Source organism: Aquimarina aquimarini, from assembly GCF_900299535.1.
Classification (GTDB): Bacteria; Bacteroidota; Bacteroidia; order Flavobacteriales; family Flavobacteriaceae; genus Aquimarina; species Aquimarina aquimarini.
Genome location: NZ_OMKE01000013.1, coordinates 57672 through 115342, shown reverse-complemented (window position 1 = coordinate 115342; position 57671 = coordinate 57672). Strand labels below are relative to the sequence as shown.

Annotated in this window: 51 protein-coding genes and 1 tRNA gene (2 of these 52 cut by a window edge); 34 read left to right on the top strand and 18 right to left on the bottom strand. The window is 33.0% G+C overall.

What is annotated here, in order from left to right; genetic code table 11:
* The 4 genes from DG508_RS08135 to DG508_RS08120 all read left to right on the top strand — a co-directional run.
* Nucleotides 1-305 carry the end of an aspartate-semialdehyde dehydrogenase gene (locus DG508_RS08135; RefSeq protein WP_108867671.1) on the top strand. The gene continues 688 nt to the left of window position 1, outside the view, so only the last 305 of its 993 coding nucleotides appear in the window; the start codon falls outside the window, past its left edge; the stop codon is at nt 303-305.
* A 150-nt stretch (nt 306-455) separates the two neighbouring features.
* Entirely contained in the window at nt 456-824 is a 369-nt protein-coding gene (locus DG508_RS08130; protein ID WP_108867670.1) for a DoxX family membrane protein, read from the top strand.
* 202 nt (nt 825-1026) lie between these two features.
* Nucleotides 1027-3195, top strand: a complete 2169-nt coding sequence (locus DG508_RS08125; RefSeq protein WP_108867669.1) for a prolyl oligopeptidase family serine peptidase — start codon at nt 1027-1029, stop codon at nt 3193-3195.
* 80 nt (nt 3196-3275) lie between these two features.
* Nucleotides 3276-4247, top strand: a complete 972-nt coding sequence (locus DG508_RS08120) for an ABC transporter ATP-binding protein (protein WP_108867668.1) — start codon at nt 3276-3278, stop codon at nt 4245-4247.
* Here DG508_RS08120 and DG508_RS08115 read toward each other — a convergent pair.
* The 5 genes from DG508_RS08115 to DG508_RS08095 all read right to left on the bottom strand — a co-directional run bounded on the left by DG508_RS08115 (nt 4244) and on the right by DG508_RS08095 (nt 8874).
* Nucleotides 4244-5002 (bottom strand): UDP-2,3-diacylglucosamine diphosphatase, encoded by a 759-nt coding sequence (locus tag DG508_RS08115; RefSeq protein WP_108867667.1) that lies wholly within the window; start codon nt 5000-5002, stop codon nt 4244-4246. The two genes, DG508_RS08120 and DG508_RS08115, sit on opposite strands and share 4 nt — an antisense overlap.
* 49 nt (nt 5003-5051) lie before the next feature.
* The gene (locus DG508_RS08110; protein ID WP_108867666.1) at nt 5052-5504 is read right to left on the bottom strand and encodes a 6-pyruvoyl trahydropterin synthase family protein; all 453 of its coding nucleotides are present in this window, start codon (nt 5502-5504) and stop codon (nt 5052-5054) included.
* Between the two features lie 583 nt (nt 5505-6087).
* Entirely contained in the window at nt 6088-6852 is a 765-nt protein-coding gene (locus tag DG508_RS08105) for an enoyl-CoA hydratase/isomerase family protein (RefSeq protein WP_416354244.1), read from the bottom strand.
* A gap of 187 nt (nt 6853-7039) precedes the next feature.
* A complete protein-coding gene (locus DG508_RS08100; RefSeq protein ID WP_108867665.1) occupies nt 7040-8377 on the bottom strand; it encodes an MATE family efflux transporter in 1338 nt (445 codons plus the stop codon).
* A complete protein-coding gene (locus DG508_RS08095; protein WP_108867664.1) occupies nt 8374-8874 on the bottom strand; it encodes a GNAT family N-acetyltransferase in 501 nt (166 codons plus the stop codon). The genes DG508_RS08100 and DG508_RS08095 overlap by 4 nt, the downstream gene beginning before the upstream one ends.
* 179 nt (nt 8875-9053) lie before the next feature.
* Between DG508_RS08095 and DG508_RS08090 the strand changes: the two genes are divergently transcribed.
* Nucleotides 9054-9130, top strand: a tRNA-Ala gene (locus DG508_RS08090).
* 100 nt (nt 9131-9230) lie between these two features.
* On the opposite strand, the gene DG508_RS08085 is transcribed toward DG508_RS08090, so the two are convergent.
* Entirely contained in the window at nt 9231-11321 is a 2091-nt protein-coding gene (locus DG508_RS08085) for a WG repeat-containing protein (RefSeq protein WP_108867663.1), read from the bottom strand.
* A gap of 667 nt (nt 11322-11988) precedes the next feature.
* On the bottom strand, nt 11989-12321 hold the full coding sequence (locus DG508_RS08080; protein WP_159090757.1) for a hypothetical protein: 333 nt from the start codon (nt 12319-12321) through the stop codon (nt 11989-11991).
* 517 nt (nt 12322-12838) lie between these two features.
* Between DG508_RS08080 and DG508_RS08075 the strand changes: the two genes are divergently transcribed.
* Nucleotides 12839-13870, top strand: a complete 1032-nt coding sequence (locus DG508_RS08075) for an aldo/keto reductase (protein ID WP_108867661.1) — start codon at nt 12839-12841, stop codon at nt 13868-13870.
* A gap of 113 nt (nt 13871-13983) precedes the next feature.
* Here DG508_RS08075 and DG508_RS21455 read toward each other — a convergent pair whose 3' ends face one another.
* A complete protein-coding gene (locus DG508_RS21455) occupies nt 13984-14184 on the bottom strand; it encodes a helix-turn-helix domain-containing protein (RefSeq protein ID WP_416354245.1) in 201 nt (66 codons plus the stop codon).
* Between the two features lie 343 nt (nt 14185-14527).
* Here DG508_RS21455 and DG508_RS08065 point away from each other — a divergent pair, with 343 nt between their 5' ends.
* Entirely contained in the window at nt 14528-14866 is a 339-nt protein-coding gene (locus DG508_RS08065; RefSeq protein ID WP_108867659.1) for a hypothetical protein, read from the top strand.
* A gap of 45 nt (nt 14867-14911) precedes the next feature.
* Here DG508_RS08065 and radA read toward each other — a convergent pair whose 3' ends face one another.
* Nucleotides 14912-16279: a DNA repair protein RadA gene (gene radA / locus DG508_RS08060; RefSeq protein WP_108867658.1), complete on the bottom strand. Its 1368-nt coding sequence runs from the start codon at nt 16277-16279 to the stop codon at nt 14912-14914.
* Between the two features lie 191 nt (nt 16280-16470).
* Between radA and DG508_RS20980 the strand changes: the two genes are divergently transcribed.
* Nucleotides 16471-16638 carry a hypothetical protein gene (locus DG508_RS20980; protein ID WP_159090755.1) on the top strand — a complete coding sequence of 56 codons (168 nt, stop codon included), beginning with the start codon at nt 16471-16473 and terminating at the stop codon, nt 16636-16638.
* Nucleotides 16639-16758: 120 nt separating this feature from the next.
* On the opposite strand, the gene DG508_RS08055 is transcribed toward DG508_RS20980, so the two are convergent.
* The 4 genes from DG508_RS08055 to panC are packed head-to-tail and all read right to left on the bottom strand — an operon-like array spanning nt 16759 to nt 20143.
* The gene (locus DG508_RS08055; RefSeq protein WP_103866654.1) at nt 16759-17904 is read right to left on the bottom strand and encodes an alpha/beta hydrolase; all 1146 of its coding nucleotides are present in this window, start codon (nt 17902-17904) and stop codon (nt 16759-16761) included.
* A gap of 51 nt (nt 17905-17955) precedes the next feature.
* Complete coding sequence (locus tag DG508_RS08050; RefSeq protein ID WP_108867657.1) at nt 17956-18921, bottom strand: lysylphosphatidylglycerol synthase transmembrane domain-containing protein; 966 nt, start codon at nt 18919-18921, stop codon at nt 17956-17958.
* Nucleotides 18922-18924: 3 nt separating this feature from the next.
* Entirely contained in the window at nt 18925-19275 is a 351-nt protein-coding gene (gene panD / locus DG508_RS08045; RefSeq protein ID WP_108867656.1) for an aspartate 1-decarboxylase, read from the bottom strand.
* Between the two features lie 19 nt (nt 19276-19294).
* Nucleotides 19295-20143 carry a pantoate--beta-alanine ligase gene (gene panC, locus DG508_RS08040; RefSeq protein ID WP_108867655.1) on the bottom strand — a complete coding sequence of 283 codons (849 nt, stop codon included), beginning with the start codon at nt 20141-20143 and terminating at the stop codon, nt 19295-19297.
* Nucleotides 20144-20253: 110 nt separating this feature from the next.
* On the opposite strand from panC, the gene DG508_RS08035 reads away from it, so the two are divergent.
* The 8 genes from DG508_RS08035 to DG508_RS08000 all read left to right on the top strand — a co-directional run bounded on the left by DG508_RS08035 (nt 20254) and on the right by DG508_RS08000 (nt 34571).
* The gene (locus tag DG508_RS08035) at nt 20254-21063 is read left to right on the top strand and encodes a glycogen/starch synthase (protein ID WP_108867654.1); all 810 of its coding nucleotides are present in this window, start codon (nt 20254-20256) and stop codon (nt 21061-21063) included.
* Nucleotides 21064-21084: 21 nt separating this feature from the next.
* Nucleotides 21085-22749 (top strand): DUF4270 domain-containing protein, encoded by a 1665-nt coding sequence (locus tag DG508_RS08030; protein WP_108867653.1) that lies wholly within the window; start codon nt 21085-21087, stop codon nt 22747-22749.
* 33 nt (nt 22750-22782) lie between these two features.
* Nucleotides 22783-24630 (top strand): glutamine--fructose-6-phosphate transaminase (isomerizing), encoded by a 1848-nt coding sequence (gene glmS, locus DG508_RS08025; protein WP_108867652.1) that lies wholly within the window; start codon nt 22783-22785, stop codon nt 24628-24630.
* 256 nt (nt 24631-24886) lie between these two features.
* Complete coding sequence (locus tag DG508_RS08020) at nt 24887-27667, top strand: TonB-dependent receptor (protein WP_108867651.1); 2781 nt, start codon at nt 24887-24889, stop codon at nt 27665-27667.
* A 95-nt stretch (nt 27668-27762) separates the two neighbouring features.
* Entirely contained in the window at nt 27763-29247 is a 1485-nt protein-coding gene (locus DG508_RS08015; protein ID WP_108867650.1) for an SGNH/GDSL hydrolase family protein, read from the top strand.
* Between the two features lie 399 nt (nt 29248-29646).
* Nucleotides 29647-31155, top strand: coding sequence for a F0F1 ATP synthase subunit beta (gene atpD, locus DG508_RS08010; protein ID WP_108867649.1), 1509 nt, complete (start codon nt 29647-29649; stop codon nt 31153-31155).
* 95 nt (nt 31156-31250) lie between these two features.
* The gene (locus tag DG508_RS08005) at nt 31251-31529 is read left to right on the top strand and encodes a F0F1 ATP synthase subunit delta/epsilon (protein ID WP_108867648.1); all 279 of its coding nucleotides are present in this window, start codon (nt 31251-31253) and stop codon (nt 31527-31529) included.
* 210 nt (nt 31530-31739) lie between these two features.
* Nucleotides 31740-34571 (top strand): alpha/beta hydrolase family protein, encoded by a 2832-nt coding sequence (locus tag DG508_RS08000; RefSeq protein ID WP_159090753.1) that lies wholly within the window; start codon nt 31740-31742, stop codon nt 34569-34571.
* Here the strand turns inward: DG508_RS08000 and DG508_RS07995 are convergent.
* The gene (locus tag DG508_RS07995) at nt 34549-35088 is read right to left on the bottom strand and encodes a GNAT family N-acetyltransferase (protein ID WP_108867646.1); all 540 of its coding nucleotides are present in this window, start codon (nt 35086-35088) and stop codon (nt 34549-34551) included. The two genes, DG508_RS08000 and DG508_RS07995, sit on opposite strands and share 23 nt — an antisense overlap.
* Nucleotides 35089-35159: 71 nt before the next feature.
* On the opposite strand from DG508_RS07995, the gene DG508_RS07990 reads away from it, so the two are divergent.
* From DG508_RS07990 to bioA, 3 genes are all read left to right on the top strand, one after another.
* A complete protein-coding gene (locus DG508_RS07990; protein ID WP_108867645.1) occupies nt 35160-36311 on the top strand; it encodes an aminotransferase class I/II-fold pyridoxal phosphate-dependent enzyme in 1152 nt (383 codons plus the stop codon).
* 92 nt (nt 36312-36403) lie between these two features.
* The gene (bioD, locus tag DG508_RS07985; RefSeq protein ID WP_108867691.1) at nt 36404-37024 is read left to right on the top strand and encodes a dethiobiotin synthase; all 621 of its coding nucleotides are present in this window, start codon (nt 36404-36406) and stop codon (nt 37022-37024) included.
* Between the two features lie 85 nt (nt 37025-37109).
* Nucleotides 37110-38375 carry an adenosylmethionine--8-amino-7-oxononanoate transaminase gene (gene bioA / locus DG508_RS07980; RefSeq protein ID WP_108867644.1) on the top strand — a complete coding sequence of 422 codons (1266 nt, stop codon included), beginning with the start codon at nt 37110-37112 and terminating at the stop codon, nt 38373-38375.
* Between the two features lie 6 nt (nt 38376-38381).
* Here the strand turns inward: bioA and DG508_RS07975 are convergent, their stop codons facing one another.
* The gene (locus DG508_RS07975) at nt 38382-38831 is read right to left on the bottom strand and encodes a cytochrome c oxidase assembly factor Coa1 family protein (RefSeq protein WP_108867643.1); all 450 of its coding nucleotides are present in this window, start codon (nt 38829-38831) and stop codon (nt 38382-38384) included.
* Nucleotides 38832-38957: 126 nt separating this feature from the next.
* Here DG508_RS07975 and DG508_RS07970 point away from each other — a divergent pair, with 126 nt between their 5' ends.
* From DG508_RS07970 to DG508_RS07950, 5 genes are all read left to right on the top strand, one after another.
* Complete coding sequence (locus DG508_RS07970) at nt 38958-40121, top strand: beta-ketoacyl synthase N-terminal-like domain-containing protein (protein WP_108867642.1); 1164 nt, start codon at nt 38958-38960, stop codon at nt 40119-40121.
* 284 nt (nt 40122-40405) lie between these two features.
* Complete coding sequence (gene bioB, locus DG508_RS07965; protein WP_108867641.1) at nt 40406-41521, top strand: biotin synthase BioB; 1116 nt, start codon at nt 40406-40408, stop codon at nt 41519-41521.
* Between the two features lie 76 nt (nt 41522-41597).
* Nucleotides 41598-42464 (top strand): cupin-like domain-containing protein, encoded by an 867-nt coding sequence (locus tag DG508_RS07960; RefSeq protein WP_108867690.1) that lies wholly within the window; start codon nt 41598-41600, stop codon nt 42462-42464.
* Between the two features lie 93 nt (nt 42465-42557).
* A complete protein-coding gene (locus DG508_RS07955) occupies nt 42558-43718 on the top strand; it encodes a helix-turn-helix domain-containing protein (protein WP_159090751.1) in 1161 nt (386 codons plus the stop codon).
* Between the two features lie 92 nt (nt 43719-43810).
* Nucleotides 43811-45217 (top strand): S41 family peptidase, encoded by a 1407-nt coding sequence (locus tag DG508_RS07950; protein ID WP_108867639.1) that lies wholly within the window; start codon nt 43811-43813, stop codon nt 45215-45217.
* A 113-nt stretch (nt 45218-45330) separates the two neighbouring features.
* Here DG508_RS07950 and DG508_RS07945 read toward each other — a convergent pair whose 3' ends face one another.
* On the bottom strand, nt 45331-45813 hold the full coding sequence (locus tag DG508_RS07945) for a regulatory protein RecX (protein WP_108867638.1): 483 nt from the start codon (nt 45811-45813) through the stop codon (nt 45331-45333).
* 209 nt (nt 45814-46022) lie between these two features.
* Here DG508_RS07945 and DG508_RS07940 point away from each other — a divergent pair, with 209 nt between their 5' ends.
* Both DG508_RS07940 and DG508_RS07935 read left to right on the top strand, forming a co-directional pair.
* Nucleotides 46023-48263, top strand: a complete 2241-nt coding sequence (locus DG508_RS07940; protein WP_159090749.1) for a lantibiotic dehydratase family protein — start codon at nt 46023-46025, stop codon at nt 48261-48263.
* A gap of 55 nt (nt 48264-48318) precedes the next feature.
* Nucleotides 48319-49191, top strand: a complete 873-nt coding sequence (locus tag DG508_RS07935) for a thiopeptide-type bacteriocin biosynthesis protein (protein ID WP_108867636.1) — start codon at nt 48319-48321, stop codon at nt 49189-49191.
* 61 nt (nt 49192-49252) lie between these two features.
* Here DG508_RS07935 and DG508_RS07930 read toward each other — a convergent pair whose 3' ends face one another.
* Together DG508_RS07930 and DG508_RS07925 are read right to left on the bottom strand one after the other, a co-directional pair.
* Nucleotides 49253-50791 (bottom strand): Rne/Rng family ribonuclease, encoded by a 1539-nt coding sequence (locus tag DG508_RS07930; protein ID WP_108867635.1) that lies wholly within the window; start codon nt 50789-50791, stop codon nt 49253-49255.
* Between the two features lie 279 nt (nt 50792-51070).
* Nucleotides 51071-51361, bottom strand: coding sequence for an HU family DNA-binding protein (locus DG508_RS07925; protein WP_024768281.1), 291 nt, complete (start codon nt 51359-51361; stop codon nt 51071-51073).
* Between the two features lie 130 nt (nt 51362-51491).
* On the opposite strand from DG508_RS07925, the gene mutY reads away from it, so the two are divergent.
* From mutY to rpmA, 8 genes are all read left to right on the top strand, one after another.
* A complete protein-coding gene (gene mutY, locus DG508_RS07920) occupies nt 51492-52580 on the top strand; it encodes an A/G-specific adenine glycosylase (protein ID WP_108867634.1) in 1089 nt (362 codons plus the stop codon).
* Nucleotides 52581-52742: 162 nt separating this feature from the next.
* Nucleotides 52743-53207, top strand: a complete 465-nt coding sequence (locus tag DG508_RS07915) for a single-stranded DNA-binding protein (RefSeq protein WP_108867633.1) — start codon at nt 52743-52745, stop codon at nt 53205-53207.
* A gap of 24 nt (nt 53208-53231) precedes the next feature.
* Nucleotides 53232-54554 (top strand): gliding motility-associated protein GldE, encoded by a 1323-nt coding sequence (locus DG508_RS07910; RefSeq protein ID WP_108867632.1) that lies wholly within the window; start codon nt 53232-53234, stop codon nt 54552-54554.
* Nucleotides 54544-55116: a gliding motility lipoprotein GldD gene (gene gldD, locus DG508_RS07905; protein WP_108867631.1), complete on the top strand. Its 573-nt coding sequence runs from the start codon at nt 54544-54546 to the stop codon at nt 55114-55116. The genes DG508_RS07910 and gldD overlap by 11 nt, the downstream gene beginning before the upstream one ends.
* 93 nt (nt 55117-55209) lie before the next feature.
* Nucleotides 55210-56085 carry a DMT family transporter gene (locus tag DG508_RS07900; RefSeq protein WP_108867630.1) on the top strand — a complete coding sequence of 292 codons (876 nt, stop codon included), beginning with the start codon at nt 55210-55212 and terminating at the stop codon, nt 56083-56085.
* 99 nt (nt 56086-56184) lie between these two features.
* Nucleotides 56185-56658, top strand: a complete 474-nt coding sequence (locus DG508_RS07895; protein WP_108867629.1) for a DUF4199 domain-containing protein — start codon at nt 56185-56187, stop codon at nt 56656-56658.
* 99 nt (nt 56659-56757) lie between these two features.
* The gene (gene rplU, locus DG508_RS07890) at nt 56758-57429 is read left to right on the top strand and encodes a 50S ribosomal protein L21 (RefSeq protein ID WP_108867628.1); all 672 of its coding nucleotides are present in this window, start codon (nt 56758-56760) and stop codon (nt 57427-57429) included.
* A gap of 67 nt (nt 57430-57496) precedes the next feature.
* On the top strand, nt 57497-57671 hold the 5' portion of the coding sequence (gene rpmA, locus DG508_RS07885; RefSeq protein ID WP_108867627.1) for a 50S ribosomal protein L27. The gene runs 86 nt beyond the window's last position; the window shows 175 of its 261 coding nt (coding positions 1-175); the start codon lies at nt 57497-57499; the stop codon falls past the right edge of the window.

The window sequence follows — 57671 nt, the reverse complement described above, 5'->3', positions numbered from 1 at the left end:
TAGTAGGAGGACATAGTGAGAGTGTAAATTTAGAATTTGACCAAGAGTTTAATGAAAATGAGATAAGACAACTTCTCAATGATACATCAGGAGTTACTGTACAGGATAATCCAGATACCAATACATATCCTATGCCTATCTATGCAGAAGGCAAAAATGATGTTTTTGTAGGTAGAATTCGTAGAGATCATTCTAGAGAAAATGCACTTAATATGTGGATTGTTTCTGATAACCTGCGTAAAGGAGCAGCTACCAATGCTGTACAAATAGGTGAATATCTAGTAGAAAATAAATTAATAGGGTAGTACCTATTTATACACGATATTATACATCCTTGCTATCAATTTGATAGCAAGGATTTTTTATATAAAAAAGATATTTACAAATTGATATTATGTAAGGATTTGAGTATTTGCCCTTCTAATACAGGAGTTTAACGTCTAAAAAAAGTAAAAATGAATAAATTGATTTTAGTTTTACGTATTATATTGGGAGCCATATTAGTCATTTTTGGAAGCAATAAATTTATAGGATTTATCCCCCCTTTTGAATTTGTAAACCCAGATGCAGGTGTGTTTTTTGAAGCATTGGCAGGGAGTTATGTTTTAAAAACAGTAGGAATTATCGAGGTAATTGTAGGGCTTTTGCTACTTGTGAATAAAGCGATTCCTTTTGCATTGGTAGTATTAGCTCCTATATCTATAAATATTATTTTGTTTCATGTTACGCTAGATCCCATAAATATTGGCCCAGGAGCATTTGTTTTCTTTGTAAACGCATTGTTGATTATTAAACATTGGAATACTTATAAACCGCTTTTTTAAAATCATTTTTTTTTGTTTCTTACAAAAGATTCTGACTGCTCGATGTATATCTTCAACATAATGCTATACCCCAAAGCAATATGTAAGAAATCCTACCCTTTCTATATAGGATAATTCATTGGGCAGTCTTTTTTTATATTTTCTTTAGCATTTATAGCAACTTCTTTTGATAGATTTGTGCACTATACTAATGTATTATATCATGAAAAAAGCACTTTTTCTAGTATCCATCACTGTATTAATGATGGCATGCAAGAACCAAACTAAGGAAGAACCGAATAAAACTACTACGACATTGAATTATCCTGAAACCAAAACAGTGGATACAGTAAATACGTATTTTGGCACTGAAATAAAAGACCCATATCGTTGGCTTGAAGATGATAGAAGTGAGGAAACTGGAAATTGGGTAGCAGCACAAAACAAAACTACATTTGGTTACCTAGAAAAAATTCCATTCAGAAAAGAACTAAAAGATCGTTTATCTAACCTCTGGAATTATGAAAAAGTAGGAGCTCCATTCAAAGAAGGAGGTTACACCTATTTTTCTAAAAATAATGGATTGCAAGACCAAAATGTTCTCTACCGTTATAAAAACGAAGGAGACGAACCAGAGATATTTCTAGACCCAAATACATTTAGCAAAGATGGTACAACCTCATTAGGAGGAATCAATTTTTCTAAAAACGGTAAATTGGTAGCCTATGCTATTTCTGAAGGAGGGAGTGATTGGCGTAAGATAATTATCAAGAATGCAGAAACCAAAGAAATTATAGAAGACACAATTATCGATGTTAAGTTTTCTGGAATTTCTTGGAAAGGAAACGAAGGGTTTTATTACTCTAGTTATGATAAGCCAAAAGGGAGTGAGCTATCTGCCAAAACAGATCAGCATAAAGTATATTATCACAAGTTGGGAACCTCTCAAAAAGAGGATGCTTTGATTTATGGAGGAACAGAAGAAGAAAAACACCGATATGTAAGTGCCAGTGTTACAGAAGATGATATGTACCTTATTATATCTGCAAGTATTTCTACATCAGGAAATAAATTGTTTATAAAAGACCTTACAAAACCATATAGTAAATTAGTTACTATTATGGAGAATACAGATAATGACACCTATGTTATAGAAAATGTAGGAACTACATTGTATCTGGTTACCAATCTGGATGCCCCTAATAAAAGAATTGTTACCGTAGATGCATCTAATCCAACACCAGAAAACTGGAAAGATTTTATTCCTGAAACAAAAAATGTGCTTAGCCCTAATACAGGAGGAGGATATTTTTTTGCTGGGTATATGGTGGATGCTGTATCCAAGGTACTACAATATGATTATGACGGAAAATTAATTCGAGAAGTAGAATTACCTGGTGTAGGAAGTGCTAATGGATTTGGTGCAAAAAAAGAAGAAAAAGAACTATACTATTCTTTTACCAATTACAAAACACCAAATAGTATTTATAAATATACTATTGCAGATGGAACTTCTGAAGTATATCGTAAGCCTGCAATAGATTTTAATCCAGACAACTACGAAAGCAAGCAAGTTTTTTATACTTCAAAAGATGGTACAAAAGTACCTATGATTATTACTCATAAAAAAGGAATTGAGCTTACGGGTAAGAATCCAACTATTTTATATGGTTACGGAGGATTTAATATAAGTCTTACCCCTGCATTTAATATTGCAAATGTTGTATGGATGGAGCAAGGAGGAGTCTATGCAGTACCAAACCTGAGAGGTGGTGGTGAATATGGTAAAAAGTGGCATGATGCAGGTACAAAAATGCAAAAACAAAATGTGTTTGATGATTTTATAGCAGCAGCAGAATACCTAATAGACAATAAATATACATCTAGTGATTATCTAGCGGTTCGCGGAGGTTCTAATGGGGGATTATTGGTAGGTGCTACCATGACGCAAAGACCAGACCTTATGAAAGTAGCATTGCCTGCGGTAGGAGTGCTAGATATGTTGCGTTATCACACGTTTACCTCAGGAGAAGGGTGGGCGTATGATTATGGTACCTCTGCAGATAGTAAAGAGATGTTTGAGTACCTAAAAGGATATTCTCCTGTACATAATGTAAAAAAAGGAGTACAATATCCTGCAACTATGGTTACTACAGGAGATCATGATGATCGTGTAGTACCAGCACACTCGTTTAAATTTGCGGCAGAGTTACAGGCAAAACAATCAGGAGATAACCCTACTTTGATCAGAATCGAAACGAATGCTGGTCATGGTGCAGGAACGCCAGTGAGTAAAATTATCGAACAATATGCAGATATGTTTGGATTTGTGCTCTATAATATGGGGTATGAAGTGTTGCCAGAAAAAGCTACAAAAGAAATAAAAAGCTAAACCCTTGGTTTATAAAATAAAAAAGTCCGTTTTCTGAAAAGGAAGCGGATTTTTTTGTTAAAGTTCAATATATTTGAGTAATGCTAAAAATAGATAACATATCCTTTGCTTATGATACACTTCCTGTTTTAAAAAACATTAGTTTTACTATTGAAAAAGGGCAGCATATTGCTCTTATAGGAGCTAGTGGATGCGGGAAAAGCACATTATTAAAAGTTATTTATGGTCTTTTGGATATAGACCAAGGAGAACTCTCATGGAATGGTAACAAAATATTAGGTCCACTTTTTAATCTTGTACCAGGAGAAGAGAATATGAAATACCTATCACAAGGTTTTGAGCTACAATCCTATCGCAGTGTTGCAGAAAATATAGGGCAATATCTTTCTAATTTTGAACCCGAATTAAAACAAGGTAGAGTCAATGAATTACTAGAAATAGTAGAAATGGTAAGTTTTGCAGATACCAAAGTAGAAAACTTGAGTGGAGGTCAAAAACAAAGAGTAGCCCTAGCAAAAGCATTGGCAAAAAGACCAGAATTATTATTGCTTGATGAACCATTTGGTAATATTGATAACTTTAGACGTAGTTCTTTGCGAAGAAACCTATTTAGGTATCTGAAACGAAACAAGATCACCAGTATTACGGCTACGCATGACAAAACCGATATACTTTCTTTTGCAGATCAAACAATAGTAATTCGTCAAGGAGAGATTCTTACCAAAGAGAATACAATCACCTTATATAAAAACCCTGCAGATTATTATATAGCTTCTCTCTTTGGAGAAGTTAATAAAATCAAATTATCTTCGATTTCTACCCTAGATGATACAGGTGAAATTCTGATATATCCTCATGAGATAAAAGTGCATCCTGATGCTAAAAATAAAGCAAGGATAAAAAAGGCATACTTCAACGGAAACTATTATTTGATTGAAGCTGTACTTGATAATTCATTAATTTTCTTTAATCACCATAGCAAATTGGTAGCTAGAGAAATGATAGGAGTTACAGTTGCAGATGAAATTATCGAGAAACGAAAACGAATTTAAGGGGTGTATTTTTCTAATTTTAGTTCATTACCATCGTACACAGCATACGTATAATGTACAATCCAATCTCCAAGGTTGGTGTATAATGATTGTTCATTTAATTGTATTTCCATAGGGAGGTGTCTATGACCAAACACAAAATAATCTCTATGCTTATTTTCTAATTTTCTTTTGCAATATTGTACCAGCCATTCATTATCTTCTCCTAAATAAGTTACATCTTCATCTCCAGAAATCAGTTTGTTTTTTACAGATAGATATTGTGCTAATCGCACACCTAAATCGGGATGTAGCCATCTGAAAAACCACTTGGCAATTGGATTGGTAAATACTTTTTTCATTCGTTTATATCCCTTGTCTCCAGGCCCTAGACCGTCACCGTGACCAATAAAAAAAGTAGTGTCATTAAAAGTAAATTCTTGAGGTTTGTGATATACAGGTATATTCAGTTCTTCTTCAAAATAACCATTCATCCATAAATCGTGGTTACCTACAAAATAATATACAGGGATTCCAGCATCTGTGATTTCTGCTAATTTACCAAGTGTTCTGGTAAATCCTTTAGGGACTACAGTCTTATATTCAAACCAAAAATCAAATAAATCTCCTAATAAAAAGATAGCTGCAGCATCATTTTTTACCTCATCTAGCCATTGTACAAATTTTTGTTCTCTGGGAAAACTCTGTTCAGATGTTGGAGCTCCTAAGTGATTATCACTGGCAAAATATATTTTTTTCCCTTTAGGAAGGTTCATAGGTGTAATTTATATAGTAAAGATAAAAAAGAACAAGCCTCTTGTAAGTTTACATATTATCAGAGGCATACCATTCTGCATAGGAAGTCTCTGTTTCTTTTAATTTCAAAGAATGTAACTTGATATTCTCAGGTAATTTGGCTTTAATTTTCTTTGCAAAATCAATAATCATATTCTCACTGGTAGGTTGATAATCTACTAATATAACATTGTGTCCTCTGTCTTGTAGTATTTTTGCTAATTCAAGATGAGGTGTATTCTTATTAAAAACAGTGGCATGGTCAAAAACATCTTCGATATCTTCTTTTACGATTTTTTTGAGATCGCCAAAATCGATTACCATTCCTAGTTTTACATGAGAGGTATCGGTAATAGGAGTTCCTATTACGGTTACACTTAGTTTATAACTATGCCCATGAACATTTTTACATTTACCATCATATCCATATAAGGCATGACCTGTTTCAAAAGAAAATTGTTTCGTGATACGAACTTTACTCATCGCTTACTTTGTAATTTTTGACAAAGTTACGGAAGATTACTTTGTTTTTCTCTTATTTATAAAGTAAACCACAATCAAAATAATTCCTAATATCAAGAATAATCCATTGCCACCTAAAAAGTTGAGTATTTCCATAGTTTTTTATATAAAATAAGATTATTAATACTAAACGGGTATTAGTGTGTAATGATACCAAATAAATTTTGAATTTGATAATATCCTTGGTATTAGAGCAAAAATAAAGCGGGTTCTACCCGCTTTATTACTTTTATAAGGTTAGGTGAAATACAATTCCTAAAAAAAGTAAATCACAATAAATAAATCTTAGCATGCAGTTTTGCACGCATTATAACTTGCCAGACAATTAGAGCCTCCAGTTGTTAAACAAGTGATATAATCTCGTCTGCAATCAAGAAAACAATTTCTAGAAGCTCCTCCATTAATACTTGATTGTTCTGCTTTTTTTAAAGGCTGAACATTACTTAAATTTAAAAGATTTTTTAACATGATTATAGGTTTTAAATTGTAAGGATGTAATGTAGGAAAAATAATACGGCAATTAATGAGGTTTCCCGTAGCTCTCTTATTTTTTGAATTTTTCTAATGCGTTTTTAGTAAACTCAGAAAGAGCAAGTTCTCCAGATATAATTGCTCTCTCTATAAGAAGTTCTTGCCAATGTTCTGTTCCTTGCCAGTTTACTTTTTTCATTTGCTGAGTTGCTTTTGGGTTATAACTAGCTATTTTTTCGGCAAATAGTTGTATTTCTTTATCTAATTCTGATAAGGTTTCAAAAACACGAGCATACAACCCTTTTTCTTTGGCCCAATATGCATTCTTCCATTGAGAGGCATCCCATGTTAATGTTTCAAAAGCAGCACGACCTATTTTTCGCGAAACAGCAGGCTCGATAACAAAAGGGCCTATGCCAATACTGAGTTCACTAAGTTTTATCGAAGCAGCTTCAGTAGCCAAGCAATAATCACATGCAGAAGCTAATCCTACTCCTCCACCAACAGTTTTACCTTGTATACGTCCAAGAATAGGTTTTTTGCATGTTCGCATAGCATTGATCACATTGGCAAACCCTGAAAAAAAATGTTTTCCTTCTTCTATGTTTGATATGGCTGTTAATTCATCAAAAGAAGCTCCTGCACAAAAAGCACGATCTCCTTCTGATTTTAAAATAATTACATATACAGATGGATCTTCTGATAATTCATCAAAAGCTTTCGCTAATCTAGTAAGTAATATAGAAGGAAAAGAATTACTGGCATCATGACCAAATTCTATTGTTGCAATATTGTTTTCGGTATGTGTATATAAACTTCCGTTGGATCTTGGTATCATTATTGTTGTAACTTTTATAGTAAAAATAATCAATACTATTTATATGATAATATAATATCTAATAGAAGTTTATATAAATAGTAGATAAAATATAAGGAAATATGCTAGAACAATTTTTTGAAAAAAATAGATTGCGAATAGGAATTCTTTTAATTCTTATCTATGCACCATTATTATTTATACTTATTTATCCTTTTTGAGTAATTAGGGGTAAAAACTTATTCCTAAACTTGAGGATAAGAGATATACCTCTGAATAAGGTCCATACAGTAAATGCAATCCATATTCCGTATAGTTTTAGGTCAAACAAATTACATAAATACAATGTTGGGATAAAGCCTAAAAATGTTGCTCCTAATAACACATTTCTCAAATACCCCATTTCTCCTAACCCTTTAAATATTCCATCAAATACAAAGGCAAATCCATTGATAGGTTGTACAATCAATACTATAAAAAAGACACTATAAAATGTGTCTAGCACAATAGCTTCACTTGTAAATAGTTTTCCGATAGCTTCATAAAATATAAAACCAAATGTTGCTAGAATGAGACTTACAAAAATTCCATAAGTAGTGACACGTTTACTTAGTTTCCATAGTGATTTGTAATCTTTGGCTCCCAGTAGTTTTCCGCTTAAGATATTACCAGCACCACCATACCCATCAATAAAAAATGCAGTAAACATCCATATATTCATTGCTATGGTATAAGCGGCAATATACTCATCGCCATATTCTGTGGCATTAGAAGTGGCAAAATATAATGCTGTATTCAGAGCAATAGATCGTACAAAAAGATTAAGGCTCATAGTAACCAGTCTGCCCAGCTCTTTGTTTATAGGGAAACGTAATTTGAGACTCACATTAGTTTTGGTTAATAACAATATAAAGACAATAATTGCCATGATAAGTTGAGAGATGAGACTTGCCCATGCTGCTCCTCGAATTCCCATAAAAGGAATAACTCCTTCAATACCATAAACAAGTATAAAGTCTAGTATAATATTGGTTATCGCACCGATCAATGCAACGATCATTGGCCAAAAGGTATTTTGAAGTCCTCTAAAGATTCCAAAAACGGCAAATGTGAATAAGGTTAACGGGAATCCCCATACTCTGATATCATAATATGCTACACAATATTCTAGAATGAGACCTGATGCATTGTAAAGTTTAAAAATCTCTTCAACAAAAAAAACAGTGGATAAGAGTACAATTATACTGAGGCTTATATTAAAAAAGATGGCCTGTGCGGGTAATGTTTTTACTTCTTCTATTTTACCTGCTCCTAAATATTGTGAAATAATAGCAGAAATAGCACTACGGGTTTGCCCAAGAATCCAGATTAGAGCAGATAAAAATGACCCTACAATTCCTGCCGCAGCAAGAGATTCTGTACCATAGTCAGGAATATTACCTACAATAGCTGTATCTGTTATTGAGAGTAGTGGTTCTGCGATACCAGCAACAATAGCAGGTATAGCGAGACGGTTGATGTTTTTAAAACTAATTATTGTACTCATAGAGTGAGCTCATAACAATGAAAAGGATGTTCGCTCTGTTTTGGAAAATAAATATCATCCAGACGTTGATATCCTCGGATTTCATAAAATTTTTGATTTCTTTTATTTTGACTAAAGGTGTCTAGTCTTATGGACTGATATTGGTTTTCTTTGGCATATTGTTTTGCAAATGTCATTATCTGTTGTGCATATCCTTGCCCCCAGTATAAAGGATGAACTGCTACACGGTGTACATATAGGTTATTGTGGTTGTTGGTTAACCATTTTACGGATATATATTCATCATCCATGAAATCGGTAAGTACAATTATACCTATAAGATGTTTATTTTCTTCATAAAGATATAGCTCTCCAGATTGAACATCTTTTTCAAAACGTTCCTGCGTAGGGTAGTGTTCATTCCATTGATGAATTCCGCTAGCAATCATAGCCTTGGCACAATCTTGAGTTAAAGAATGAATGGCAGTAAGATCAGAGGATAAAGCTTTACGAATCATAATTGTAAGAAAATTCAAAAATACGAACTTTATGGGCTAGAAAATAATGATCTGGGATATTCAAAGATACTATTTATCAGAGGAGTTATTCTCACGGTTATAAAAATAAAAATGCTTTGTATTTATAAATGAAAAAAATAAGTATTTTTGGTATCGATATCGTTACTACTGATAAGATTGGGGATGTAGCTCAGTTGGCTAGAGCGCTTGACTGGCAGTCAAGAGGTCGTGGGTTCGAATCCCATCTTCTCCACCAAAAGAGAATCTTGGTTGAAAAGAGTCAAGGTTCTCTTTTTTACATAGATGTAATTATTGTTACGTTTATTGAAAATACAGAGATGTTTTACTAATAGGGACTAATTATTACTGGATTCTTTGCCTTTGATTAAATTTCCTTCTGCATCATAACTTTCTTCATTGTATAAATGATACTCAGCCTCATTAGTATCTATGGTTATTGAGGATGATTGAATATTGTCTGAAAATTGCTTAAATATTTTATTGTTTTTGTCAATCAAAAAAGCTGTCTCATTTTTTTCTACACAAGCATATTTCTCCATAAAATATCTGGCATTTTCATATAAGAAAGGGATTACAATTTTCCCATTACTATTTATGTAGCCCCATAATCCTGTATCATTATTTCTTACTGCTGCTAAACCATTAGAAAATGATTTTGCTTCTTTATAAGAATTTAGGTCAATTATAACTTTACCTTCTTTATTTATAAATGCTTTATTCTTTACCTGCATAAAATTGTTTTCAGAGGATTTTTTATAAACCAATAGTAAGCCATCTTTACCGAACCCGTTTTTGCCAGACACATCTTCAAAATCATTCCATTTACCATTGGTTATATTCTTACCTTGCAGCGTATATATGTCTTTTTTGTCGTAGTACATATCAGTATTAATAGATGTAAAAACAAGATTGCCTTTTATTTGTATAGAACTAAATGTTTTGTTCAATACCTTCCTTCCTTTTTTATCATAGAGTTCTTCTTGATTATTCAAATCAGTAATAAAAAAACCATTAACAGGTCTTATGTAATCATACTTCATAGGTATAATGATATGCCCAGTTTTAGCATTAATAACCCCTTCTGGGCCATTGGTTTTCTTTTCTATATTAACAAGGTTCTCTGGGAAAACTTCATATTCATCTAGTTTATAGTCTACTAGCTTTAGTATGTTATTGTTTGTGTCTAACCAGTAGGTTTGATTTAGATCTTCTTTGTGTTTTCCATGGTAATAGTAATCATTTGCCATTCGTAAATCTTCAAATTCAGGAAAGATAACCCAGCCCCCTTTTTCGTTTACAAAACCCATTTTTTCTTTTTCCTTATCTACTGCTAAAAAATAATTAATTTTTGGTTTTTGATCGCGTTTTGATCTTTTTACGATATAAGTTTCTTTAACCTTTGTAGAAACCCCTGTTTGGATATAAACTTTTACTTTTTGTACATTACCTGAGAACTGATACTTAGATAATGTTACCTGTTCATTTTTAGGAGATGTTGGCGTGTTTTTTAGTAAAAAATTTCCTAATGCTTCTTTTGATTTGATTTTTTTACTATCAATTTGTTTTATGGTAGTTTTTAATGTGTTATTAAAACATTCTAGATAAGATAGCATTTCTTCAGAAGGTCTTGTGTTGCTTGAACTGCCTATGTGTTTTAAGTTTTTCTCACTTTTATGAACACCCTTAACAGCTATTATTTTTTCTCTAATACTATTAGGGTAGCTTAATAAGATAGTGTTTTCCATCTTGTTTTCCAGAGCTATTGTTCCTGTAGGTAATTTTGTTCTAGTATTTTTATGCTCTAAAATTATTTCCTCTATGATAGGGTAGGTATAAGTAATGTTGACTTGTATACTATCTATGTATTTTGAAGAAGGTATGGTTACACCAAGTTCTCTGTATGAAACTTTATCAAAACCAATTGTATCTTTTGATATCGTTTTATCGGTATTAAAAACCTTTTCTATTTGTATAGAAGGCATATTTTGAGGATCATTCCAGTACTCTTTTACAATATCCATATTTAAAGAATAGATATCCATTGATACGTATGAACTAGAATATTCTATCTGTTGTCTTATAAATAGTTTTGAAAAAAAACGATTTAATCGAGTTGCTAGAGTGTCATTAGGGAGGATTGGATCAGAAAAATCATCAAAAATAGCTTCTTTACGATAGGTAGTATCTTCTGTGCCAATAGAGAATTCAAGATTTGTTTTGGAAAATTTAAGTAATAAAGAAACTCCTTCTTGTTGCTCTTTTAGAAAATGATGTGCTTGATCTAAGCTAAGTGTATCTATAGAAGTTAGCAAGATATTATCCTTTTTAATTGTATTGCCTAGCTCATTGCATGAGTTTGTTTGGCTATCACAAGAGGATATAAAAATTATAAATGATAAGCTTATAAACTGTCTTAGGTATTTCATTTTTGAAAAATTTTAAAAAGCAGGAGTTTTTGTGTTTTTATAAGAAAAAAGAAGCGCGTTATAATAGTGTCTAATTGCAATTAATGTGATTGATTTTTTATATATATGATACTAAAATTATAAATCATAACAAATGTACAAGAACCTTTGTTTACTATGATATGAAATCATAAACATGTTTTTTGTGAGTTTTGAATTATAAGATGTAAACACAATACTCCAAAACAAGACTTCCCTCACTCAAACTTATGTTTCCCTCATTATCGATTTTATAGCATGAAGGTATATATTACTTTTAGATAAACCAATGAAGGTATATGTACTATTACAATATCTTGAATACGAAGAGGGGGGTGATTATAAAGAGTATAACAAAGGAGAAAATAGTATAGATAATTGAGTTTGTATACATTCAATCCTAAAATGTATTTGATGGATGTTGGAGGAATTAATTTTTAGGTTGGTTAGTTGTGTAAAACGGGTGCGACAAGGGGTAGTCGCATCCGTTTTTTTAAAGAGAGGCCTGAAAGAAAAATAAAATGTCAGTATGAATACAATGCGTGATCTGTTGCCTGATTTTTGTAAGAATTAACAGATTGACTGATCCTCAAATATGACGGAGGACGAAGGTTCTTCCAGACCTCTTCTTCAGGTTTTAATGAGCAATCTAATTATATCCTTCGTTTTTAGGGGTAAACCATTCACCTCTAGCATTGGTGTATACAGTTTTGGTAGTATTACCTGTTTTTAAAATCAATTTGTAATTGCCAGTATTATCAGTAAATGCTTTTGCAATAGTAGCCTTAGGGAAATCTTTTTCTACAGCAGCCTTAATAATTTCAGAAAGCTTGTCTGTTTTTATTAGAGTATAACTATCTTGGTCAAAATAAGGATCACTTTCTACAATAGGTAAAGCATCTTCATCATATTGTTGTCCATACGTGATTTGAGATGAATAGAACACAGAGCATATGACTAATATTATGTTTATCTTTTTCATTTTTTTTAAGTTAAGTTTGTCAATAATAACATAGAATTTACCAAGCATAATTAATTGTTTATTGCTTTTCTTTGTTATAAAATTTTGGAGTTTGTAAGGCTACAATCTTAGTAAATGTTAACTTCAATTGTTTAGGGTCGTTACGTTGTGTTTATGAATTGATAAATAGAAAGAAATTATCATTCCAGAACAGTTTAATAATTTGTTTAAATTCAAATAACTGATTGTTAGTCAGTTATGCTGTTTTTGTTTTTGACTGACATAGAATATATGTTGATTGATATGTCTTGGTTGTAGATATCTTTCACATATTTAAGAGGATAGTTAGGTCAAAAATAAAATTGCTGTGATATGTTGATTTGCTCCTTTCTAAAAAACTCTTAATTTATTATGATAATTTTTAGACTAAAAAAAACAAGAGTTTCTACTTTTGATTGAAATTGAAAAATGAGAAGTGTGTCATGAAATAAGATCTCATTTTAATAGTTTTTCTCAACTTAAATTATATTCAAGAAGAATGAAGTACACCACATTACCAGGTACCGATATACAAGTAAGTAAGATATGTTTAGGCAGTATGACCTGGGGAGAACAAAATACAGAAGCAGAAGGGCATCAGCAATTAGATTATGCGATTGATAAAGGAATTAATTTTATTGATACAGCAGAATTGTACTCTGTACCAGCTAGCAAAGAAACTCAAGGCAGTACAGAAAGAATAATTGGAACATGGTTACAGAAAACCAAAAAAAGAGAAGAAGTAGTTCTAGCAACAAAAATTGTTGGTCCAAGAGATTTTGTAAGCCATATTCGTACAGGAGGATTTACAAAAAAAGAATTTGCAGATGCAATTCATAATAGCTTACAACGATTACAAACAGAATATATCGATTTATATCAATTACATTGGCCAGAAAGGAACACGAATTTTTTTGGAATAAGAGGATATACACATGATGAAACAGAACAATGGAATGATAATTTCAACGAAGTACTCAGTTGCCTTCAAGGGTTTGTTGCAGAAGGAAAAATACGGCAAATAGGGCTATCTAATGAAACCCCTTATGGAGTGATGCGTTATACAGAAGAAGCACGAAAAGGGTTGCCAAAAATGATTACAGTTCAAAACCCATATAATTTATTAAACCGAAAAGATGAAATAGGTCTTACTGAGGTTCTACATAGAGAGCAGATAGGGCATTTGCCATATTCTCCACTCGGTTTTGGTCAATTGACAGGGAAATACCTTGAAGAAACCCCTAAAAATGCTAGAGTAACACTATTTCCTCAATTTTCTAGATATCACAATGAGAAATCATTTGAAGCTACAAGAGCCTATAATGAAATTGCAAAAAAACACAATATTAGTTTAACACAAATGGCTTTGGCGTTTGTAAATGATCGTCCTTTTGTAACTAGTAATATTATAGGAGCAACATCACTAGAGCAACTAAAAGAGAATATAGAGAGTATTCATATTACATTATCTGATGAAATCCTTGACGAGATCGAATCTGTACATGAGAATAATCCAAACCCTGCACCTTAACCAAATAAAACTTTATCGGAAATAACCTCTAGTTTTTTTATTCGCTATCATATTTTCTTAGGCAAAGATTTCTATCATTAGATTTTATTTGCCTATGATGACTTTTGTACTTGCTATTTTTTAATATCCTGTTCTATGTCTTTTAGCAATTCACTCATTGTTAAGTTGAGCGACTTAGAAATTCTAAAAAGCATGCCTATTTTCATTTCTTGAGTCCCTTTTATATATTTTCTGAGATTTTCAACATCAATACCTGCTTCATGAGCAACTTTTTTTACCGAAAATGACTCTAACTTATATGAGTTTCCATATATCGAATTAATTATTACAAAACTTAGGGTAAAAGTAACACTAAGAATTGTTAAGTAAGGTTACCTTAAATGGACGCAAAATCAACTTACCACATTAGAGGTACTGGTATACCCTGCAAACAATAAGAAGGTCTGCGTCCAAATTATAATAGGTTTACTTAATCTAGTTTGTAAAAACAACCAATTTCCTAAGGTGAGACTCTAAGTAATAGCTTCAATATTTTTAACACTAAGATCGTAAATATATGTAATAAAATTATCAGTTGTTTACAACCGATTGTTTACGATCACTTATAAATAATCCATTATATGTACCTTCATTATTATAAAAAAAACATACAATAAAATGAAAATAGGTATAGAAACTCAAGATTTTCCAGAATTTAATCTATCTACAGATCAGGATTTGATTTTATTTTTAATTAAAAATGAATTATTAGGCACCCGATTTATAAATCAATTGAATACAGTAGGCTTTGATACTTCTTTTTTTAGCTTTGATTTAGGTAGTGCAATTTTATCATTAATGGGTTTTAGGAATCGTACTGATGCACTATGGGAGTGGTATTACATTATATTAGATTCCTATGCAACAAAGGTTTGTTTAGGAGATCATATAGCTATCAGAGCTATTGCTTTTGATTTTTATATAGCATTGCGAATCAAGCTAAATACTGAGCAATGACGAGGTTAAAAAGATATCCAAGAGGTCTTTTGTTATCAATAAATGTTATCCAAAAAGATACTCGACAATATCTTCGATTTTGGAGACTAATTGAATTTTTATTTGAGTGTTTTGAAGAGAGATTTTGTTGTATTTAGAAACAAAAATAGTGGAGAAACCTAATTTTTCTGCTTCTTGTATACGTTGCTCTACTTTGTTTACTGGTCGCACCTCTCCTGCCAGTCCCACTTCTGCAGCAAAGCAAAAATCTTTTTGAATAGGGATATCTTCACTAGATGATAATATAGCCCCAACAACTGCAAGATCAATAGCAGGATCATCTACTGTGATTCCTCCTGTGATATTAAGGAATACATCTTTGGCACCAAGTCTGAAACCAGCTCGTTTTTCTAGAACAGCCAATATCATATTGAGACGTTTTAGGTTATACCCTGTAGCACTACGTTGAGGAGTACCATACACCGCAGTACTTACCAATGCTTGTATTTCTATCATAAGAGGTCGCATACCTTCTACCGTAGATGCAATAGTAGTACCACTTAATTCTTCATCTTTTTTAGAAATTAGAATCTCGCTGGGGTTATTTACTTCTCGTAGTCCATTTCCTAGCATCTCATAGATTCCTAATTCGGCAGTAGAGCCAAATCGGTTTTTTAAAGCTCGCAAGATTCGATATACATGATTACGATCCCCTTCAAACTGTAGTACGGTATCCACCATATGTTCAAGGATTTTTGGACCTGCAATATTTCCATCCTTTGTGATATGGCCAATCAGTAGAACAGGAGTAGCCGTCTCTTTGGCAAATTTGATTAATTCTGTAGTACATTCTCTGATTTGAGAAATACTACCAGCACTACTTTCTATATAATCACTATGCAATGTTTGTATAGAATCTATAATGACAATATCGGGCTGTATTTCTTCTATTTGTCTAAAAATATTTTGCGTTTTGGTCTCAGTAAGAATAAGACAATTATCTGTTTTAGAATGTATGCGTTCTGCTCGCATTTTTATCTGTTGCTGGCTTTCTTCTCCAGAAACATATAATGTTTTGTATGGTAGTTTAAGGCTGATTTGTAATAATAAAGTACTTTTTCCTATTCCTGGTTCACCCCCTAATAAAGTTAATGATCCAGGAACTAGGCCACCGCCAAGAACTCGGTTTAATTCTGCATCATCTGTATTGTATCGCGCCTCTTGACCTGTATGTATTTCTGAGATTCGTAAAGGTTTGGACACTTTGCTGGTTTTTGATGTAGATGTAGCATTTTTCCAATCATTGGTAGTAGTTTTTTGGAGTACCTCTTCTGCAATAGTATTCCATGCTTTACACGAAGTGCATTGTCCTTGCCATTTGGCATATTGTGCACCACAGTTCTGACAGAAAAAAACAGTTTTTACTTTGGCCATATAAGTATTGATAAAAGCGTAAAAATACTATTTTTTAAAAGGAATGATAGAGCCCAAAATTTATTTTATAAACGGATAAGAAGGAGGGGGTGTTTGTATGAGACTGTAAGATTTGTTTAAAAAGATTGTATATTTAATAGTGCTTATGGTGTTGACTATAAGTGATTTAATTAACCGCTAAATATAATAACATGAAAATTCTAAAATTAAAAAATGTAAAAGAAATTGGTAAAAACGCTCAAAAAGAAATTAATGGAGGGGATAGACGGCCTAATTGTGTGGATCGTATTTGTATGAGAGCATGTATAAAAGCAGGAGGAAGACCTGCTGAATGCTATAATGCATGTATGCTTTGTTAGTTTCTGTTGAACACTATTTTATTTCAAACTAAAAAAAATCTCCAGAGAATCATTTGATTCTCTGGAGATTTTGCCTTAAAACAATTTATGCTTTTACATTATCAGATTATAGGTGAGATGTTACCACCCAAAATCTTCTTTGATTTTGTTTACTTTGTCTAGCATGTAATCTTTAGTTAAGAATGCAACCTCAGAAAGCTGAAACCCACTTTCGTATGCTCTCATAGCCTTTTTTGGTTCACCAGTTTGTTCATAGAACATTCCTAGATAATAATAACCCAACATAAGGTCAGAGTATTCTTTTAGTGCAAGTTTTCCTAAAGGCTCTAATTCTGACCAATTTTCATTTTTTTCTATTGCAGTAGATACTGCAATAAAATCATTGACTCTAATTTTACGTTTTATACCATATAATTTCTCTGTAGTTTTATAGATATCTACCAGATAGTCATAAGGAGATGTCTCTAGAGTAAGTAATACCTCTTTGTATGTTTTTTTGCTTATAGGCCTGTACATTTCAAAAATATCTTCTAGAGCCTTTGGGATAGCTTTTCCTACCAAGGTGTAATGAGAAGACTCTTCAAAATTATCAAAAAAGTAGCTCACCTCAGGGTTTTCAATAGCAGAAAGCTTCTCGTCTAATGCCACAAGATCTTTTTTGATATTTTCGGCATCATTGGTTGCAGTGGCTAAGTAATACCAGATTTCTGAAGAAGAGGCTAATTTATTGGCAATTCGTTCACCCATAGGTGGTCCAAGCTCTGCACTTAAGCAGATATATCCATGAAAGATAGGGTTGTCCTTGAATAAAAAGTAGTTTATAAAATTAGCCGTATAATCATGACCAACAATAATTTTAAGCTCGGCTGTACGATATGTCTGATTGAGATAAGGAACCAGTTCTTGACCAATGAATTCATAAAATTCTGCTCCTTTTTCTGTAGGTAGATACTCTGCTACATCATACCTGCAATCATCAACTCTTGTTTTACGTTGATTTACCCCTACAACGATAGATTCAGGCATATCTTCCCAGTATGAGAAATAATCTACATTTCCAGCAACAGGTTCAAATAAGTAATCACCATCCAAGACAATAATTAGTGGATATGTTTTATCTTCATTTTTCTTATAATTACGAGGGAGTTGTATTTTTAACTCTCTGTTTTGGTCTAATTTGATAGATCTGAAAGATTCATAGATTGCCTGCCCATAGCTAGAAGAGGCAAAAACAAAGGCAATAATGAGAAGTATACTTTTTTTCATAAGTAGTATTAGGATTACGGTTAAGCAAGGGACAATATATAAATTATTTCCTTATTTCTCTCTGTTTACAATAGGTAGAAACAAAAAGGATAACGCCCCAATGATTATATTTATTGCAGTTTGAGACCCCCAAAGGATCCATCCAAAAGCTTCTCCCGCTGGTTTCTCGACATCAAAAAGTAATAAAACTGCTGATATAGCAATAGGAAACGCACCAATCCCTCCATTGGTCGTAGACATAGCAAATGAACCTGCAACAAAGGTTGCTAATACAGGGCCTATTGATAGATTTGCTGTTTCAGGAACTGTAAATTTGATAATGTAAAACATACCTATATAAAGGATCCAGATCAAAAATGTATGAAAAACAAAAGCGCCTTTTTGCTTTATTTTAGAAATACTCTTTACTCCCTCTAAAAGACCTTCTCCAAAATTGCGTAATTTAACTAATATTGGATTTTTAGATGTTTTTATTATTCTTAAAAACACAACCCCAATGATTAATAAGCCTACTAAAACAGCAAGTGTAATAAAAGGGCTTGCAATTTTTTCTGATAAATAGGATAATAAATGTTCAGATTGAAAAAGAAAGGTAATAGCGATAACCAGTAAAAGCATTAGTAAATCAATAACGCGCTCAGAAATAATAGTTCCAAACGCTTTTTTGAAAGGTATTCTTTCATAGGTTGATATAGTGCCAGCACGAAGAATCTCTCCAGATCTTGGAATTCCTAAGTTGGCAAGATAACCAACCATAAGTGCCATAAAGCTATTTGATAATTTGATAGAATGTCCAAGAGGTTCTATAGCAAATTTCCATCGATATGCTCTGGATAAGTGAGAGATGACTCCCATTATCAGGGATAAAATAATCCATTTTGGATTAGCTTGAGTAATATATTGAATTGTTTTCTGTCTTTCCTCGGGAGAGGCAGAAGAGATAGAATACCAAATTAAAAAAACTCCCAGTGCTAATGGGAGTATAATTTTGAGAAACTTTATAAGTTTGGGTTTCACTATTTATTTTAATAAGTTATTTTCTTCATTAGGAAAAAGAAGGCTAGGTTTAAAATTTTTGGCCTCTTCGATATCCATCATAGCATAGGTGATTAATATAAGCACATCTCCTTTGGCTACTTTTCTTGCAGCAGCTCCATTAAGTGTGATTTCACCACTATTTCTTGGGCCTGGAATGGCATAGGTTTCCAGACGTTCTCCATTATTATTATTTACGATCTGCACTTTTTCTCCTTCAATAATATTGGCAGCATCCATTAAATCTTGATCGATAGTGATACTACCGATATAATTAAGATCCGCACCCGTTACTTTAACGCGATGAATTTTTGATTTTACTACGTGTACAAACATGTTACAAAGTTAGTTATTTTTAATTTAGGGCAATGTTATCAATAAGTCTTATTTCTCCCGCAAATACAGCTATAAAAGCTCTGTATTTAGTGTTTTTATATTTTCTTTGAATAGATTTCAAATCAGATACTTTGGCAATTTCAAAATATTCTAATGTTAATTCATCATTATTTTCGAATTGTTCTGATACCCATTTGTTTAACATATGAACACTTTTTGTGCCAAAGTCATTTTTAACCTGTGTTAAGATTTGATAAATTAAAGGAGATACCTCAAGTTGATTCTGGTTTAGCCTTTTGTTTCGTGAGCTGAGAGCCAATCCATTTTCTTCACGATAAATAGGGCAACCGACAATTTGAACTGACATATTTTCAATGTCAACCAGTCTTCTTACAATTTGTAGTTGTTGAAAATCTTTTTCGCCAAAATAAGCTTTATCTGGAGTAACAATCTCAAAAAAATGTTTTAAAACAGTTCCTACCCCATCAAAATGACCTGGTCTAAATTTGCCTTCCATTTGATTTTCTAATCCACCAAAGTTATAAGATATAGAGGTCACCTGATCCCCATAAATTTCTTTTGGAGAAGGAGCAAATACAATAATTTCTTTTGATACATCAGACAAAAGTTCGATATCTGAGTCAAGAGTTCTGGGATAATTCACCAAATCTTCTTGATTATTAAACTGTGTTGGATTTACAAAAATACTTACAACAACGGTTTGATTTTCGTTGAGAGCTCTTTTTATAAGAGCAAGATGTCCCATGTGTAATGCTCCCATAGTGGGAACAAACCCAATAGTTTTATTCTGTTTTTTTAAGGATGCAACATCGCTTTGGATGTCCCGTCTTTTTTTGAGTAACCGCATCGGTATAAAGCTTAAAGGCGTGCAAAAATAAGATATTACTGGCAGACTGCATAAATTTTCGTAATTTTGCAAAATTAATTCCAAAAGGGGACGATAAAAGTATCGAGTATATGAAAGATAAGAGGATATTGTATGTATCATCAGAAGTAATACCTTACCTGCCAGAGACTGAAATCTCATCTATGTCTTTTGAAGCGCCAAGAATGGTAAACAATAAAGGGGGGCAAATAAGAATATTTATGCCAAGATATGGAAATATCAATGAACGAAGGCACCAATTACATGAGGTAATTCGGCTTTCTGGTATGAATTTGGTAATTAACGATTTAGATATGCCGCTTATAATAAAAGTAGCTTCGATTCCAAAAGAACGAATGCAGGTGTATTTTATTGATAATGAAGATTATTTTAAGAGGAAAGCAACGTTGACAGATGAAGAAGGGAAACTGTTTCCTGATAATGACGAACGAGCAATATTTTTTGCAAAGGGAGTTATAGAAACAGTGAAAAAACTAAATTGGTCACCAGATATAATCCATGTGCACGGTTGGTTAGCTTCGCTTCTTCCTTTGTACCTAAAGCATTATTATGCAAATGAACCTCTTTTTGGTCATAGTAAAATTGTAACCTCGGTATATGACCATGGTTATGAAGGAACACTAGATAAGAACATGATGGAAAAGGTGAAGTTTGATGGTATTGCAGAAGAGAAAATAAGCGATTTAGCAAAACCAACATACAATAGCCTGATGAAGGTGGCTGTTGATAATTCTGATGCGGTAATTGTAGGGTCTGAAGAAATCCCGTCTGAGCTTGTCGAACATTTAAAAACCATAGATCAGCCAGTTTTAGAATATAAACGACCAGATGAATTTGCTGATGCCTATGAGGCTTTTTATCAGACAGAAGTACTGGTGTAAGTAAACACGATTAAATTATTTATGAAATTGAAGAACACTTTTTTTAAGATAACAACTATTGTAGTTGTTGTATCAGCCTTTTTTTCTTGTAATGATGATTTTAATACTGTAGGTAGTGAGGTTATAGGAGATATTAATTTTAAAGATGATCAATACGCCGCTATACCAAAAGCATATAGTAAAAGGTTTGAAAGAGTGCGTTCAAATAATTTGGTCAAACAAGTATCAGGTAATCAGGTTAGTTATCATGCCAATATGCTTGGTGTATATGATGATCCCGTATATGGGCAATCAACCTATAGTGTCTTGTCTCAAGTTCAGTTGCAACAGTTAAATCCTAATTTTGGCACCAATGCAGTATTAGATAGTGTTGTTTTTAGTATGCCATATTTGAGTAGAGCAACAGGAACGACACAAGTACAGATTGACGCAAATACTACTGAAACAGCAACAACATATAGTTTAGATTCTGTTTATGGGAATCAACCAATAAAATTATCACTATATAAGTCAAATTACTTTTTAAGAGATTTTGACCCTGCTACAGATGAAAGACAAGTGTATTTTTCTGATGATATTAATACTAATTTTGCAGCAGAGGTAGAAAAAACGTTATTGTATACAAACGATTCTTTTGTACCATCTGCTAAAGAGGTAGTGCTGAGAGTAGAAACAGCTTCAGGTGATAATACGACTACCACTAGAAGTAGATTAACGCCAAGGTTGAGATTTAAATTTTCTGAAGAAATTAAAACATTGTTTAAAACATTGTTCTTGGACAAACAAGGAAGTTCGGAGTTGAGTAATGCTAATAATTTTAGAAATTATTTTAGAGGAATATATGTGAAGGCAGAGCCAGAAATAGGTGGAGGTGGTAATCTTGTGTATCTTAACATGAGAGATGCACAAATAACACTGCATTATAGTTTTGATGTAACAAATACTAGTAATAGTACTACTACTCGTGATCAAGGAGAATTAGTGCTAGGCTTTTCTAATACAGTTATAAATTCTATAGAAAGTAACTTGAATACTGTGATTACAGATGAATTGAAAGAAGAAAATCAAGACGCTGTAAATGGAGAAGAAAGCTTATATCTAAAAGGAGGTGATGGAGCATACGCAATAGTAGATTTATTTGGAGGCAACATTACCAATGAAAAAGGAGAAGAAGAGAATGAGCTTGATTTCTTAAAAAGGCAAGATTGGTTGGTAAACGAAGCAAGTCTTACATTTTATATAGATAAGAATAAAGTTACTACTGGCGGAGATACTGAGCCAGAACGAATCTATATATTTAATGCAGAAACAGGAGAGCCTCTTATTGATTATGTCATAGATGGTTCGGATAGTTCAGAGCAGCCTTTGTTATCAAGAGTTAACCATTTAGGCCCTATTAGCCGTGATTCTGATAAGAATGGAGAATTTTATAAAATACAAGTCACTCAACATGTAATAAATGTTCTTAATGGTGACACAGAAAATGTTAAATTGGGAGTGTCTGTATCTCAAAACATAAACTACATAACAGTAGTTGATAATACCCCTACAATAAAAACAGATAACGAGATAATCCCAACGTCATCAATTGTTTCTCACGAAGGTACAATTCTCTATGGTAATGGAGCAGGTGTGCCTGAGTCAAAACGTTTAAAGCTGGATATTTTTTATACAGCGGCAAAATAAAGATTAACAAACAATCATTAAAAAAACTAAATCATGTGTGGAATTGTAGGGTACATTGGGCATAGGGAGGCCTACCCCATTGTTTTAAAGGGCTTAAAAAGATTAGAGTACAGAGGGTACGATTCAGCAGGAATCGCATTGTATGATGGTAATGATATTAAATTATCAAAAACCAAAGGTAAAGTCGCAGACCTCGAAGAGAGATTAGAAAAAGAAATTTCTACAAAAGGAACTATTGGAATTGGTCATACTAGATGGGCAACACACGGGGTTCCTAATGACGTCAATTCACACCCTCATTATTCTAATTCTGGTGATCTTGTAATTATACACAACGGAATTATTGAGAATTATGACGCTCTTCGTAAAGAGTTGTCTAATAGAGGGTATACATTTACCTCAGAAACAGATACAGAAGTATTGGTAAATCTTATAGAAGATGTAAAAACCAAAGAAAATGTAAAGCTAGGAAAAGCAGTTCAAATAGCACTTAATCAGGTTGTGGGAGCGTATGCAATTGCTGTTTTTGATAAGAAAAAACCAGACGAAATTGTGGTTGCCAGACTAGGGAGTCCGCTAGCAATTGGTGTAGGCGAAAATGAATTTTTTATAGCATCAGATGCATCCCCCTTTATAGAATATACCAATAACGCAATTTATCTTGAAGATGGTGAGATGGCTATTGTAAGGATTAATAAAGGTGTTAAGGTTAGAAATGTAAAAGATGATAGTCAGGTAGATCCTTACCTACAAGAATTGCAGCTTAATTTAGAGCAAATAGAGAAAGGTGGGTATGACCACTTTATGCTTAAAGAAATTTATGAACAACCAAATGCTATTAGTGATACCTATAGAGGAAGAATGCGTGTTGCAGAAGGAATCATTAAAATGGCAGGGATTGATGATAATTTAGCTAAGCTGTTAAATGCAAAACGAATTATTATCATAGCTTGTGGTACTTCATGGCATGCAGGTTTGGTGGCAGAGTATATCTTTGAAGAACTAGTACGTATCCCTGTAGAAGTTGAATACGCATCAGAATTTAGATATAGAAATCCTGTGATTCATTCAGATGATGTTGTCATTGCAATATCACAAAGTGGAGAGACTGCCGATACGATGGCAGCAATAAAATTAGCCAAAGAGAATGGAGCATTTGTCTTTGGTGTGTGTAATGTAGTGGGGTCTTCAATCTCTAGAGAAACTCACGCAGGAGCATATACACATGCAGGTCCGGAAATAGGAGTAGCATCTACAAAAGCATTTACAACCCAGATTACAGTTCTTTCTTTGATAGCATTAAAATTAGCAGAACGAAAAGGAACAATATCTAATAGTGATTTTCATTACTACTTACAGGAATTAGAAAGAATTCCAGAAAAAGTAAAAGTAGCATTAGAATCTAATGATCATATTAAGTTTATTGCCGATACTTATAAAGATGCAAAAAATTGCTTGTATTTAGGTAGAGGGTATAATTTCCCTGTAGCATTAGAAGGAGCATTGAAATTAAAAGAAATATCCTATATACATGCAGAAGGATATCCTGCAGCAGAAATGAAGCACGGTCCTATTGCTTTGATTGATGAGCAAATGCCTGTGGTAGTAATAGCTACAAAAAAGGGGCATTATGAGAAGGTAGTAAGTAATATTCAGGAAATTAAATCCAGAAAAGGAAAAATTATTGCTATCGTTACAGAAGGAGATGTTACGGTAAAAGAGTTGGCAGATCATGTTATAGAAATTCCAGAAACAGAAGAATTTTTGACACCACTGCTTACAACAATTCCACTACAATTATTGTCATATCATATTGCGGTCATGTTAGGTAAAAATGTTGATCAACCACGTAACTTAGCAAAATCTGTTACTGTTGAATAGTTATCTCATTTGTAGATAAAGAAATTAATTATATTATAAAATACGCCCTATCAGAAAATTTTCTGATAGGGCGTATTGTTATACCAATTATATATGAATATCTTTTGGTAGCATTGAAAAAGGCTTGAGTTTTTAGGGTTGCGAATTGTGTTTTTTTAAATAGTTTTTTTGAAGAAAACAACAAAGATTTGGCTATTTTATTAAAAAATTTATAAAAAAACGTATATTGTTGTGGTAACTAATAAAATTTGGGGGTATGAGAAAAATCATGTTAGTAATACTACTAATGGTGAGTATTATTACTACAGCACAAACAACAATTAGTGGAAAAGTAGTAGATGATAGTGATCAACCAATTCCTGGGGCAAATATCACACTAAAAAATACACACTCTGGTACAGTAACAGATTTTGATGGACTTTTTTCGTTAACAGTAGATCAATCGCCGCCACTCATTCTTGTGGTGAGCTCAGTAGGATTTGAGTCTGCTTCTGTTGAGATCTCTTCACAAATAAAAGATCTTGTTGTGATATTAAAAGAAGGAACAGAGCTAGATGAGGTTGTTATTTCTGCATCTAGAACCCCAGAACGTATATTTGAGTCGCCAGTGAGTGTTGAGCGATTTGGAATTAAAGAAATAAAAAACACAGCCTCAGCAGATTTTTATGGCGGTCTAGAGAATTTAAAAGGCGTAGATGTCAATACCAATAGTTTGACATTCAAATCAATTAACACCAGAGGCTTTGCTACGTTTGCAAACAACCGTTTTGTACAATTGGTAGATGGAATGGATAATGCTTCGCCAGCACTTAATTTTGTATTAGGAAATTTGTTAGGAATGACAGAGCTTGATGTTAATAGTGTTGAGCTATTACCAGGGGCGTCTTCAGCTTTGTATGGAGCAAATGCCTTTAATGGAATTTTGTTTATGACCAGTAAAAACCCATTTGATCATCATGGGATCAGTGCATACTTCAAAGGAGGGATCACCTCACAAGAAGCGGCGGGAGACAACGAATTTTATGATTATGGGATTAGAATAGCGCATAAATTTTCAGAGAAATTCGCAGCAAAAGCAAACTTCTCTTATTTACGAGGAACAGATTGGTTTGCAACCAATACAATTAATGTTTTGAATCCCGCAACAGATAGATCAGACCCTAATTATGATGGGCTTAATGTGTATGGAGATGAAGTAAGTCAAAATATAAGAGGGGTAGGTGTAGCATTGACAAAATCAATTGATCCAGAAACAGGACAACCACGTCTTGCACCAGGACTAGAAAACCTTCTTCCTAGTGAAGGAGTGAGTAGAACAGGGTATGATGAAAAGGATTTAAACAGATATAGAGCAGAAAGTATAAAATTTGATGCAGCATTACATTATAGGCCGTTTGCAAACGATTTTGAAATTATTTATAACGGAAAAGCAGGGAGAGGAACAACCGTTTATCAGGGAGCAAATCGCTATGCAATTCGTAATTTTTTTCTACAACAACATAAATTAGAATTTAAAAACAACAACTTTTTTATTAGAGGGTATATTACCGATGAAGATGCAGGAGATTCTTATGATACTCGTTTTACAGGAATAAATATTAATAGAAAATGGAAAGATGATGCTACATGGTTTGGTGAGTATGCAGGAACATTTATCAGAGAAACGCTGGCAGGAAAATTACCAGAACAAGCTCATATAGCCGCTAGGGCTGTTGCAGATACAGGGCGTTTAGAACCAGGAACTACTGAATTTGAGCAAGCATTTACTCAAGTAACTAGTGACCCTGATTTGAATAAAGGCTCAAAATTTCAGGATAGAACACAGTTAAGGCATGTAGATGTTAATTATAATTTTAGCCACATAACAGGAGATCTTGCTGATATTCAGGTAGGAGGTTCATTTAGAGAATATAAATTGAATTCTTCAGGGACGATTTTTACCGATTTTGATGGGCCGATAAGATATTCAGAATATGGAGCATATACCCAGATTCAAAAGAAATTTGCAGATGAAAGAGCAAAAGTAACCGCCTCAGTACGTTATGATAAATCAGAACTGTTTGATGGTAACTTGTCTCCAAGACTATCTATAGGGTATACTCTGGGAGCAGATAAAAATCACAATATCCGAGCCTCTGTGCAAACAGGATTTAGGAATCCTACAACTCAAGATTTATATATTGGGCTAAATGTAGGTAGAGCAATATTAGTGGGATCAGCACAAGATAACCTTGATAGAGATATTAGAACATTTAGTTTGAGTGGTGATGGGCAAGATATTACAGGGGCTAGTACAGCAACAATTGTTGGTCGTGCGGCGTATGAAAATTCATTTTCTGCCAATTCAGTGCAAAACGGAGCTCCTTTGGCATCAGACGCTACCCTTGTAAAACCTGAAAAAGTTACCGCTTTTGAGGTAGGGTATAGAGGTAAAATACAAAAAATTATTATTGATCTTAGCGGGTATTATAATCAGTATAAAGACTTTATTTCTAATGAAAATGTCATAGTACCTCTGTATGGGCAAGTAGGAGACCAGACACTATCGCTTTTGGCTTTGCAAAATGACGATTATGAGGTGTATCAAGCATACACAAATTCAGATGTGGATATAAAATCATTTGGAGCTACGATTGGGGTAAATACTAAGATTTTAGGAAATTTTGATATAGGCATGAATTATACATACGCAGAACAAGACTTTGATAAAGAGAAAGATCCAGATTTCAGAACAAATTTTAATACTCCAAAACACAAAGTAAAAGCCACTTTTGGACATGCCAGTCTATTTAAGAATTTTGGATTTAATACAAGCTACCGATGGAGTGATAGTTATTTCTGGGAACAATCTTTTGGAGACGGTGAGGTGCCCTCTTTTTCGGTTATTGATGCTCAGATAAATTATAAGATACCAAAACTAAAAACTACACTCAAGGCTGGAGCCACAAATATTGGGGGAGATGAATATTTCTCTGCATTTGGAACAGGATATATAGGGTCACAATATTACATAGGTTTATCTATAAATAACCTGTAAATCAATCGTTAGACTCTTAAGCTTATAGCTTTTTATTTCAATAAAAAAACTATTATGATACAAAATCATACTCTTAATATAAAAAACAACAACAGATGAATACTCAATATAAATGGATGCTACTCCTGTTGATTTTTGGAAGTATTTCTTGTGATTCTGATGATGAAGCCTCTACGGCAGAACAAGAAGTTGCGATAATTTCAGGAACGGCAGACTTCTCAAAATATGTATCTGTAGGAAATTCTCTTGCAGCGGGTTTTACAGATGGAGCTTTGTTTATAACAGGACAACAAAATTCGATGCCTAATATTGTTGCAAAACAAATGGCCTTGGCAGGAGGAGGAGATTTTAATCAACCTCTTATGAGTGACAATATAGGAGGAGCTATGATTGCAGGGATACCTGTTTTAAATCCTAGACTTTATTTTTATAGCGACCCTAATCCTGAGCCCCCTAGTGAATCGAGGCCAAGATTATTAGGAACGACTCCAGAGAATAATACCCCAGAATCACCTACTACAGAAATTACAAATATAGTATCAGGGCCTTTTAGTAATCTAGGGGTTCCTGGAGCAAAAAGTTTTCATTTATCTGTTTCGGGATATGGTAATATGGCAGGGTTGCCAAATTTGGCAAATCCTTATTTTGTGAGAATGGCATCTAGCGCAACAACATCTGTGCTTGAAGATGCTATGGGGCAAAACCCTACGTTTTTCTCTTTATGGGTGGGGGGTGATGATGTTTTAGGATATGCTTTGTCAGGAGGAGATGGTACAGATCTCATAACCAATGAAACTATGTTTTCTCAATCTTACAGTACATTAGTTACTACACTAGTTTCTGGTGGTGCAAAAGGAGTGTTACTTAATATTCCTGATATAACTTCGATGGCGCATTTTACAACAGTACCTTATAATCCAATTCCTATGGATGAAGCAACATCTATAGCCATTAATCAAGGGTATGCTATGTATAATGCAGGCTTATTGCAGGCAGAAGGTCTTGGGGTTATTAGTGAGGAAGAAAGAAAAAAAAGAACTATTAAATTTATAAAAGGACAAAATGCAGTAGTGATAGAAGATGAAAGCCTCACAGATCTTTCAGTATCAGGCTTGCCAAACTATAGGCATGCTACTGATGAAGATTTATTATTATTATCAAGCTCCTCTTTTATTGGTAGTGTGGTAGGGGGTAATCCATTGTTAGTCAATGGAGTTTCGGTTCCTTTAGAAGATAAGTGGGTATTAATACCTGCAGAACAAGAAGAAGTGTCTATTGCAATATCTGCGTTTAATAGCGTTATAGATACTACAGTAGAGCAAACAGGTTTAGCTTTTGTAGATATCAATAAGATTTTTAAAGAAATATCAGAAGAAGGAGTAATGTTTGATGATTTTCTTTTACAAGATAAGCTGGTTTTTGGAGGTACCTATTCATTAGATGGCGTGCACCCTACAGCAAGAGGATATGCTTTTTTGGCTAATAAAACAATAGAGTCTATTAATGCAACATATGGTTCAAACCTACCTGTTGTTAAAGCTGAGGAATATCCTATATTTTACTCACCTCTATTGAGGTAGAGATGCACAAAACTGATTAAGAAAAATAGAGATCATTGTCAAACTGAGTTTGTTGATTTTTTTGCAAAGCGCTGATAAGTAAAAATATTTGGCAAGCTCAGACTGACTGCTTTATCTTTTGTCGTCTATGATATATAATTGAGAGTATTACTTTTTTTACAAAAAGAAGAAATGACTTAATTTATCAATTAATTATGAGTATAATAAAGCTTCTAAAAAAAGAAGAGTTATTATGTCTCAAAAAGTATGAGGGACATTACTTCAAAAAAACAAAAGAAAATCAGTTATTTTTTTCATTTTAAAGACTATATTTGCACCCTGAAAAAAGCTAGTATTCAGTACAATTGAGTGCTTGGTTTTTTAAACATAGTAAAATACTAAACATTAAATAGTTATATAATGTCTAAAGTTACAGGTAAAGTATCTCAAATTGTAGGTCCAGTTATCGATGTAGAATTCGTGGCGGGTACCGAATTACCAAAAATTTATGATTCGTTAGAAATTAACAAAGCAGATGGTAGCAAGCTAGTACTAGAGGTTCAGTCTCACATTGGTGAAGATACTGTGCGTACTATTGCAATGGATTCCAGTGATGGATTGAGTAGAGGAGTTGAAGTAGTTGCTACTGGAGCCCCTATTCAAGTACCAATAGGAGGTGATGTATACGGACGTTTATTTAATGTAATCGGGGATGCTATTGATGGTTTAGGAGATCTTCCAAAAGCAGGAGATGATGGTCTTCCTATTCACCGTGAAGCCCCTAAGTTTGAAGATTTATCAACTTCTACAGAAGTATTATTTACAGGTATTAAAGTAATTGATCTTATTGAACCGTATGCAAAAGGAGGTAAAATTGGATTATTCGGTGGTGCTGGTGTAGGTAAAACAGTACTTATTCAGGAGTTGATTAACAATATTGCAAAAGGACATGGAGGTCTTTCTGTATTTGCAGGAGTAGGAGAGAGAACACGTGAAGGAAATGATTTACTTCGTGAAATGCTTGAATCAGGAATTATCAAATATGGTGATGATTTTATGCATTCTATGGAAGAAGGAGGATGGGATCTTTCTAAGGTAGATAAAGAAGTTATGAAGGGGTCAAAAGCTACTTTCGTATTCGGGCAAATGAATGAGCCACCAGGAGCACGTGCTCGTGTAGCACTTTCTGGTCTTACTATTGCAGAATATTTCCGTGATGGAGCAGGAGACGGACAAGGAAAAGATGTACTTTTCTTCGTAGATAATATTTTCCGATTTACGCAAGCAGGTTCAGAGGTATCAGCACTTCTTGGGCGTATGCCATCTGCGGTAGGATACCAACCTACATTAGCAACAGAGATGGGAGCTATGCAGGAGCGTATTACTTCTACAAAGAAAGGATCAATTACATCTGTACAAGCGGTATATGTACCTGCAGATGACCTTACCGATCCAGCACCAGCAACAACATTTGCTCACTTAGATGCTACAACAGTATTATCTCGTAAAATTGCAGAGCTAGGTATCTATCCTGCGGTAGATCCATTAGATTCTACATCAAGAATTCTTACAGCAGATATTCTAGGAGACGAGCATTACAATTGTGCACAACGTGTAAAAGAATTATTACAACGCTATAAAGAATTACAAGACATTATCGCTATCCTTGGTATGGAAGAATTATCTGAAGAAGATAAACTTGCGGTAGGACGTGCACGTCGTGTACAACGTTTCCTATCTCAGCCGTTCCACGTAGCAGAGCAGTTTACAGGTATACCAGGATGTTTGGTAGATATCAAAGACACGATTAAGGCTTTTACAATGATTATGGATGGTGAATTAGATCACTTACCAGAAGCAGCATTTAACCTTAAAGGTTCTATTGAAGAAGCTATCGAAGCTGGTGAAAAAATGTTAGCAGAAGCATAAAACAGTAGTGAGAAGTTAGTAATTGAGTAGTGAGATTAATTTCTTTCTCATTATTGTCTAAAATACTAATTACTCAATACTCAATACTTAAAAATATGTATTTAGAAATAGTAACTCCAGAAGCTATATTATTTAGCGGTGAAGTAACTTCGGTTGTAGTGCCAGGAGTAAATGGAGAGTTTCAGATGTTAGATAATCACGCACCAATTATTTCTTTGTTAGGAAAAGGAGATGTAAAAGTGTTTGGTGATATGAATCTAGAAGAAGAAGTTGCAACAAAATTTACTGAAGGTGAAAATGGAGCAACACTACTTTCTATCAATTCAGGAACTATCGAAATGAAAGATAATAAGGTGGTTGTACTTGCAGATTAATGCAATAGACAATTAATCAATACTATAAAAAAATCCCTGTTACTATTTAGTAACAGGGATTTTTTTATAGTAGGTGTAATTATTGTAAAAAACAAATGACAAGGAATAAACAATTGGTTTTTAGATAAAATTATGTTAAACAGCCTTTTTTGGCTAAAAGGTTTTATACTTTTCCAGAACATAATATATTACTCTAATATCAAATTGTATATGATTCAAAGATTTGTCACCTTTGCTATTATTCTTACTGTCTCGTTTATTTCAGCTCAGAAAAAAACATTGACCCATACAGATTACGATAAATGGAAAAATATAACCGATATCAAAGTATCTGATAAAGGTAAATTAGTAGTTTCTACTATTGAGACAGGGACAAAAAGAGGTGATGGTTATATAGAAATATACAATACACAAAATCAAATCAAATATAGATATCCTAATGGATATAAAGCATCAATATCTTCAAATGAGAATTATGTGATATTCAAGAAAAGACCAGAATATCAATTAACAAGAAAAGAAAAAAAGGAAGAGGTAAAAAAAGACAATAGAACAAAAGATGTTTTGTTTATATATGATGTAAAAAAGAATACTATTTATGATTCTATTCTTGATGTGAAGACATATAAATTACCAAAGAAAGAAGAGGGATGGCTAGTAATAGAAAAAATCAAAAATAATAAAGGCGATACCGCCAAACAAAAAGAAGATAGTATACAGAATGATACTCAGAAGGAGTCAAACGAAAATTATGTATTAGTTTACCATTTACAGACGAAAAAACAAGATACGATACATCAGATAAAAGATTTTTTATTACCAGAAAAAGGAAAAACGTTTTATTACACATTAAAAAATAAAAAAAAGAAAGGAAAGGATAAAGGAGTATATCAATATGATGTGTCTTCAAGCTCAAAAATAGCCATCGATACAGTAAACTACAGTTATGATAAGTTAGCAGTATATAAAGATGGTTCTCAATTTGCATACTTAGCAGCTCAAGACTCCACAACAACAGATTCGTTGAGGTTTGAGTTGTATTATTATAAAAATGGTGAACAACAAAAAATTGTAAGCAAATCAGGAGATAATTTGAGAAATAACTGGTTGTTGAGTAAAGATCAAGTACCTTTTTTTTCTGATAATGGAGATAGGTTATATTTCTATTCAAAACCAAAGGTTGTATATACAAAAGATACTACGTTGCTCAAAGATGAAATACCACAAGTAGATGTTTGGACTTGGCAGGATAAATTAATTCAACCAGAACAAAAATCTAAATTCGAAGAGCTTACAAAAAAAGCATTTATATCATACTATAATATAAGATCTCAAAAATGTATTCATATCCAGGATAAGGAAATTGAAGATCTTATTTTTGATAAAAATAAACAACAACAATTCATAATAGGTTCATTAACCTCTCCCTATGATATCAAACGTTCTTGGGATTATCCATGGACAAAGGATTTTTATATAATTGATACCAATACAGGAAATAAAAAAAGTATTCTTAAAAATAAAGGAACTCAGCCAATTCTTTCTACAGATAATCAATATGTGTTGTATTATGATATGGAAGAACGACACTGGTTTTCTGTAAATCTAATAACCACAAAAAAAGTAAACCTCACCAAAAAATTGAATGTAGCGTTCTATGATGAAGATGATGATCGTCCTGCATTACCCTCTGCATATGGGTTTGGAGGGTTTGACTCAAAAGGAGACGCCTTGCTCTATGATAAATTTGATATTTGGAAAGTTACACTTTCGGGTAAAGGAAACCCTGTAAATATTACCCAAAACGGAAGAAAAAAGAATATCAGTTATAGAACAGAGATGTTGCATACAGAAAAGCCAAATCAAGCGTCTTATATTGATAAAGAATTATTGATAACAAGTTTTGATAACAAAACAAAAATATCAGGATTATATGCCTTGAGAAGAGGAAGATTGATAGAAAAGATAAAGCCGTCAGAATATAAAATTAATAGATATAAAAAGGCAAAAGACGCAGAAGTTTTTGTTTATAGGAAACAAAATTTCTCTACATTTTCTGATTTGCATGTAACTACAGATGCTTTTCAAACGGAAGATAAGATTACAGCAGTAAATATACATCAGAAAGAATATAAATGGGGAACGGCAGAATTGTTCTCATGGAAAACGTATGATGGCAAAAAATTAGAAGGGATTGTTTATAAGCCAATAGACTTCGATCCTTCTAGAAAATATCCTTTGATCACTTATTTTTACGAAAAAAGTTCAGACGGTTATCATAACTATTATGCTCCTAGGCCGAGTGCTTCTATAGTAAACCCTTCATATTTGGTAAGCAATGATTATATAATGTTTGTGCCTGATATTGTGTATAGTGAGGGTAAGCCAGGAGCGAGTGCATATAACTGTATAGTATCAGGAGTAGAAGCCCTAGAAGAATTAGGATATATAGATAGTAATAATATAGGCATACAAGGGCAAAGTTGGGGAGGATATCAAGTAGCCTATTTAGTTACAGTAACAAATAAATTTAAAGCAGCAATGGCTGGTGCTCCTGTAAGTAATATGACTTCTGCTTATGGAGGAATACGATGGAAAACAGGTTTGAGTAGAGCGTTTCAATATGAACGAACACAAAGTAGATTAGGGAAAAACCTATGGGATGGATTTGATCTGTATATAGAAAACTCACCACTTTTTGGTATCCCTAAAATAGAAACTCCTTTGTTGATGATGCATAATGATAAGGATGGTGCTGTGCCTTATTATCAGGGTATAGAAATGTTTATGGGGATGCGTAGATTGCAAAAACCAGTATGGTTATTAGTTTATAATGAGGAAGCTCATAATCTGAAAAAGGTAAAAAATAAACAAGATTTATCAATTCGCATGATGCAGTTTTTTGATCATTACTTAAAAGGTAAGCCAGCTCCAAGATGGATGACAAAGGGAGTGCCTAGAGTGCAGAAAGGTAAAGATTTAGGATATGATTTAGATTCAGAAGAGATAACCCCAAATATTATGTCCAGTCCCAATAAATAAGATGCCACTTTATACCATTACATTCATATTGTATTAATGTTTTGAAACCAATAGCAAAATGTGCTTGCAAAGAGCGTATATTACTTGTTGCGACTTCGGTAATCAATAAACGATAGTTCTTATGTAGTTTATTTTTTATAGTGGTATACAATCCCCTGAAAACACCTTGTTTTCTAAATGCCTTATCAACACAAATTTGTCCCATTATTATGTAGGATATGTTGGATGGTAGTTGATCATCAATCACAGTAAACATTGGTTTCAGAGCATCGATATCATTTTTAAAATCTCTGTGCATACACAAAGCATATCCAATCAGCTTATTTTCTTTTTTTGCTATGACGTGAGGCTGTCGATAATTCATTTTTTTTAAAATAGTAAAATCATGTTGTACAGTAACAAAACCTTCTTTTTCTTTTTCTGTCTGAGAAATTGAAACAGGTAAATTATGTTGCTGTAACATTATGATTTGTTGTAACTCTACATCAGAAGTAGCAACGGTATAAATAATACTCATGATTGTTAGTTGGATTATATCCTATGAATATAAAAAATATAAAGACTATTTGTTTTATTTTTGAAAACATTATGCAATTGCCAGAAAAACTTCAGAAAAAACTTCAGGATAGAGAGAAAAATAATGCACTCCGCAGACTTCCTGAACGACAAAATTTAATTGATTTTTCTTCCAATGATTACTTAGGATTGGCTCAAGAAAAGGGAATTTTTAATGAAGTACATCGATTTCTAGAAGAACAAAATATATGTGAGAATGGGGCAACAGGCTCTCGATTGCTATCAGGAAATCATAAGTTATATGAAAAAACAGAAACACTACTGGCAAAGATTCATAATACAGAAGCTGCTTTATTGTTTAATTCTGGATATGATGCTAATGTAGGGTTTCTTTCCGCAGTGCTTCAGCGAGGAGATATTATTTTCTATGACGAATTAGTTCATGCTTCGATTCGAGACGGTATTAAAATGAGTAATGCCAAATCCTATAGGTTTGTGCATAATGATTTAAACGATTTACAAAAAAAGCTTCACAAGACGAGATTAGATGTAAAAAATCATACTGGGATTGAGATATATGTAATTACAGAATCCGTTTTTTCTATGGATGGAGATACTCCTGATTTGCGTGGTTTTGGATCATTATGTCAACAGTATAATTGTCGTTTTGTTGTTGATGAAGCACATGCCGTTGGAGTATATGGAGAATGTGGAGTAGGATTGATACAGCAGTTAGGATTGGAGAATCAAGTTTTTGCAAGAATCAATACTTTTGGAAAAGCAATGGGATGTCACGGAGCTGTAATTTTAGGATCTGAAAGTCTAAAAAAATATTTGATAAATTTTGCAAGAAGTTTTATTTATACAACAGGGCTTCCGCCCCACTCTCTTGCTACAATACATGTCGTTTATCAACACCTTCTACAAACAAATGCAATCAAAAAACTTATAGGTAACATCACTTTTTTTAATCAAAAAGCCATAAATCTAGATGTAGACTCAAAGTTTATAAAAAGTAATTCTACGATACATTGTTGTCTTATTTCGGGTAATGAAAATGTGAAGAAAGTAGCATCTCAACTTCAGAAATCAGGATTCGATGTAAAACCTATTTTGTCTCCAACCGTACCACAAGGACAAGAGAGATTACGTTTTTGCATACATTCTTATAATTCTACAGAAGAAATATCTAAAATCTTAGAACTACTTGCTACTTTTGTATAACAATACATAAAAAAAGCAAAACTATTTTGACCAGATATTATTCATGTAATACAGTATGATATAATAGAATGGAAAAAAGAATCAAACAAACTATGAATAAAAAGATCTTTGTTACAGGGATAGGTACAGATGTTGGTAAAACTATAGTTTCAGCAATAATAGTAGAGGCACTAGAGGCAGATTATTTCAAGCCAGTGCAGGCAGGAGATCTTGAATATTCAGATACAGATAAAGTACGGGAGCTGGTTTCTAATCCACAATCAAAATTTCATGGTAACAGTTATGCATTAAAAACCCCAATGAGCCCCCATGCAGCAGCAATAATAGATAATGTTGTTATTGATATAGATACCATCAATCTTCCTAAAGCTGATAATCATTTGGTAATTGAAGGAGCAGGAGGACTATTAGTGCCTTTGAATGATCAAAACACAATTTTGGATATTATAGAGGCTGATTATAAGGTTGTTGTTGTCTCTAGGCACTATTTAGGAAGTATTAATCATACATTGATGACCATTCAGATTTTGAAAGAAAAAGGATTTGATGTATCTATTATTTTTAGTGGAGAAGAACACAAAACCACAGAAAGCATTATAGAAAAAATGACAGGAGCTACCATAATAGGCCGTATTAATGATGAGCCCTATTTTGATAAAATGGTGATAAGGGAATATGCAGAATTGTTTAAAGATCAACTCATAAAACTGTAACCCTGTTCTAGTATTTCGTTATTCGTATAACTTGCAACTAAAAATTATTCATTAAAAAACTTCACTTTTGCTTAAATAAGAACTCATGACTTTACAAGAAAGAGATAAAAAACACCTTTGGCATCCCCTTACTCAACATAAGATTCATCCAGAAGCATTACCCATTGTAAAAGCAAAAGGAGCAGTGCTCTATGGTGAAGATGATAAAACATATATAGATGGCATTGCCTCTTGGTATACAGCTATGTATGGGCATTGTAATGAGTATATTCTTGAGAAAGTACAACAACAGATGCAACAATTGGATCAAATTGTATTTGCAGGATTTACTCATGAGCCAGCCATTAAACTATCAGAAGCATTAATTAATATACTACCCGACAATCAAGAAAAAATATTTTTCTCTGATAATGGGTCAACGGCAAATGAGGTAGGTATTAAAATGGCATTGCAATACCATTTTAATAGAGGAGAAAAAAGAAATACAATTATAGCTTTTGAAGACGGTTTTCATGGAGATACCTTTGGGGCAATGTCAGCTTCAGGCTTATCAGTATATAATGGTCCATTTGAAGATTTTTTTATCAATGTAATACGTATTCCAACCCCTAGTTTTGATACTATAGATAGTATTATAAAACAAATACAAGAATGTATAACAACCAACGAGGTAGCTGCATTTATTTACGAACCTTTGGTACAAGGAGCCAATGCAATGCATATGTATGAGGCTAGATATTTGGATCAGATTCTGGGAATTTGCAAAGAAAATAATATCATTACTATTGCAGATGAAGTAATGACTGGTTTTGGGAAAACAGGAAAAACATTTGCATCTGATTATATAGAAACCAAACCAGATATTATTTCACTTTCAAAGTCATTAACAGCAGGATTTGTTCCTATGGCAGTGACAAGTTGTACTCAGGAGATTTATAATACTTTTTTAGATGATTCGATAGGTAAAGCATTTTTTCATGCACATACATATTCTGCTAATCCAATTGCATGTTCAGTTGCTTTGGCAGCAATAGAACTTTTACAAAGTGAAGAGATTCAGAGCAATATAAATAGAATAATAAAGTCTCATAAACAGTTTGATGCTCGAATAAAAGATCACTCCAAGGTGAAGGTAACTAGGCAACAAGGAGTGATCTATGCGTTGGATCTTGATATAGAAATGGATCGATATGGTAAAAAACGCTATGAGATATTTGATCATTTTATGCAAAGAGGAGTCGCATTAAGACCATTAGGGAGTACTGTTTATATTCTAGCACCCTATGTGATAACTCAAGAACAATTAGAGAAAATATATAGTACGATCGATGAATTATTAGAAACTCTGTAACCTTAATTATTCGTTTTTGATAATACTGTTATTTTGTTCATAACCTAAGATATCAATTTGCTCACCTGTATCATCTATTATTACATACATTTCGGTATAAGACCATGTATCATTTTGTTTGGTGCCCACTACATATAATTGGGCTGTTCCTTTTGATCCTTTTATAGGGATCGAGATATCAGCAGACCCTGCATTATTATGATAGGATATATTACCATTCATAATACCATCAGTTTCTATAGGTTCTCCTATGATAGACACAACATATTCATCATTATTTATCTTGGCAAGGGCATCTTGGTGGGGAGTAGACTGTGTGAAAAACTCGTTGACACCAAAAATAACAGACCCCAAAAAGATAAAAAATAGAATAATAATAGTAAGGCAACCTCCTAAAGGAACAGCCCAACCCCAATTTCTTGCGAACCAACTTTTTTGTTGTACGTGATCATTCATAAGTGATATTCTTTGTTTATACTAATAAGTAGTTAAAAATGACATTTTGTTATCAAAAATACAGGATAAATAATATAACTATTGAACAAGATAGAACAAACCCCTACATTTGACAAAAATTAAGAATTGCAACAGATAATATCAATAACTGGAATATCCTCAATATCCCCTTTGGGAATATCTTCTGGTGATCGCTTATGGCAACAATATAAGGATACATCACATCGTATTACTTTTGAAGATTTTGGAAATGAAAAAACGCCCGTTGCATCACTTTTTTCAGAAGAGAGAAATAAGATTGAGGCCCTTAGAAACGAAAGTCCTCACTATACAGCATTAGATAATTCAGTATTGTTTGGGGTTTTTGCGGCTCGAGAAGCAGTCAAAAATGCTGGATGGAAAGGAAATCATGACTTTGGGATCAATATAGGTTCTTCACGTGGTGCAACAGGACTTTTTGAAAAATATCATCAAGAATTTCTCAATACAGGTAAATCATCGACACTCAGTTCACCAACGACTACTCTAGGTAATATTTCATCATGGATTGCTCATGATTTACAAGCTACAGGGCCACAAATAAGCCACTCGATTACATGCTCAACAGCATTGCATGCGATACTTAATGGGGTAGCCTGGTTACAAGCTGGTTTGGCAGATCAGTTTTTGGTAGGAGGTAGTGAGGCTCCGCTTACTCCATTTACTATTGCTCAAATGAAAGCCCTCAAGATATATGCACCTGGTGATAAAGTGAGATATCCTTGCCAGGCTATGAACTGGGATAAGAAAAGAAATTCTATGTTTTTGGGAGAAGGTGCAGGAGTAGCATGTATAGAAAAAGGAATAAAAGAAAATGCGATAGCATTAATAAAAGGAATTGGGTATGCTACTGAACCTTTAAAACATAATATATCTATTTCTACAGAAGCAGATTGCTTTCAGAAATCTATGAAAATGGCTTTAGGAGAAACCCCTGCAAGTGATATTGATGCCATCGTATTACATGCTCCGGGAACAGTAAAAGGAGATCAAGCAGAGTATAACGCCATTCATGCAGTTTTTGGAGATATTCTTCCTGCTTTGACCACCAATAAATGGAAGATAGGGCATACATTTGGTGCTAGTGGTATTTTAAGTCTTGAGCTGGCAGTATTGATGCTTAAATATCAGGATTTTATACCTGTTCCTTTTGTATCCTATGATAAATATCCCAACCAATTAAAAAAGATTATAGTAAATGCTGTTGGTTTTGGAGGTAATGCGGTAAGTATTTTGCTGGAACGACCATAATTTTATAAAAAAGCGATACTATTTATATCTGTATTTTATAGCAATAATGGCAGAAATAAAGGGGTGTTGAGTTTTGTAAAACACTGTAAAATAAATATGTTACAAGTAGAGAGAGTGGTGTTTGAAAAAAGCAGACATAATGCGTATCTTGAAAATCTAGAAAAGTTTTTTAAACTATTTAAAAGGTTTTTAGGAATAAAGTAGTGATATTTGTCAGCAAAGTTTGTAGCTTTTGTAGTCAAATAGCAATTCAGATTTTTTTACATTTTAATTATTAATGATTTATGAGCATTATTAGACACGATTGGACAGAGCAAGAGATTCTTGATATTTACAATATGCCTTTAATGGATTTATTGTATAAGGCAGCTACAATTCATAGAGAATGTCATGACCCAAATACAGTACAGGTTTCTACACTGTTATCGATAAAAACAGGAGGGTGTCCAGAAGATTGTGGATATTGTCCGCAAGCTGCAAGATATCATACCGACATAGAAGGTAACGACTTGATGAGTGTGCGACAAGTAAAAGCTCAGGCACTTCGTGCAAAATCTTCAGGTAGTTCAAGAGTATGTATGGGTGCGGCTTGGCGTAATGTTAAAGATGGTCCAGAATTTGAAAATGTATTAGAGATGGTACGTACCATCAATAAACTGGATATGGAGGTATGTTGTACCTTGGGAATGATTACTGAAAATCAAGCTCAGCGATTAGCAGAAGCTGGATTATACGCCTATAACCATAACCTAGATACCTCAGAAGATTATTATAAAGAAGTAATTTCTACTCGTGGATTTGAAGATCGTTTAAAAACGATTGAGAATGTTAGAAAAACCAATGTAACCGTATGTAGTGGTGGGATTATTGGAATGGGAGAAAAAGTTGAAGATCGAGCAGGAATGCTGGTTGCTTTGTCTAGATTAAGCCCACAGCCAGAATCTGTTCCTATAAATTCTTTGGTAGCTGTAGAAGGAACACCAATGGAAGAGCAAGAACCTGTATCTATGTGGGATATGATTAGAATGGTAGCCACCACTCGAATTGTAATGCCAATAACACAAGTAAGACTTTCTGCTGGTAGAACAGAAATGAGTAGAGAAGGACAAGCGATGTGTTTCTTTGCAGGAGCAAATTCAATTTTTGCAGGAGATAAATTGTTGACAACCCCTAATCCAGATGTGCATCAGGATATGGAAATGTTTAAAATGTTAGGATTAAACCCTCAAAAACCATTTGTTAAAAAAGCACAACCAGAAACAGTAGAAGCAGAAAACTCTAAGTTTCAGCCTAAAGGAGAAAAACCTAAATGGACAAGGCCACAACATACTATTGATAGAAATGAAACTGCAAAGCAGAAGGCTAGAGAGATAAAAAAAGAAGCAATAGCAGATAAGTAAACTGTTTAGAGCTGTAATCTTGTGGTGTAATTATATAGACTTAATTTTAAAGTACATTTCATAGTAGTCAGTGAAATTGAATTTAGAACAAATACCAAGGGTAAAAACGATTACCAAAGAGAAATTTCTGAAAGAGTATGTTCAATTGCAAAAACCAGTTGTAATTGAGCAGTTGATTATGGATTGGCCTGCGTATAAAAAATGGGATCTTTCATATATTAATTCTATAGCAGGAGATAAAACCGTGCCTTTGTACGATGATAGACCTATCTCATCAGAATTTAAATTTAATGAGGCTCATACTAGTATGAGAATGAGTGAGTATTTAGGTTTGCTAGAAAAAGGATCAACCAATTATCGTATATTTTTATATAATCTACTTAAGGAGGCACCCAAACTTCAAGATGATTTTAAATACCCTGATGAAATAGGGTTAAAATTCATGAAGAAACTACCTTTTCTGTTTTTTGGAGGGAGTGGCTCTAAAGTATTTATGCATTATGATATAGATTTGGCTAATATTCTTCATTTTCATTTTCATGGAGAAAAGCAATGTATCTTGTTTCCTCCTTCAGAAACAAAATTTTTATATAAAGTTCCTCATGCATTAATATCACATCAAAATATCGATTTTAATGCCCCTGATTTTAAAAAATGGCCAGCATTACAACATGCTAAAGGCTATATAACAAATTTAAAACACGGAGAAACATTATACATGCCAGAAGGATATTGGCATCAGATGACCTATTTAACCCCAGGGTTTTCGATGAGTATTCGTTCTGTATCTAGAAAGACAACCAATTTTATCAAGGCTACCTATAATTTTTTTATAATGAGACATTTTGATAACCTTATGCGTAAAAGTAGAGGGCAAAAATGGATAGATTATAAAAATGAAGAAGCAATTCTACGAACCAACAAAAGAAACGGGTATTCATAAAAAGAGAATAGAATGTATACCCTGTAGTATGTTTTATTTGAAATAGTATTAAGAAGTGAAATAAGTTTGCTTTGCCTCTTAAAAATGATTGTAATGAATATTCTCAGACTTCTATTATTAATCAGCGCTTCTCAAGGATTTATTTTTGGAGCAGTCATTTTATTATCCCCATTTTTTAGAACCAAAACCAATAATTATTTAGGGTATTCTATAGTATTGCTTTCTGTGTTGATGCTGAATATGTTTATGGATAGTATAGGAGTGTTCGATACTTATAAAGAACTAAATATACTTGATGATATAGAATGGGTTTTTCTTTTCCCAGTGATGGTCTTCTTTTATATAACCAAGTTAATCAATAATGATATACATAACAGTAAAAAATTAAAATGGCTATATGTGCCAATTGCGATTTCAATACTCCTTAATATCATTTTTACTATAGAAGTTGACTATGGATTTAACATATTAAACATAGAAGAATACTATTCAATAATATTCGAGATAGAAGAAATAAGCTATTATATGTTTAATCTTTTATTGATGATATGGTTATATGTTCTTATAAAGAAAACTCCATTAATAGGTAACGAAGAGAATGTAAAATGGGTTCGTTTATTATGGAGTAGTATGTTTGTAATCACAATTCTCTGGATTGTATTAGGTAGTATAGAATTTTTTTGGATAGAAGAAGAATATGTTTTTGAAGGGGTGCTGGTTGTGGTGCTTTCGTTTTTTATATATTGGATTTTTTATAATGGGATTTATCGATTAAAACTGGCCAAAGATCAAAAAGAAATTTTAGAGATATTAAATAAAAAAAACTTCTCCCTTAGAAAAGAAAATTCTGAACATCAAATTGATGAAAATGTTGAAACAAAGAATAATCATGAGGTTTTAGAAGGGTTTTCTAGGGATAATAGATACTTCAAAAAGCTAGAATTTATGTTGTACGACCAGTATGTTTATAGAGACCCTGATTTGAGCAGAGATCTTGTAGCGGAAGAATTAGGGATTAGTCCTGGGTATCTTTCTCAGATTGTAAACTCAATAACAGATAAGAATTTTTCAGCATACATTAATTCATTTAGAGTAGAAGAGGTAAAACAAATGATAGTGGATCCTGAGTTTCATAAATATAGTTTATTGGCAATAGGATTAGAAGCGGGTTTTAAATCAAAAACTACATTTTATAAAACATTCAAAAAAGAAACCGGAAGTACACCAAGTGAATTTAGAAAAGAACGACAATAAAAGTAAGTCCCGATTTATTAACTCTTAATTAAACGGAACACTCGAATAATTTATCATCTATAGTTTTGGTGAAGTATTAAAACTTTAAAAAGATGAATGAGAGAGTAAAAAAAGAAATTTATATTGCGTATTGTGTTAAATTTTTGGTTGTTTTTTATGTGATATTTTGCTTTGCGGCTTGCGAATCAGATGATGATACTCACGATGTAGAAAAATCTAAAAATGGTTTTTGGTTTATAGAAGATAAGGGGTATATAATTGAATTTACAGAAGGTAAAGATGTATTGTATACTATATCCTCTGCTGGATGTGCTATTATGGAAACTGATTTTAAACCCGAAGAATTGGGAGGATTGCGTATAGAGCAGATAAGTACTAATGAACTGTTAGGAACTTCGGATCTTTTTGTTTCAGAAATAAAAATGAGTAGGTTACAGAATCAGAATGAACTTTGTTTGTCAGGTCAAATAGGGAATACAGAAGATCCAAAAGTTAATTTCGATTACTTTTGGAATATTTTTAATGACTATTATGCTTTTTTTGAAAGACGAAATGTGAATTGGTCTGAGTTTGAAAATGTAAGAGATCAAGTTACTGAAGATAATTTTTATGATATTGTTGAAGAATTAGTATTGCAGTTAAAAGATGGACATGTAAGTGTAAAAGATGAAAATAAAGGTGTAGAAATTGAACCTGGTTTTTCGAATTTAGTAGAAAGATTGAATGAACATCTTGAGGAGCCATATCGTATAGAGAGTACAGAGGACTATTGGGATGTTCTGGATGGAAAAATGAATGTAATTGCAGAAACTTATCTCAAAGGAGAATTCAATCAAAATGCCGAAGAAAATATGTTTTGGGGATTGGTAACTGATCAGATAGGATATGTTGCAATTCTTGAGATGGAAGACTTTGGAACAAGTCTTGAAAATGAGAGAATCGCTCTAAACGAAGTATTAGATGAGATGATGAATGATTTTGAAAAATCTGGAGTTTCCAAGTTAATTATAGATGTTAGAGCCAATGGAGGAGGGCATGATAAAATTTCATTAGATATCGCCTCCCGTTTTGTAAATAAAGAAACAGTAGTCGGAACAAAAAAGGCAAAACTAGGAGAAGGCTTTACAGAGCCTCAGACAATATCTATTAGCCCTAAAGGATCATATCAGTTTACAGGAGAGATCGCTCTTTTGACTAGTCCTGTCACATCTAGTGCGGCAGAAATATTTACCCTAGCGATGAAGGGTTTACCGTATGTAAACCTTATAGGAGAGAATACCAATGGAATCCTTTCTGATGAATTAACACATGTGTTGCCAAATGGAGCAAGAGTGGTGTTATCTAATGAGGTGTATAGTGATCCAGAAGGAATTGTTTTTGAAGCCGTAGGTATGGGGCCAGAAAAAGAAGAAAATAAAGTGCCATTTTTGTCTACTCTAGATTTTGATAACAAAATTGATAGTGGGATAGAAAGGGCTATTGACTTACTGGGTAATTAATAGGGTGTTTGTTTATTGTGTTGAGCAAAGTCAAGAAGCAAAAAGCTTTAGTGTTGAATGTGTTTCTTGACTTTGTTTGACGTGATAAAGATTTATTAGTGTTATTTCACAAGTTAAAATGATATGAGTTCATTTGCTTTCTCATACACAAGATTTGTTTCCCATCCTCGATATAGTAAGTAATCTACGAGTTTTTTATATTTTTTGTTTTTATCCTGTTCAGAAATACTGTTGTATTTTTTTTCTGCCAGCTCATGAAAGGTGATAAAATAATCCTCTTCCGCTATTTCCTTAAGTGCAGTTTTTATATTATAAGGAGATATTTTACGTAATTTAAGCTCTCTGGTAATACGTTGTTTACCCCATTTTTTGATATTAAATTTTCCTCTGGCAAAACTTTTAGCAAAACGCTCTTCGTTTAGGAAATTATGCTCCAAAAGATGTAAGATGATTTTTTCCTTGGCTTCAGGAATCAGTTTCATCGTTCTCAATTTATCTTCAATATCCTTATGGCAACGCTCTTGGTAGGCACAATAACGTTCCATTTTGTGAGTTGCTTCTGCTACCGTTACAGACTTTATAGGGTACTTATGCATGCAACAAAGGTAAGGCACTTTTGTGATTGAACTCAAGTCATATGAATACAAATCTTAATCAATTAGCTATTATACGTTTAAGTCAGATCATAAAAATAGAAAATAGTATATTTATCTTTTTGATACTAACCATTTAAAAATACCACACACTTTTGAAACTTAAAAATCCATATACTTTTTTCGATAAATTCTGCCTTAGAACGCCTCTTTTGCCTTTAAATTTTTATTACGATCTAACAAAAAATAAGGATATAACTACAGAGGTATTTGTTGATCTTTGGAAGAATGATGAGATTAAAGAAGCAATTTTTCTTGCCTCTCCAGAATTGTTTGCTGAGATTGAAAAATGGTTATCAGGTAGGCTTAATGATGTTAAGAAAGCTAAGAGGTTAGAATCTTCGTTGTTAAAATATCTATCCAGAATGAGTTCTCGCTGTACTCCTTTTGGGCTATTTGCAGGATGTAGCATAGGAGCATTTGGTGATGAAACTATGATTGTTCTAGATGATTACCGTAAGAATCATAGGCAAACTCGATTTGATATGAATTTTCTGGTAGCACTTTCTCAAAAACTAGCAAAAGAAGAAGTTATAAAAAATCAATTATTGTGGTATCCTAATAACAGCTTATATAAAATTGGAGATCAATACCGGTATATAGAATATCGATATAATTCATATAACCAGAGAGAGCATTCTATAGAGGCTATAGCGTATACAGAGTATTTAGAAATAATACTCAAGAATGCTACTTCTGGTAAAAAGGTTAAGGACTTGGCAATGTTGTTGGTAAATGATGAAATCATCTATCAAGAAGCAGAAGAGTTTATAGATGAGCTTATAAGTAATCAAATCTTGGTAAGTGAGATAGAACCCTCTGTAACAGGAGAAGACTTCTTAGAGCAGCTTGCAAATAGAGTAAGCTACTTAGAAGAAGCAGATGTGTTACTAAAAGAAATTCAATATTATCAAAAGTTTTTGAAAGAAATAGATAATAGATTGGGTAATGAAGTTAATAAATACGTAGAACTAAGTGATAGAGTAGCAAAAATGGAGACCCCGTTTGAATTAAAATATCTTTTTCAAACAGATATGTATACAGGAATTCAGTCAAATCAATTAAATATTCGGTGGGGTTATAAGTTAAAAAGGTTATTGCCATTATTAAATAGAATGAGTAATACACCATCAGAAACAAACTTGCAAAAATTTAAAGATGCGTTTATAAAACGATATGAAACTCAAGAAATACCGCTGGCAATTGCATTAGATACAGAAGTTGGTATTGGGTATTTGCAAAACATGAATGCCAGTGATTCTACTTCTTTTTTAGATGATTTATATATTCCTTCAGCTCCTGTTACAACACAAGAAATACAATGGAATCCAGTACAGGAAATAATAGGTCAAAAATTGCAAAGTATCCATAGGGATAATAAATATTTAATGCTTCTAGAAGATCAGGATTTTGACCATTTAGAGCTTAATTGGAATGATTTACCTGATACAATGTCTACAATTGCGCAAATAGCAACAGTGGATGGAGAAGAGAAAATGATATGCTCGTATATAGTAGGCGCTTCTGCCGCAAATTTACTAGGGCGATTTTCTACTGGAAATCATGATATCTTAGAGCATATACAACAAATTGCAACTGTAGAACAAGAAATGTATGATAATCAGGTTCTTGCAGAAATTGTTCATTTACCAGAGTCAAGGACAGGTAATGTGATAAGAAGAGCAACAATACGTGAATATGAAATCCCTTATTTAGGGAAGTCTAATTTACCCTCTGAACAGCAATTACCAATAGAGGATTTAATGATATCAGTAAGGGGTAATCAGGTTATTTTGCGAAGTAGAATGCTTAATAAAGAAATTATTCCAAGATTAACAAATGCACATAACTATAGCGCAAATGCATTGCCTGTGTATCATTTTTTATGTGATATGCAAAGTCAAGGAAGGAGGCAAAGTATTGGTTTTTATTGGAATGATGTGCTACAAAAACATGCTTTTTTGCCAAGAGTGATATATAAAGATTTTATATTGGCAAAAGCCAGATGGAAGATTACTGTAGCTGATCTTTCCTTTCTAAAAGAGTCAGATGATAAAGAAAGAATGGTGGCTGTAAATGAATGGAGAGCAAATTATAATATCCCCAAGATGGTACAGTTGATAGATGGTGATAATACATTGCTAATACATCTAGAGAATAACAATTCTATACAGATGTGGATAGATTCAATAAAAAAGAAAAAAGAATGTATTATAGAAGAGTTTTTGTTTTCAGAAGAAACCTCTTCTGAAAATGTAGCTGGAGTAGTGCGGCAAAAAGGAATGAATTATAGCAATCAGTTTGTGATCTCTTTATATAATCAAGAAAAACTAGAAAGAGCAAGAGAAAAGAAAGAAAAACAGAGATATGTAGATAAAGAAGTGTTGTTATAAAAATAAATAACAAGTACAAATATCAGTATAAGGAAGATCACATAAATACAACAACATGAGTACAAAAAGAACATTTATATTAGGAGATGAATGGTTATACTATAAGATATATTGTGGGGCCAGAACATCAGATATGCTTCTTACAGAAGCTATAAAGCCTCTTGTAGAGTATTTGGTAAAGCAAGGTGTGATTGATTCTTGGTTTTTTATACGTTATGGGGATCCTGATTTTCATATTAGAATACGATTTCATATTCCAGACATAGAGAAAATAGGAAGCGTTATTCTGCATATCAATAAAGCCCTACAAAAATATGTAGAACAGCAAGTGGTGTATAAGATACAAACAGACACCTATTTGAGAGAATTAGAAAGGTATGGTACGAATAGTATAGATGCTTCAGAAAAATTGTTTTATTGGGATAGTGCTACGTTATTAGAGGCAATATCGATGATAGAAGATGAAGAATTGTATTTTTTGTTTGTGATAAAAGCAATAGATCGATTGTTGGATAGTTTTGGGTATACAAAAGAGGCAAAACTACAATTGGTGTCGCAAAACGGATTAGCTTTCAAAAGAGAGTTTCATGCAGATAAAACCTTGAATAAGCAATTAGATAAAAAATATAGAGGGTTGAAAAACAAAATAACTTTGTTTATAGAAGAAGCTCATGCGGATCAGAATTATATAATTCTCGATAATCTATTAAATCATAAAGAAGAAAACACATCTGTGTACATACAAGAAATTAAGGATCTTCATACCGATAAGAATCTTGAAATGCCGCTAGACGATTTGATGAGTAGTTATATTCATATGTTGGTAAATCGTGCTTTTAGGTCAAAACAACGATTTTATGAATTGGTGTGTTATGATTTTTTATCGCGTTATCATAAAACAAAAGTTAGAAGCAAAGTGTTGATTTAGCGCAAATACAAGAAGTTAGAAAAATAAAAAACCCGACACTTAAAATAAGGTCGGGTTATTTTTATTTTATCATTTCACCATTTTTGTCATGAAAATGATATTCTAAATACGTGTAAGCGTCTCTAGGTACAATCTTTACCCATCTTTTATGGTTAAAAAACCATTTGGATCGGGTGGATGGAAATCCTTTTGTTAAAAAAGCTGCAATAAAAGGATGCGCACTAAGCGTTATCTTTTTATAATCTTTTTTAATTAATTTTTCTAATTCGACTTTTATTTTTTCTACCAAAACTATTGGTGCCTCAACTTCACCATTTGTTCCGTTTGGATCAACCTCACGGGTCTTGATATTCATTTCAGGTCGAACGCGTTGTCGTGTTATCTGAATCAAACCAAATTTACTTGGCGGTAATATTTTATGCTTTGCTCTATCGTCTTTCATCTCTTCTCTTAATTGATTGAAGAGAGTTCTTCGATTTTCAGCATTATTCATGTCAATAAAATCGACTACAATAATACCTCCCATATCTCTAAGACGCAATTGTCTTGCTACTTCAGCTGCGCTAATAAGGTTTACTTCTAGTGCAGTATCTTCTTGATTTTTGGCTTTGTTTGATCGATTGCCGCTATTTACATCGATTACATGCATCGCTTCTGTATGCTCTATAACCAAATAAGCACCCTTACTCATCGATACAGTTTTACCAAAACTTGTTTTGATTTGCCGTTCAATACCGTATTTTTCAAAAACTGGTATTTTAGGATTATGAAGTTTTACAATAGACTCTTTTTTTGGAGCAATTTCTTGCAAATACTCTTTGATTCTGTTGCAGAGATCTTCTTCATCTACAATAATAGAAGTAAAGGTGTCATTAAAAACATCTCTTAATATAGAAGATGCTCTATTCATTTCACCAAGTACTTTTGAAGGGTGGTGAGCTTTGTATAATTTTTTACACATGCTTTGCCATCGCCCTATTAGATTTTGTAAATCTTTGTCTAGTTCTGCTACTTTTTTGCCTTCTGCTACAGTACGTACGATAATTCCGAAACCCTTTGGCTTAATACTTTTTACAAGCCTTTTTAAACGCTCCTTTTCTTCTGATGATTCTATTTTTTGAGAAATAGAAATTCGATTAGAAAAAGGTACTAAAACTATATATCTACCAGCAATCGAAAGCTCAGAGCTTATTCGAGGGCCTTTGGTAGATATAGGTTCTTTTACTATCTGTACTAGTAGTGACTGGTTTGATTTGAGCACATTGGTAATAATACCGTGCTTATCAATATCGTTCTCAAAAGGAAAATCCTTTAGAGAATAGTTTTTTAATTTACCTGTGCTTACACGTTTTATGAATTTAAGTAAAGAAGATACTTGAGGGCCAAGGTCATGATAATGCAAAAATGCATCTTTTTCATAGCCTACATTTACAAATGCAGCATTAAGACCTGGGACAGATTTGCGGATTTTGGCAATAAATATATCACCTACAGCAAAATCACTGTCGTCTTCTTCCTTATGTAATTCAATTAGTTTTCCATCCTTTAGTAAGGCAAAATCCGTAGAGGAACCTGACCTAATGATCAATTCTTTGTTCACTCTGATTAGATTTTTATCCCGATAGCTATCGAGATGGATTAAACAATTTTTCACAGGAATTTTTTACAATTCCGTTGAAATAAAACTTGCATATAGGTAGTGAATATGCTGTTTTATTTCGATTTCAAAGAACTTAACTTTTTAAATAAAAAAAGTAGTTAGAAACTACTTTTTCTTGTGACGGTTGGCTCTTCTTCGTTTTTTACGCTTGTGCGTAGCTACCTTGTGTCTTTTTCGTTTTTTACCACTTGGCATAGTGTACTTTTTATTTAGTTATTATTATTTTACTTCTACGTTCGTTTTTACACCTTCTACAAATACTTTTGCAGGTTTAAACGCAGGTATATTGTGTGCAGGAATTTTGATAGTAGTATTCTTAGAAATATTACGGCCTGTTTTTTCTGCTCTGGTTTTGATAATAAAACTACCAAATCCTCTAAGATATACATTATCTCCACTCTCTAAAGAGCTTTTTACCTCTTCCATAAAGGTCTCAACTGTTGCCTGAACATCACCTTTTTCTATTCCTAGTTTTTCTGAAATTTTTGCTACAATATCTGCTTTAGTCATTATATTACCTATTTAGGGGTTTTTAAATTTTCAAGGGGGCAAATATAAGAATTTAAAAACCAAAAAATCAATACTTAAGATGATATTTTCATCTTTAAACGTTTAATTTTGCAAAACTTATAATTTTACTATGATTTTTTCTAAAAAACTCATTTCGTGGTACTTACAAAACAAAAGAGCAATGCCATGGCGGGAAACCAAAAATCCATATCACATTTGGCTTAGTGAAATTATACTTCAGCAAACCAGAGTAGCACAAGGATTGCCATATTATTTGTCATTTACAGAAGCCTTTCCTACTGTTTTTGATCTTGCCAATGCAAAAGAAGAAGAAGTGTTAAAATTATGGCAAGGTTTGGGGTATTATTCAAGAGCTAGAAACTTACATACTACTGCAAAATATGTAGCAGATGATCTAAAAGGTGTTTTTCCTTCTACATATAATGACCTTTTAAAACTTAAAGGAGTGGGTGATTATACTGCAAGTGCCATTGCTTCTATTTGTTATAACGAAGCAGTTCCTGTAGTAGATGGTAATGTATATAGAGTATTGTCAAGATATTACGGGATCGATACTCCTATTAATACTACTAAAGGGGTAAAAGAATTCAAAGAGTTGGCTATAACATTAATGGATCATGAGCAGCCTGCAGAATATAATCAGGCAATTATGGAGTTTGGAGCTTTACAGTGCAAGCCCCAAAGCCCGTATTGTATTGTTTGTCCTATACAAGATAGTTGTGACGCATTAAAAGAAGGAAGAGTACAGTTGTTACCTGTTAAAATTAAAAAACTAAAAATCAAAAAACGATATTTTAACTACTTAGTTTTTTGCACAGAAAATCAAAAAACAATTGTTCAACAAAGGAAAGGTAAAGGAATTTGGGAAGGGTTATATGAATTCCCTTTAATAGAAGGAGAAGGAGTAGATCATGCTACGATTGATTCTGATGATATTTTTAAAGAAATGGTGAAAGGAAAGAGGTATGAGATAACACCATTTTATGATAAACCTATAGTGCATAAGTTATCTCATCAACATTTACACACTCAGCTCTATATTGTAAAGGTAGAAGAATCTCCATCAATTATTCATAATCAAAAACTTATTGATTGTACTGATATACATGGATATCCCGTTCCTATTTTGTTAGGGAAATTTATAGATAATTTTTTTGATAAAAACTCTATTAAAAAACATTTAAAAAGCATGAGTTAAGAGATGCACAAAGCTATTTGTTTGTTATTTTTTATTACATTTACTATAATAAGAAAACTGTTTTTGGGTTAGTTAAAAAAATAAGAAGATCAAGATGGTGTTATTTATCAAGGTTTATTATTTCTTTGCGCACAATAACCCTAATAAAAACTATAAATAAAAATGTCTGGAACACTAAATAAAGTAATGCTTATTGGGCATACAGGAGATGAGGTAAAGATGCATTATTTTGAAGGAGGTAATTGCATAGGCAGATTTCCACTTGCTACCAATGATTCATATGTCAATAAAAGTACAGGAGAACGTGTAAATTCGACAGAGTGGCATAATATTGTAGTAAGAAATAAAGCTGCAGAAATATGTGAAAAATACCTTAATAAAGGAGATAAGATATATATAGAAGGACGTCTTAAGACTAGAAAATGGCAAGATGAGCAAGGAAAAGATAGATATAGTACAGAAATACAATGTACAGATTTTACTTTTCTTACTCCTAAAAATGAGAGTCAACCTTCTGAATCTGGACCTCAGAATACACGTCAAATGAATGCGCCTGCGGCTGATAATAATACACAGGCAGCTCCATCTAATTCACAGAATATGGAAGAAGATGATCTTCCGTTCTGATATGTTTAACTAAACAAAGATAATTTGGACCCTGATCCTGAACTGTTATTTATTTCATTATTCACTTTTGATATTCTGCAAACCATTAATGTGGTTGTACTTGTTGTATTGCTCATTTTTTCTGCATTGATTTCTGGTAGTGAAGTAGCTTTATTCTCATTGACGCCTACTGACCTTAAAGATGAAGAAAATATCTCTAGGAATCTTAAGATTATAATTAAGTTGCTAGATAGCCCAAAAAAGTTACTGGCGACCATACTGGTGGCAAACAATTTTATCAATATTGCAATTGTATTGCTTTTTGATGCAATAGGAAAAGTGTATTTCAGTAATTTGGATTATGTTTGGTTAGGGTGGATCAATGTAAGGTTTGTAGTAGAGGTAGGATTGGCAACCTTTTTTATATTGTTGTTTGGTGAGATTTTGCCAAAGTTATATGCTAGTAGAAATAGGGTGAAATTTGCTAAGCTTATGGCGCGCCCATTAGGAGCCTTAGATTGGATAATTTCTCCAGTAAGTATTCCTATGAGAAGTGTAACTGTAAGGATGCATAGCCAGTTAGGAAAACAAAAGTCAAATTTAAGTGTAGATCAGTTATCACAGGCATTAGAATTGACATCAGATAATGATACTACAGATGAAGAAAAGAAAATATTAGAAGGGATTGTGTCTTTTGGTAATACAGACACCAAACAAGTAATGCGTCCTCGTATGGATATTTTTGCACTTAATAGTGCTTCCTCATACAAAGAAATTCTTCCAGAAATTATAGAAAAAGGGTATTCTAGAATCCCTGTGTTTGAAGATAGTATTGATAAGGTTATTGGGATTTTGTATGTGAAAGATTTGTTGCCACATATAAATGAAACTTCTTTTGATTGGATTCCATTATTGAGAGAGCCTTATTTTGTGCCAGAAAATAAAAAACTAGATGATTTGCTTAATGATTTTAAAGACAAGAAAAATCACTTAGCTATAGTTGTAGATGAGTATGGAGGAACTAGTGGTTTGATTTCATTAGAGGATATTATAGAAGAAATAGTTGGAGATATTAGCGATGAATTTGATGATGAGGATTTGATTTTTTCAAAACTTGATGATAAAAACTATGTTTTTGAAGGAAGAACGGCCTTAAAGGATTTTTATAAAATACTAAAGCTGGAAGATAGTACTGTATTTGAGAATAAAAAAGGAGATGCCGAAACTATAGCAGGGTTACTGCTTGAGATATCAGGAAGTTTCCCTAAACGAGGAGAAACTATAGCTTTGAATCACTACGCATTTAAGGTAGAGTCATTAGATAATAAGCGAATAAAACAAGTGAAATTAACGATCAATGAGGAGTAAGATAGTTAAGTTTTTTTTGGTAGTAAGTGCGCCAATTGTATTTTTTTCCTGTGGAGGAGAGGTATTGCCTAAGCCTAAAGGAATGTTGCGATTGAGTTATCCTGAGCCAAAGTATAAAGAAGTGTTACTGCCATGTTCATATTCTTTTGAAAAAAATGATCTTTCAGAACTGTATTCGGCAAGAAGAAATCAACGATGTTGGTATAATTTGGAGTATAAAAAAATGAGGGCAACCATGTATATTTCGTATTATCAAGTTAACAATAATTTAGACTCGTTGCTCAGGGATGCTCAGAATCTTACACAAGAGCATGTCGTCAAAGCAGATGGGATTACACAGACTCCTTTTGAAAATAAGAAAAACAATGTCTATGGTGTGTTTTATGAAGTTTCTGGCAATGCAGCATCCCCATCCCAGTTTTATGTAACAGATAGTGTGAATCATTTTATTGTTGGGTCAATGTACTTCAAAGTAAAACCTAATTATGATTCAATACTCCCAGCGGCCAATTACTTGCGTAATGATATGATGCATTTGATGGAAACTATTAATTGGAAATAATAGAAAGGATATTTCAAGAGAATTAATTTTATTGAAAAAACAGCCCTTGTGTATCTATAATTTCATCACTTTTGCAACTATAGTTATAAGGAGATGCAAAACACAAAACTAAAATGGATATACCTAGTAGTATTGTCTTTGGTATGGGGGAGTTCATTTATTCTTATTAAGAAATCATTGATTGGGCTTACGCCTTTGCAATTGGGTGCGCTAAGAACATTATTTGCTGCAACCTTTTTGTTTTTAATTGGATTCAGAAGTATGAAGACCATACAAGCTGCTGATTGGAAATGGATAATTATATCTGCCTTTGCAGGAACATTTATACCCGCCTTTTTGTTTGCCTTTGCCGAAACAGAAATCGATAGTGGTATTGCTTCTATACTTAACTCAACCACTCCTCTGGTTACATTGATATTTGGGGTGTTAATTTTCTCAGTAACATTTAGTAAAAATCAGCTTATAGGTGTTGTTGTAGGGCTTATAGGTTGCTTAGCGCTTATATTAGAAGGAGCATCTGTAAACCCAGATCAAAATTATTGGTATGCATTATTGGTGCTTTGTGCGTCGGTTTGTTATGCGATTAATGTGAATATTATAAAACGATATATGCAGCATATATCTCCTATGGCCATTGCCAATGGAAACTTTCTAGTATTGGTTATTCCAGCATTGATTGTGTTATTTTTTTCTGGTTTTTTTAAGAGTGATGTAATGCATGATCCTATGGTGCATACAAGTTTGGTGTATATATCTATTCTTGCAGTAATAGGAACAGGGATTGCCAAAGTGTTGTTTAATAAGTTGGTTCAGATTAGTACCCCAGTATTTGCAAGTTCGGTAACATATACAATTCCTATTGTAGCATTATTATGGGGGATATTGGATAATGAGAAGTTTACACTGTATCAAGTGTTTGCCTCTGGAGTTATTATTCTTGGAGTATACTTGGCAAACAGGAATAAGTAGTTTTTTAATACATTGAAAAACAATAAATTAACATTTGTTTGTACTTAAAAAAGTTCTGTTTTTCTTATTTTTAAATAAGAACTTTAAAAGATAGAACTTATGAAAAAATCAACTATTCCTGTAAAATACGGTATCCTCATTGCTGTAGGTCTTGTTATATATTTTTTAATTCTTTCTTTGATAGGAGTACAAACAAAGCCTGTTTTTAGCTTAGGTAATGGTATTATTATGGCTTTTGGTTTGTATAGTGCTATGAAGAATTATAAGCATGAAAAAGGAAAAGAGTTTGAGTATCAAAAAGGGTTTATGGCAGGGCTTTTTACTGGGTTTAATGCAACTATTCTTTTCACAATGTTTTTTGCAGTGTATGTAACGAATATTAATGTAGGTTTCTTGCCAGAAATGTTAGCAAACTGGAGCTCACATTATCATGTGGGTGTTGGTATTGTTGTGTTTGTAGCGGCAATTATGGGGTTTGCAACCACTTTTATGCTTACCTTATCGTTTATGCAGCTGTTTAAAGAAAGCTGGAATTCTAAGAAAAATCACAAATCATACTCTGTAGAGGCTTAAAATGTTTGTCATTTAATTAATTAGCAGTATATTTGCACCCGCCTATTTAAAAAAATAGGCAGTTCTTTATTTACAAAATAATTAATTAAACGTTACGCTATGTACGCAATTGTAGAGATAGCAGGGCAGCAATTTAAGGTTGCAAAAGACCAAAAAGTGTTTGTACACCGTTTAGCAGGAGAAGAAGGAGACAAAGTTTCTTTTGACAAAGTTCTTCTTGCCGCAGATGGAGACAATGTTACTTTAGGCGCCCCAGCTATAGATGGAGCTCAAGTAGGAGCAAAAATCACAAGACACCTTAAAGGTGATAAAGTTATTGTTTTCAAGAAAAAGAGACGTAAAGGATACCGTGTTAAGAATGGTCACCGTCAATCTCTTACAGAAATTGTTATCGAGAGTATTGTAACTTCTGGAGCAAAGAAAACAGCAGCTAAAAAAGCTGAACCAAAAGCTAAGGCAGCAGCACCTAAGAAAACAGAGGCTAAGCCAAAAGCAGAAAAGAAATCTACTGTAAAAGGTGATGATCTTAAAAAAGTTGAAGGAATCGGTCCTAAAATTGCCGAAATATTCAATAATTCAGGGATCAATACATTTGCAGATCTTGCAGGAACAGATGTAGAAAAGCTAAAAGAAATTTTAGCAGAAGCAGGTTCTCGTTACGCTTCAAAAAACCCAGGATCATGGCCAAAGCAAGCAAAGATGGCTGCTGATGGTAAATGGGATGAGTTGAAAGAATGGCAGGATAACCACAAAGGTGGTATAGAAAAATAAACGTTTAATTTTTTTACCAAATCTCTATCTTGCTTTAGATAGAAGGTGAAATTTAAAAATATGTATTATGGCTCATAAAAAAGGAGTTGGTAGTTCAAAAAACGGTAGAGAATCAGAATCGAAACGCTTAGGTGTTAAGATATTTGGTGGACAAGCTGCCGTGGCTGGAAACATCATTGTAAGACAAAGAGGTACAGCCCACAAGCCAGGTGAAAATGTATACGCTGGTAAAGATCATACCC

Bases quoted from the DNA above. Each gene is read 5' to 3' on its own strand.
- DG508_RS08120 (WP_108867668.1), top strand. From the start codon at position 3,276: ATGCTAAAAATAGATAACATATCCTTTGCTTATGATACACTTCCTGTT.
- bioD (WP_108867691.1), top strand. From the start codon at position 36,404: ATGAATAAAAAGATCTTTGTTACAGGGATAGGTACAGATGTTGGTAAA.
- DG508_RS07955 (WP_159090751.1), top strand. From the start codon at position 42,558: ATGAATATTCTCAGACTTCTATTATTAATCAGCGCTTCTCAAGGATTT.
- bioA (WP_108867644.1), top strand. From the start codon at position 37,110: ATGACTTTACAAGAAAGAGATAAAAAACACCTTTGGCATCCCCTTACT.
- glmS (WP_108867652.1), top strand. From the start codon at position 22,783: ATGTGTGGAATTGTAGGGTACATTGGGCATAGGGAGGCCTACCCCATT.
- DG508_RS08100 (WP_108867665.1), bottom strand. From the start codon at position 8,377: ATGAGTACAATAATTAGTTTTAAAAACATCAACCGTCTCGCTATACCT.
- DG508_RS07915 (WP_108867633.1), top strand. From the start codon at position 52,743: ATGTCTGGAACACTAAATAAAGTAATGCTTATTGGGCATACAGGAGAT.
- DG508_RS08130 (WP_108867670.1), top strand. From the start codon at position 456: ATGAATAAATTGATTTTAGTTTTACGTATTATATTGGGAGCCATATTA.
- bioB (WP_108867641.1), top strand. From the start codon at position 40,406: ATGAGCATTATTAGACACGATTGGACAGAGCAAGAGATTCTTGATATT.
- DG508_RS08030 (WP_108867653.1), top strand. From the start codon at position 21,085: ATGAAATTGAAGAACACTTTTTTTAAGATAACAACTATTGTAGTTGTT.
- panD (WP_108867656.1), bottom strand. From the start codon at position 19,275: ATGTTTGTACACGTAGTAAAATCAAAAATTCATCGCGTTAAAGTAACG.
- DG508_RS08055 (WP_103866654.1), bottom strand. From the start codon at position 17,904: ATGAAAAAAAGTATACTTCTCATTATTGCCTTTGTTTTTGCCTCTTCT.
- DG508_RS08020 (WP_108867651.1), top strand. From the start codon at position 24,887: ATGAGAAAAATCATGTTAGTAATACTACTAATGGTGAGTATTATTACT.
- DG508_RS08015 (WP_108867650.1), top strand. From the start codon at position 27,763: ATGAATACTCAATATAAATGGATGCTACTCCTGTTGATTTTTGGAAGT.
- atpD (WP_108867649.1), top strand. From the start codon at position 29,647: ATGTCTAAAGTTACAGGTAAAGTATCTCAAATTGTAGGTCCAGTTATC.
- DG508_RS08035 (WP_108867654.1), top strand. From the start codon at position 20,254: ATGAAAGATAAGAGGATATTGTATGTATCATCAGAAGTAATACCTTAC.
- rplU (WP_108867628.1), top strand. From the start codon at position 56,758: ATGTACGCAATTGTAGAGATAGCAGGGCAGCAATTTAAGGTTGCAAAA.
- DG508_RS07900 (WP_108867630.1), top strand. From the start codon at position 55,210: ATGCAAAACACAAAACTAAAATGGATATACCTAGTAGTATTGTCTTTG.
- gldD (WP_108867631.1), top strand. From the start codon at position 54,544: ATGAGGAGTAAGATAGTTAAGTTTTTTTTGGTAGTAAGTGCGCCAATT.
- DG508_RS08125 (WP_108867669.1), top strand. From the start codon at position 1,027: ATGAAAAAAGCACTTTTTCTAGTATCCATCACTGTATTAATGATGGCA.
- DG508_RS07945 (WP_108867638.1), bottom strand. From the start codon at position 45,813: ATGCATAAGTACCCTATAAAGTCTGTAACGGTAGCAGAAGCAACTCAC.
- radA (WP_108867658.1), bottom strand. From the start codon at position 16,279: ATGGCCAAAGTAAAAACTGTTTTTTTCTGTCAGAACTGTGGTGCACAA.
- DG508_RS08105 (WP_416354244.1), bottom strand. From the start codon at position 6,852: ATGATACCAAGATCCAACGGAAGTTTATATACACATACCGAAAACAAT.
- DG508_RS07895 (WP_108867629.1), top strand. From the start codon at position 56,185: ATGAAAAAATCAACTATTCCTGTAAAATACGGTATCCTCATTGCTGTA.
- DG508_RS07990 (WP_108867645.1), top strand. From the start codon at position 35,160: ATGCAATTGCCAGAAAAACTTCAGAAAAAACTTCAGGATAGAGAGAAA.
- DG508_RS08065 (WP_108867659.1), top strand. From the start codon at position 14,528: ATGAAAATAGGTATAGAAACTCAAGATTTTCCAGAATTTAATCTATCT.
- DG508_RS08110 (WP_108867666.1), bottom strand. From the start codon at position 5,504: ATGAGTAAAGTTCGTATCACGAAACAATTTTCTTTTGAAACAGGTCAT.
- DG508_RS08095 (WP_108867664.1), bottom strand. From the start codon at position 8,874: ATGATTCGTAAAGCTTTATCCTCTGATCTTACTGCCATTCATTCTTTA.
- DG508_RS08000 (WP_159090753.1), top strand. From the start codon at position 31,740: ATGATTCAAAGATTTGTCACCTTTGCTATTATTCTTACTGTCTCGTTT.
- DG508_RS08085 (WP_108867663.1), bottom strand. From the start codon at position 11,321: ATGAAATACCTAAGACAGTTTATAAGCTTATCATTTATAATTTTTATA.
- DG508_RS07995 (WP_108867646.1), bottom strand. From the start codon at position 35,088: ATGAGTATTATTTATACCGTTGCTACTTCTGATGTAGAGTTACAACAA.
- mutY (WP_108867634.1), top strand. From the start codon at position 51,492: ATGATTTTTTCTAAAAAACTCATTTCGTGGTACTTACAAAACAAAAGA.
- DG508_RS07935 (WP_108867636.1), top strand. From the start codon at position 48,319: ATGAGTACAAAAAGAACATTTATATTAGGAGATGAATGGTTATACTAT.
- DG508_RS08115 (WP_108867667.1), bottom strand. From the start codon at position 5,002: ATGAACCTTCCTAAAGGGAAAAAAATATATTTTGCCAGTGATAATCAC.
- DG508_RS08005 (WP_108867648.1), top strand. From the start codon at position 31,251: ATGTATTTAGAAATAGTAACTCCAGAAGCTATATTATTTAGCGGTGAA.
- DG508_RS07925 (WP_024768281.1), bottom strand. From the start codon at position 51,361: ATGACTAAAGCAGATATTGTAGCAAAAATTTCAGAAAAACTAGGAATA.
- DG508_RS20980 (WP_159090755.1), top strand. From the start codon at position 16,471: ATGAAAATTCTAAAATTAAAAAATGTAAAAGAAATTGGTAAAAACGCT.
- DG508_RS07975 (WP_108867643.1), bottom strand. From the start codon at position 38,831: ATGAATGATCACGTACAACAAAAAAGTTGGTTCGCAAGAAATTGGGGT.
- panC (WP_108867655.1), bottom strand. From the start codon at position 20,143: ATGCGGTTACTCAAAAAAAGACGGGACATCCAAAGCGATGTTGCATCC.
- DG508_RS08075 (WP_108867661.1), top strand. From the start codon at position 12,839: ATGAAGTACACCACATTACCAGGTACCGATATACAAGTAAGTAAGATA.
- DG508_RS08080 (WP_159090757.1), bottom strand. From the start codon at position 12,321: ATGAAAAAGATAAACATAATATTAGTCATATGCTCTGTGTTCTATTCA.
- DG508_RS07950 (WP_108867639.1), top strand. From the start codon at position 43,811: ATGAATGAGAGAGTAAAAAAAGAAATTTATATTGCGTATTGTGTTAAA.